Source organism: Streptomyces brevispora (assembly GCF_007829885.1).
GTDB classification, from domain to species: Bacteria; Actinomycetota; Actinomycetes; order Streptomycetales; family Streptomycetaceae; genus Streptomyces; species Streptomyces brevispora.
In genome coordinates, this window is the sequence record NZ_VIWW01000001.1 from 2,168,546 (window position 1) to 2,226,216 (window position 57,671).

52 protein-coding genes, 1 tRNA gene, 2 pseudogenes and 1 riboswitch (1 of these 56 cut by a window edge) are annotated in these 57,671 nt (G+C 69.3%); of the genes and pseudogenes, 15 read left to right on the forward strand and 40 right to left on the reverse strand.

Annotation, left to right across the window (positions count from 1 at the left end):
• Nucleotides 1-11 precede the first annotated feature (11 nt).
• Entirely contained in the window at nt 12-437 is a 426-nt protein-coding gene (locus FHX80_RS09970; RefSeq protein WP_145763869.1) for a hypothetical protein, read from the forward strand.
• Nucleotides 438-848: 411 nt separating this feature from the next.
• Here FHX80_RS09970 and FHX80_RS09975 read toward each other — a convergent pair whose 3' ends face one another.
• Entirely contained in the window at nt 849-2,258 is a 1,410-nt protein-coding gene (locus tag FHX80_RS09975; RefSeq protein WP_145763870.1) for a cystathionine beta-synthase, read from the reverse strand.
• A gap of 155 nt (nt 2,259-2,413) precedes the next feature.
• Between FHX80_RS09975 and FHX80_RS09980 the strand changes: the two genes are divergently transcribed.
• From FHX80_RS09980 to FHX80_RS09990, 3 genes are all read left to right on the forward strand, one after another.
• Complete coding sequence (locus FHX80_RS09980) at nt 2,414-3,523, forward strand: SGNH/GDSL hydrolase family protein (protein WP_145767189.1); 1,110 nt, start codon at nt 2,414-2,416, stop codon at nt 3,521-3,523.
• Nucleotides 3,524-3,676: 153 nt separating this feature from the next.
• Entirely contained in the window at nt 3,677-4,897 is a 1,221-nt protein-coding gene (locus FHX80_RS09985) for an acetyl-CoA C-acetyltransferase (protein ID WP_145763871.1), read from the forward strand.
• Nucleotides 4,898-5,190: 293 nt separating this feature from the next.
• Entirely contained in the window at nt 5,191-6,051 is an 861-nt protein-coding gene (locus tag FHX80_RS09990; RefSeq protein WP_244318194.1) for a hypothetical protein, read from the forward strand.
• Nucleotides 6,052-6,156: 105 nt separating this feature from the next.
• Here FHX80_RS09990 and FHX80_RS09995 read toward each other — a convergent pair whose 3' ends face one another.
• Both FHX80_RS09995 and FHX80_RS10000 read right to left on the reverse strand, forming a co-directional pair.
• Entirely contained in the window at nt 6,157-6,474 is a 318-nt protein-coding gene (locus FHX80_RS09995) for a hypothetical protein (protein WP_145763872.1), read from the reverse strand.
• A 266-nt stretch (nt 6,475-6,740) separates the two neighbouring features.
• Nucleotides 6,741-7,601, reverse strand: coding sequence for a Bax inhibitor-1/YccA family protein (locus tag FHX80_RS10000; protein WP_145763873.1), 861 nt, complete (start codon nt 7,599-7,601; stop codon nt 6,741-6,743).
• A gap of 298 nt (nt 7,602-7,899) precedes the next feature.
• Between FHX80_RS10000 and FHX80_RS10005 the strand changes: the two genes are divergently transcribed.
• Entirely contained in the window at nt 7,900-9,420 is a 1,521-nt protein-coding gene (locus FHX80_RS10005) for a ricin-type beta-trefoil lectin domain protein (RefSeq protein WP_244318195.1), read from the forward strand.
• Between the two features lie 99 nt (nt 9,421-9,519).
• On the opposite strand, the gene FHX80_RS10010 is transcribed toward FHX80_RS10005, so the two are convergent.
• The 5 genes from FHX80_RS10010 to FHX80_RS10030 all read right to left on the reverse strand — a co-directional run bounded on the left by FHX80_RS10010 (nt 9,520) and on the right by FHX80_RS10030 (nt 13,361).
• On the reverse strand, nt 9,520-9,933 hold the full coding sequence (locus tag FHX80_RS10010) for a DUF3592 domain-containing protein (RefSeq protein WP_145763875.1): 414 nt from the start codon (nt 9,931-9,933) through the stop codon (nt 9,520-9,522).
• 77 nt (nt 9,934-10,010) lie between these two features.
• Nucleotides 10,011-10,466 carry a hypothetical protein gene (locus FHX80_RS10015; protein ID WP_145763876.1) on the reverse strand — a complete coding sequence of 152 codons (456 nt, stop codon included), beginning with the start codon at nt 10,464-10,466 and terminating at the stop codon, nt 10,011-10,013.
• Nucleotides 10,467-10,502: 36 nt separating this feature from the next.
• The gene (locus FHX80_RS10020) at nt 10,503-11,084 is read right to left on the reverse strand and encodes a hypothetical protein (RefSeq protein WP_145763877.1); all 582 of its coding nucleotides are present in this window, start codon (nt 11,082-11,084) and stop codon (nt 10,503-10,505) included.
• A 25-nt stretch (nt 11,085-11,109) separates the two neighbouring features.
• A complete protein-coding gene (locus FHX80_RS10025) occupies nt 11,110-12,696 on the reverse strand; it encodes a hypothetical protein (RefSeq protein ID WP_145763878.1) in 1,587 nt (528 codons plus the stop codon).
• Nucleotides 12,697-13,275: 579 nt separating this feature from the next.
• A tRNA-Leu gene (locus tag FHX80_RS10030) sits at nt 13,276-13,361 on the reverse strand.
• Nucleotides 13,362-14,039: 678 nt separating this feature from the next.
• Here FHX80_RS10030 and FHX80_RS10035 point away from each other — a divergent pair.
• Both FHX80_RS10035 and FHX80_RS10040 read left to right on the forward strand, forming a co-directional pair.
• Nucleotides 14,040-14,810, forward strand: a complete 771-nt coding sequence (locus tag FHX80_RS10035) for an ABC transporter ATP-binding protein (protein WP_145763879.1) — start codon at nt 14,040-14,042, stop codon at nt 14,808-14,810.
• A gap of 215 nt (nt 14,811-15,025) precedes the next feature.
• A complete protein-coding gene (locus FHX80_RS10040; RefSeq protein ID WP_145763880.1) occupies nt 15,026-17,554 on the forward strand; it encodes an ABC transporter permease in 2,529 nt (842 codons plus the stop codon).
• Between the two features lie 106 nt (nt 17,555-17,660).
• On the opposite strand, the gene FHX80_RS10045 is transcribed toward FHX80_RS10040, so the two are convergent.
• The 19 genes from FHX80_RS10045 to FHX80_RS10135 form a co-directional block, all read right to left on the reverse strand.
• Nucleotides 17,661-18,965 (reverse strand): SAM-dependent methyltransferase, encoded by a 1,305-nt coding sequence (locus tag FHX80_RS10045; RefSeq protein ID WP_145763881.1) that lies wholly within the window; start codon nt 18,963-18,965, stop codon nt 17,661-17,663.
• Nucleotides 18,966-19,330: 365 nt separating this feature from the next.
• Nucleotides 19,331-20,716: an NAD(P)/FAD-dependent oxidoreductase gene (locus tag FHX80_RS10050; protein ID WP_145763882.1), complete on the reverse strand. Its 1,386-nt coding sequence runs from the start codon at nt 20,714-20,716 to the stop codon at nt 19,331-19,333.
• 497 nt (nt 20,717-21,213) lie between these two features.
• On the reverse strand, nt 21,214-22,155 hold the full coding sequence (locus FHX80_RS10055; protein WP_145763883.1) for a Ppx/GppA phosphatase family protein: 942 nt from the start codon (nt 22,153-22,155) through the stop codon (nt 21,214-21,216).
• An 89-nt stretch (nt 22,156-22,244) separates the two neighbouring features.
• A complete protein-coding gene (locus FHX80_RS10060) occupies nt 22,245-22,781 on the reverse strand; it encodes a DUF501 domain-containing protein (RefSeq protein ID WP_145763884.1) in 537 nt (178 codons plus the stop codon).
• Nucleotides 22,782-22,859: 78 nt separating this feature from the next.
• Nucleotides 22,860-23,330: an FtsB family cell division protein gene (locus FHX80_RS10065; RefSeq protein ID WP_145763885.1), complete on the reverse strand. Its 471-nt coding sequence runs from the start codon at nt 23,328-23,330 to the stop codon at nt 22,860-22,862.
• A 156-nt stretch (nt 23,331-23,486) separates the two neighbouring features.
• Nucleotides 23,487-24,767, reverse strand: coding sequence for a phosphopyruvate hydratase (gene eno / locus FHX80_RS10070; protein ID WP_145763886.1), 1,281 nt, complete (start codon nt 24,765-24,767; stop codon nt 23,487-23,489).
• Between the two features lie 292 nt (nt 24,768-25,059).
• Complete coding sequence (locus FHX80_RS10075; protein ID WP_145763887.1) at nt 25,060-25,800, reverse strand: transglycosylase family protein; 741 nt, start codon at nt 25,798-25,800, stop codon at nt 25,060-25,062.
• 4 nt (nt 25,801-25,804) lie between these two features.
• Nucleotides 25,805-25,976, reverse strand: a riboswitch (cyclic di-AMP (ydaO/yuaA leader).
• A gap of 322 nt (nt 25,977-26,298) precedes the next feature.
• Nucleotides 26,299-27,273, reverse strand: a complete 975-nt coding sequence (locus tag FHX80_RS10080) for a LysM peptidoglycan-binding domain-containing protein (RefSeq protein WP_145763888.1) — start codon at nt 27,271-27,273, stop codon at nt 26,299-26,301.
• 105 nt (nt 27,274-27,378) lie between these two features.
• Nucleotides 27,379-28,644 carry a cytochrome P450 family protein gene (locus FHX80_RS10085; RefSeq protein ID WP_145767191.1) on the reverse strand — a complete coding sequence of 422 codons (1,266 nt, stop codon included), beginning with the start codon at nt 28,642-28,644 and terminating at the stop codon, nt 27,379-27,381.
• Nucleotides 28,645-28,880: 236 nt separating this feature from the next.
• Entirely contained in the window at nt 28,881-29,849 is a 969-nt protein-coding gene (locus FHX80_RS10090) for a nucleoside triphosphate pyrophosphohydrolase (RefSeq protein WP_145763889.1), read from the reverse strand.
• 31 nt (nt 29,850-29,880) lie between these two features.
• On the reverse strand, nt 29,881-30,537 hold the full coding sequence (locus FHX80_RS10095; RefSeq protein WP_145763890.1) for a SurA N-terminal domain-containing protein: 657 nt from the start codon (nt 30,535-30,537) through the stop codon (nt 29,881-29,883).
• A gap of 292 nt (nt 30,538-30,829) precedes the next feature.
• The gene (locus tag FHX80_RS10100; protein WP_145763891.1) at nt 30,830-31,222 is read right to left on the reverse strand and encodes a hypothetical protein; all 393 of its coding nucleotides are present in this window, start codon (nt 31,220-31,222) and stop codon (nt 30,830-30,832) included.
• A gap of 279 nt (nt 31,223-31,501) precedes the next feature.
• On the reverse strand, nt 31,502-31,933 hold the full coding sequence (locus FHX80_RS10105) for a GtrA family protein (RefSeq protein WP_145763892.1): 432 nt from the start codon (nt 31,931-31,933) through the stop codon (nt 31,502-31,504).
• Nucleotides 31,930-32,916 carry a glycosyltransferase family 2 protein gene (locus tag FHX80_RS10110; RefSeq protein ID WP_145763893.1) on the reverse strand — a complete coding sequence of 329 codons (987 nt, stop codon included), beginning with the start codon at nt 32,914-32,916 and terminating at the stop codon, nt 31,930-31,932. The genes FHX80_RS10105 and FHX80_RS10110 overlap by 4 nt, the downstream gene beginning before the upstream one ends.
• 195 nt (nt 32,917-33,111) lie before the next feature.
• Nucleotides 33,112-34,191: an NlpC/P60 family protein gene (locus FHX80_RS10115; RefSeq protein WP_145763894.1), complete on the reverse strand. Its 1,080-nt coding sequence runs from the start codon at nt 34,189-34,191 to the stop codon at nt 33,112-33,114.
• Nucleotides 34,192-34,200: 9 nt separating this feature from the next.
• Nucleotides 34,201-34,683, reverse strand: coding sequence for a poly-gamma-glutamate biosynthesis protein PgsC/CapC (locus FHX80_RS10120; RefSeq protein WP_145763895.1), 483 nt, complete (start codon nt 34,681-34,683; stop codon nt 34,201-34,203).
• On the reverse strand, nt 34,680-36,542 hold the full coding sequence (pgsB, locus tag FHX80_RS10125; protein WP_145763896.1) for a poly-gamma-glutamate synthase PgsB: 1,863 nt from the start codon (nt 36,540-36,542) through the stop codon (nt 34,680-34,682). Before pgsB ends, FHX80_RS10120 begins: the two co-directional genes overlap by 4 nt.
• 6 nt (nt 36,543-36,548) lie before the next feature.
• A complete protein-coding gene (locus FHX80_RS10130) occupies nt 36,549-38,792 on the reverse strand; it encodes a cache domain-containing protein (protein WP_145767192.1) in 2,244 nt (747 codons plus the stop codon).
• Between the two features lie 414 nt (nt 38,793-39,206).
• Entirely contained in the window at nt 39,207-40,421 is a 1,215-nt protein-coding gene (locus FHX80_RS10135) for a CapA family protein (RefSeq protein ID WP_375884997.1), read from the reverse strand.
• Between the two features lie 95 nt (nt 40,422-40,516).
• Here FHX80_RS10135 and FHX80_RS10140 point away from each other — a divergent pair, with 95 nt between their 5' ends.
• Entirely contained in the window at nt 40,517-41,434 is a 918-nt protein-coding gene (locus FHX80_RS10140; protein ID WP_167523388.1) for a hypothetical protein, read from the forward strand.
• A gap of 606 nt (nt 41,435-42,040) precedes the next feature.
• On the opposite strand, the gene FHX80_RS10145 is transcribed toward FHX80_RS10140, so the two are convergent.
• The 6 genes and pseudogenes from FHX80_RS10145 to FHX80_RS36745 form a co-directional block, all read right to left on the reverse strand.
• The gene (locus FHX80_RS10145) at nt 42,041-42,616 is read right to left on the reverse strand and encodes a suppressor of fused domain protein (RefSeq protein ID WP_145763899.1); all 576 of its coding nucleotides are present in this window, start codon (nt 42,614-42,616) and stop codon (nt 42,041-42,043) included.
• A gap of 90 nt (nt 42,617-42,706) precedes the next feature.
• Nucleotides 42,707-42,925, reverse strand: coding sequence for a hypothetical protein (locus tag FHX80_RS10150; protein WP_145763900.1), 219 nt, complete (start codon nt 42,923-42,925; stop codon nt 42,707-42,709).
• A gap of 460 nt (nt 42,926-43,385) precedes the next feature.
• Nucleotides 43,386-43,889: a hypothetical protein gene (locus FHX80_RS10160; protein ID WP_145763901.1), complete on the reverse strand. Its 504-nt coding sequence runs from the start codon at nt 43,887-43,889 to the stop codon at nt 43,386-43,388.
• Nucleotides 43,890-43,930: 41 nt separating this feature from the next.
• Nucleotides 43,931-44,212 (reverse strand): annotated as a pseudogene (locus FHX80_RS36740) (transposase family protein); the annotation flags it as partial.
• Between the two features lie 471 nt (nt 44,213-44,683).
• Entirely contained in the window at nt 44,684-45,607 is a 924-nt protein-coding gene (locus FHX80_RS10170; protein WP_244318197.1) for a WD40 repeat domain-containing protein, read from the reverse strand.
• Nucleotides 45,608-46,042: pseudogene (locus tag FHX80_RS36745) on the reverse strand (WD40 repeat domain-containing protein); the annotation flags it as partial.
• On the opposite strand from FHX80_RS36745, the gene FHX80_RS10175 reads away from it, so the two are divergent.
• A complete protein-coding gene (locus FHX80_RS10175) occupies nt 45,989-46,234 on the forward strand; it encodes a DUF7848 domain-containing protein (RefSeq protein WP_145763903.1) in 246 nt (81 codons plus the stop codon). The pseudogene FHX80_RS36745 and the gene FHX80_RS10175 overlap by 54 nt on opposite strands.
• A gap of 69 nt (nt 46,235-46,303) precedes the next feature.
• Here FHX80_RS10175 and FHX80_RS10180 read toward each other — a convergent pair whose 3' ends face one another.
• A complete protein-coding gene (locus FHX80_RS10180; RefSeq protein ID WP_145763904.1) occupies nt 46,304-47,320 on the reverse strand; it encodes a hypothetical protein in 1,017 nt (338 codons plus the stop codon).
• Nucleotides 47,321-47,786: 466 nt separating this feature from the next.
• Here FHX80_RS10180 and FHX80_RS10185 point away from each other — a divergent pair, with 466 nt between their 5' ends.
• The 3 genes from FHX80_RS10185 to FHX80_RS10195 are packed head-to-tail and all read left to right on the forward strand — an operon-like array spanning nt 47,787 to nt 49,859.
• A complete protein-coding gene (locus FHX80_RS10185; protein ID WP_425281680.1) occupies nt 47,787-48,416 on the forward strand; it encodes a replication initiator in 630 nt (209 codons plus the stop codon).
• The gene (locus FHX80_RS10190; protein ID WP_145763905.1) at nt 48,409-48,594 is read left to right on the forward strand and encodes a helix-turn-helix domain-containing protein; all 186 of its coding nucleotides are present in this window, start codon (nt 48,409-48,411) and stop codon (nt 48,592-48,594) included. The genes FHX80_RS10185 and FHX80_RS10190 overlap by 8 nt, the downstream gene beginning before the upstream one ends.
• The gene (locus tag FHX80_RS10195) at nt 48,591-49,859 is read left to right on the forward strand and encodes a tyrosine-type recombinase/integrase (protein ID WP_145763906.1); all 1,269 of its coding nucleotides are present in this window, start codon (nt 48,591-48,593) and stop codon (nt 49,857-49,859) included. The genes FHX80_RS10190 and FHX80_RS10195 overlap by 4 nt, the downstream gene beginning before the upstream one ends.
• Nucleotides 49,860-49,982: 123 nt before the next feature.
• Here FHX80_RS10195 and FHX80_RS10200 read toward each other — a convergent pair whose 3' ends face one another.
• From FHX80_RS10200 to FHX80_RS10225, 6 genes are all read right to left on the reverse strand, one after another.
• Nucleotides 49,983-50,558, reverse strand: a complete 576-nt coding sequence (locus tag FHX80_RS10200) for a hypothetical protein (RefSeq protein ID WP_145763907.1) — start codon at nt 50,556-50,558, stop codon at nt 49,983-49,985.
• 457 nt (nt 50,559-51,015) lie between these two features.
• Nucleotides 51,016-51,405, reverse strand: coding sequence for a hypothetical protein (locus FHX80_RS10205; RefSeq protein WP_145763908.1), 390 nt, complete (start codon nt 51,403-51,405; stop codon nt 51,016-51,018).
• A gap of 880 nt (nt 51,406-52,285) precedes the next feature.
• Nucleotides 52,286-52,522, reverse strand: coding sequence for a helix-turn-helix domain-containing protein (locus FHX80_RS10210; RefSeq protein ID WP_145763909.1), 237 nt, complete (start codon nt 52,520-52,522; stop codon nt 52,286-52,288).
• 14 nt (nt 52,523-52,536) lie between these two features.
• A complete protein-coding gene (locus tag FHX80_RS10215) occupies nt 52,537-52,875 on the reverse strand; it encodes a helix-turn-helix domain-containing protein (RefSeq protein WP_103532846.1) in 339 nt (112 codons plus the stop codon).
• Entirely contained in the window at nt 52,872-53,255 is a 384-nt protein-coding gene (locus FHX80_RS10220; RefSeq protein WP_145767193.1) for a type II toxin-antitoxin system RelE/ParE family toxin, read from the reverse strand. The genes FHX80_RS10215 and FHX80_RS10220 overlap by 4 nt, the downstream gene beginning before the upstream one ends.
• Nucleotides 53,256-53,905: 650 nt before the next feature.
• Nucleotides 53,906-54,349, reverse strand: a complete 444-nt coding sequence (locus tag FHX80_RS10225) for a GntR family transcriptional regulator (protein WP_280118744.1) — start codon at nt 54,347-54,349, stop codon at nt 53,906-53,908.
• Between the two features lie 306 nt (nt 54,350-54,655).
• On the opposite strand from FHX80_RS10225, the gene FHX80_RS10230 reads away from it, so the two are divergent.
• The 3 genes in view from FHX80_RS10230 to FHX80_RS10240 are tightly spaced (each overlapping or abutting the next) and all read left to right on the forward strand, a layout consistent with a single transcriptional unit that may run on beyond the window.
• A complete protein-coding gene (locus tag FHX80_RS10230; RefSeq protein ID WP_145763911.1) occupies nt 54,656-56,350 on the forward strand; it encodes a replication initiator in 1,695 nt (564 codons plus the stop codon).
• Entirely contained in the window at nt 56,347-56,538 is a 192-nt protein-coding gene (locus FHX80_RS10235; RefSeq protein ID WP_145763912.1) for a helix-turn-helix domain-containing protein, read from the forward strand. Before FHX80_RS10230 ends, FHX80_RS10235 begins: the two co-directional genes overlap by 4 nt.
• Nucleotides 56,538-57,671, forward strand: the 5' portion of a protein-coding gene (locus tag FHX80_RS10240; RefSeq protein ID WP_145763913.1) for a tyrosine-type recombinase/integrase. The gene runs 153 nt beyond the window's last position; only the first 1,134 of its 1,287 coding nucleotides appear in the window; the start codon lies at nt 56,538-56,540; its stop codon lies off the right edge, out of view. The genes FHX80_RS10235 and FHX80_RS10240 overlap by 1 nt, the downstream gene beginning before the upstream one ends.

The following is a 57,671-nucleotide window of genomic DNA, read 5'->3' on the forward strand; positions in this document are numbered from 1 at the left end:
ACCGTAAGGCCATGGACGCACCCGACACCGAGCTCAAGAAGGAGCTCGACGCCACCCTTCAAGCCCGCAGTGAGCTGGGGACCGAGTACGAGTCCGCGCTCGTCGAGTCGTTTCTGGAGAAGGTCGAACAGCGGCTCGACGGCACGCTCGACCGACGGGTCAGGCGTCATCTCGCGGAGCAGCAGATCGTCGTCGCCAGGGGGGCGCGCTCGCCGGAGCCTCCCCTGGGGCATTTCGGTGAGCGGTACGGATTCGCGATCATCTCGCTGGTCCTGGCCATCCCGCTGTCGGCCATCGGCGTCGCCAACGCGGGCATCCAGGGGCTGGTCGTGGCCTGGCTCGGGATCGTCGGCGTCAACGTCCTCCAGGCCGCCCGCCGGGGGCGGCTGTTCCGTGGCCGGGACAACGAGCGGCCGAAGTCCGACTGGGAGGACTGAGACCGGCCGCGTGGCGGATCACCGGGTGGAGGCGTACGCCTGACCGGTCACCCGGTCGCGGGCGTGCCGACGCTCCCGCACGAGACGTTCGGCGTGCCCGAAGTGCGCGGGATCCCCGCGCACCGATGTGTCGAAGCTGTATCGCGGGGACCGCCGCACCCCCGGTTTCCCAGGGGTCGGGACAACGGCGGTCCCCGCGAGGGACGCGGTCCGGGTCAGGGCCGGCCTCGCATCCGGGCGACAGTGGAGGTCCGGGAGCCGCTCCGTAGTCCGTGTCGCCGTATCGGTGCCGGCGGGTTTCCCCGCCGACACCCACCAATCTGCCCGAGCCGTGTTAAGCCGGTGCTGCGGGAACGTGTCGCGCTCGTACCGTTTCCGCGAAGCCCTCGCTCGGGCCGTCGCGGAGACGGCCTACGGCTTGACGACCGGCGTCGCGTCCTTGGCGAGGAACGCGAGCAGGTCCTGCCTGCTGACCACGCCCTTCGGCTTGCCCTCCACGAGCACGATCGCCGCGTCCGCCGCGCCCGTACCGCCGAGCACCGCCATCAGGTCCTCGACCGGTTCGCCGGAGCCGACCTGCGGCAGCGGCGACGACATGTGCTTCTCCAGCGGGTCGGCGAGCGAGGCGCGCTGGGCGAAGAGCGCGTTCAGCAACTCGCGCTCGACCACCGAGCCGATGATCTCGGCGGCCATCACGTCCGGGTGGCCCGCGCCGGGCTTCACGATCGGCATCTGCGAGACGCCGTACTCGCGCAGGACGTCGATCGCCTCGCCGACGGTCTCCTCCGGGTGCATGTGGACGAGCGTCGGGATCGGGCCCGCCTTGTGGTCGAGGACGTCCCCGACGCGTGCGGAGGGACCGGGGTCCTCCAGGAAGCCGTAGTCCGCCATCCACTCGTCGTTGAAGATCTTGCTCAGGTAGCCGCGCCCGCTGTCCGGAAGCAGGACGACGACCACGTCGTCCGGCCCCAGCCGCTTCGCGACCTCGAGGGCGCCGACGACCGCCATGCCGCAGGAGCCACCGACCAGCAGGCCCTCCTCCTTGGCGAGCCGGCGGGTCATCTGGAAGGAGTCCTTGTCGGACACGGCGACGATCTCGTCGGTGACCGTCCGGTCGTACGCCGTCGGCCAGAAGTCCTCGCCGACGCCCTCGACGAGATACGGCCGGCCGGAGCCGCCCGAGTAGACCGAGCCCTCCGGGTCCGCGCCGACGACCTTGACCGCGCCGCCGCTGGCTTCCTTCAGATAGCGGCCGGTGCCGCTGATCGTGCCGCCGGTGCCGACCCCCGCCACGAAGTGGGTGATCTTCCCGTCCGTCTGCTCCCAGAGCTCGGGACCGGTGGTCTCGTAGTGGGAGCGGGGGTTGTTCGGGTTGGAGTACTGGTCGGGCTTCCAGGCTCCGGGCGTCTCACGGACCAGCCGGTCGGAGACGTTGTAGTACGAGTCGGGGTGCTCGGGGTCGACCGCCGTCGGGCAGACGACGACCTCGGCCCCGTAGGCACGCATCACGTTGATCTTGTCCGTGGACACCTTGTCCGGGCAGACGAAGATGCACTTGTATCCCTTCTGCTGCGCGACGATCGCCAGGCCGACGCCCGTGTTGCCGCTCGTCGGCTCGACGATCGTGCCTCCGGGCCGCAGCTCGCCGCTCTGCTCGGCGGCCTCGATCATGCGCAGGGCGATCCGGTCCTTGACCGAGCCGCCGGGATTGAAGTACTCGACCTTGGCCAGGACCGTCGCCTGGATGCCGGCAGTCACACTGCGCAGCCTCACCAGCGGGGTATTGCCTACGAGGCTGATCATCGAATCGTGGAATTGCACCGTGTACTCCGGGGTCTCCGAGATGGTGCGGCAAGAGTATGCGTACGGGCGCGAGATTGGGCGAAGCGATTGAACGACGGCCCCTAGGGGGCAGTTAGCTCTGTGTACGGCGGTACGGCAACAAGGAGGTGGACCGGACTGTGTCGAGGGCACGGGTGGCACGGCGGATCGCGGCGGGCGCGGCCTACGGTGGCGGCAGCGTCGGGCTGCTGGGCGCCGCGGCGGTAGGCGTCGTGCTGGCGGAGGTCCAGCTGGCGAAGCGGCTGGTGGGCGGCGGTGTCGCACCGGTCCCGCCGAGCGCGGACGGGCGCTACGGAGTGGCGTTCGCCGGACCGGCGGACCCGTTGCGGCTGGGGCTGCTGGGGGACTCCACGGCGGCCGGGCAGGGCGTGCGCCGGGCCGGGCAGACACCCGGGGCGCTGCTGGCCTCGGGGCTGGCGGCCGTCTCGGAGCGGCCGGTGGATCTGCGGAACGTCGCGCAGCCGGGAGCCCGGTCGGACGATCTGGAGCGGCAGGTCTCGCTGCTGCTGGCGGACCCGGCCCGGCCCCCGGACGTGTGCGTGATCATGATCGGGGCGAATGATGTGACGCACCGGATTCCCGCGACCCAGTCGGTGCGCTGTCTGACCACGGCGGTGCGGCGGCTGCGTACGACGGGGGCCGAGGTGGTGGTCGGCACCTGCCCGGATCTGGGCACGATCGAGCCGGTCTACCAGCCGCTGCGGTGGATGGCCCGGCGGGTGAGCCGGCAGCTGGCGGCGGCGCAGACGATCGGTTCGGTGGAACAGGGCGGGCGCACGGTGTCGCTGGGCGACCTGCTGGGCCCGGAGTTCGAGGCGAACCCGCGGGAGCTGTTCGGTCCGGACAACTACCACCCCTCGGCGGAGGGCTACGCGACGGCCGCGATGGCGCTCCTGCCGACCGTCTGCGCGGTGCTGGGGCTGTGGCCGGAGTCCGACCGTCTGGACGGCGCCCGGCGCGAGGACATGCTGCCGGTGGCCAAGGCGGCGTCCCAGGCGGCCAAGGAGGCCGGTACGGAGGTCACCGGGGCGCGGGCACCCTGGGCGCTCCTCAAGCACCGCAGGCGGCGGCGCCTGCCCGCCGTCACGGAACCGCACCCCCACCCTCACCCCCATCCCCACCTGCCTCCGCATGCGCACCCGGATCCGGAGGCGAAGGGGGAGCCGCACGAGGAGCCGGGCGGCTCCACCCGGGCGGAGCGGCGTCCGGACACCGACACGGGCCCCTCCCGCCGGCCCGTGTGAACGGGGCGTCGCACCGCCACCGACAACTGACTGAGCGGTCGCTTAGAAAAGAGGCCCGCATCACACGCCCTGTCGGGTGACCTCAGCAGTACGTCCGGGTAACTTCCAGAGCAGTCCAGCCAGCCAGCCTTCCAGCCCTCATGGAGCCGCGTGATGCCCGAAGCCGTGATCGTCTCTGCTGCCCGTTCCCCCATCGGCCGGGCCTTCAAGGGCTCGCTGAAGGACCTGCGGTCGGACGACCTGACCGCCACGATCATCCAGACCGCACTGGCCAAGGTCCCCGAGCTGGATCCCAAGGACATCGACGACCTGATGCTCGGCTGCGGCCTCCCCGGCGGCGAACAGGGCAACAACCTGGGCCGCATCATCGCCGTGCAGATGGGGATGGACCACCTTCCCGGCTGTACGGTCACCCGCTACTGCTCGTCCTCCCTGCAGACCAGCCGCATGGCACTGCACGCCATCAAGGCCGGCGAGGGCGACGTGTTCATCTCGGCCGGTGTGGAGATGGTGTCCCGGTTCGCCAAGGGCAACTCCGACAGCTGGCCGGACACCCACAACCCGCTGTTCGCCGAGGCCGAGGCCCGCACCGCGGCCCGCGCCGAGGAGTCCGGCGCGAGCTGGCACGACCCGCGCGAGGACGGCCTGCTGCCGGACGCGTACATCTCGATGGGGCAGACCGCGGAGAACCTGGCCCGGACCAAGGGCATCACCCGTCAGGACATGGACGAGTTCGGCGTCCGGTCGCAGAACCTCGCCGAGGAAGCCCTCAAGAACGGCTTCTGGGAGCGCGAGATCACCCCGGTGACGACGCCGGACGGCACGGTGGTCTCCAAGGACGACGGTCCGCGTGCGGGCGTCACCCTGGAGGGCGTGCAGGGCCTGAAGCCGGTCTTCCGCCCCGACGGCCTGGTCACCGCGGGCAACTGCTGCCCGCTCAACGACGGCGCCGCGGCGCTCGTGATCATGTCCGACACCAAGGCGCGCGAGCTGGGCCTGACCCCGCTGGCCCGGATCGTCTCCACCGGCGTCTCCGGCCTCTCCCCCGAGATCATGGGCTACGGACCGGTCGAGGCGAGCAAGCAGGCGCTGAAGCGGGCCGGGCTGAGTGTCGGCGACATCGACCTGGCCGAGATCAACGAGGCCTTCGCCGCACAGGTGATCCCGTCCTACCGGGACCTCGGCCTGCCGCTGGAGAAGGTCAACGTCAACGGCGGCGCCATCGCCGTCGGCCACCCCTTCGGCATGACCGGCGCGCGGATCACCGGCACGCTGATCAACAGCCTGCAGTTCCACGACAAGCAGTTCGGCCTGGAGACGATGTGCGTGGGCGGCGGCCAGGGCATGGCGATGGTCATCGAGCGACTGAGCTGAGCGTGGCGTCGGGCCCTGCGCGGCCACGCAGGGCCCGTTTCCTCGGATCCTTCGGGCCTTTCGGGGCCTTCCGGACCGCCAGCGTGGCCGGTTCCGAGCCCCGTCCGTGACCGAATCTCCCCCAGGATGTGACCTATCTCCTGGGGGAGAGTCATTCCCGCAGGTCACACTCACATCAGTGCTAAACCCCAGGCACAAAGACCTGTCCAATTCGTGACGTAATGCACTGACACATGGTGTCGGTACAGGCCAAGCTGATGTAGGAAGTCGGGGGATCGATTGAAACCGGGAGTATGTCAGTGAGCGCCATGCCTCTTGCCCTGTTGCTGACCACCGCCGCTGCCACGGCCGTGGGCGCTGCTGCTCTGCACGCCGCTCACGGGCTGCGTAGGCAGGTATCGGCCCTGCGGAGGGAGCTGGCCGACGGCCGCGCCCAGGCCGCCGCCGTCCCCGCCCAGACCCGTCACGACGCCACTCCCGCCGCTGAAATACGTGCGGCCGTCGCCGAGGCGCTGGCCGAGGAGCGGGAGCGCGAGCTCGCCGAGGCGCGGGCCTTCTGGGCCACGCAGGAGGCGCGCGACGCCGCCGACGCCCCGTCCCTGCTGGGCGGCCTGGCCGGAATCGGCGAGGACGCCCCGTTCTTCGTCCCGCGCCAGGCGGACTTCGCCGGCCTGGAGGCGATGGACCTCGACGCCGCCGAGGCGCTGGAGGAGCTCACGGAACTGGCCGAGCTGGCCGAGATCACCGAGTTCCCGGAGATCGCGGAATTCGCCGAGGACTCCCCCGAACTGGCCGCGGCCCGTCGCCGTCATCCCTCGCACCCCGACTTCGTGCCGGTTCAGACACCCGTTGTCACCGATCACGAGCGTACAGTGAACCGCCTCGAAGAGCTCGCCGACAGTCGTACGGAACTCTCCGACGTGCGCCCCGGCCCGCTCGGCACCCTCGACGTCTACGTCTTCGCCGACGGCACCACGCTCTGCATGACCCCCGGCCACCGTGAGACGGCCGAGCGTCTGGCCGAGTCGCTGCGGTCCGGTGAGCACCCGGTGCTGCTGGGCGGTTCCGGCGTCTCCGGTGCGTACGCGCTGACGTTCTCGTGCGGCAGGGACAATGTCTACATACTGGCCGACCGCGTCATCGCGAGCTTCTAGCCCGCGGACCGGTCGTCCGGCCCCTCCCCCGATACCGCGGCCCTCGCCGGCCGCTGCCGCGGGCCACCTCATGCAAGGACACCGCACGCACCGAGCCCGTACCGCCTAGGCGAACGCCCGCGCGGTCGCTTCCTCGACGAACAGCACGGCCTCGTCCAGCTCCGCTGACGGGGCCATTTCCAATGCCACGGCCAGATCCCGCCCCGCGACGGCGAGTTGGTCGCCGATCGCGAAGATCCCGGCGTCCGGCATGGTCCTCGGCTCCCGGCCCGGCGCCTCGATGTGCTGGGCCCGCACCGCCAGTTGTCTGGCCGCGGCCAGCCCTTCGGCCGCCGCTCCCCGCTGCAGCCTGCTCTGCGGGGCGGCGCGCAGCCGGTCGGCGAATCGGTCCACGGCGATGATCAGGGGCGTCGTATCGAGCACTCCGCGACCCTACGCGCCCCTCCAGGACGGTCGCCAACGGGCCGATGCCCAGGCAACGGTGCCGGGAGAAGGTCAGCCGGCCGCGGAGCGAACAGGGCCTCGCCCACGAACACGCGAGGGCCATCATCCACACGTACGGCCTGCGAAGAGCGGCCGGCGAGCTTCCGCAGCCCCCGTCCCCGCGAAACGGAAGCGGCCCGTAGGCTCCTTCGACGGAGCCTGCGGGCCGTTCACGCGTGATCAGCGGTCCGACGGGACCAACAGTTCTAGTCGTCGCCGCTGAGGATGGAGAGCAGGCGCAGCATCTCCAGGTAGATCCACACCAGGGTCATGGTGAGGCCGAAGGCCGCCAGCCAGGACTCCTCGCGCGGGGCGCCGTACGCGATGCCGTCCTCGACCTGCTTGAAGTCGAGAGCCAGGAAGCACGCGCCGAGGATGATGCCGATGACACCGAAGAGGATGCCGAGGCCACCGCTGCGGAAGCCGAGGCCGTCACCGCCACCGAACGCGGCGAACAGCAGGTTGACCACCATCAGGAGCATGAAGCCCATCGCGGCGGCCATGACGAAGCCGTAGAACCGGCGGGTGACCCGGATCCAGCGCATCTTGTACGCGAACAGCACACCGGCGAAGACACACATGGTGCCCATCACCGCCTGCATCACGACGCCCGGCCCGATGTACGTGCTGACGGCGCTCGAGATGACCCCGAGGAAGACACCCTCGAAGGCCGCGTACGAGATGATCAGCGCGGGAACCGGGGTGCGCTTGAAGGACTGGACGAGCGACAGCACGAAGGCGATCAGCGCGGCGCCGATCGCGATGCCGTACGACTTGCCGAGGTTGGCCTCGTCGACCGGGAGCAGGGCCCAGGCGAGCGCGGCACCGACCACGACCGTGCCCAGCGTCAGCGCTGTACGGGTGACGACGTCGTCGATCGTCATCACACCTGAACGCACCGGCGCCTGCGGGGCACCGTACTGGGCGTCCGGCTGGGCGTAGGGGTTGGTGGCGTACGGGTTGGCACCCGCTACTGGGGCCCCGGCCTGCGGTGCCGCGTTGAAGTTCGCGTAACCGTTGTCGCGGCTGAAGCCCCGTCGCGAGAAGACCGGGTTGCTGCTCCTCATTTCACTCCTCCATGGCCACCCAGCGCGGCCTTGGAACAAGAGTAATGGGTAGGCAAAACAAACTCCCTAGTGCCAGGGGAGGATCTTTCCGCGTCCGCCGGGCGGCGGTGCCGGCGGTGGGACGGGCGGTCACGCCGGACGGTGGGCCGGGCAGTGGCCGCGTACGTCGGCCTGCTCTCGTGCGTCGCGATCCCGGCCGGGCCGGCCATCCGTCGGGCACCCGGCGCCTTCGCCCATTCGGTGCCACCGCGACGGACCGCGCGTCGGATGCGGGGCGCGCGCCGCGCCGGACTGCAAGATGCTCCGGACATGGACATACAGGCGCATACACAGACACACACAGACTCCGACCCCCGAGGACGGTCCCGTGGATTTCGCGTATTCCGAGGCCCGAGGTCGCGGTATGCCGAGGCTGCTTCCCTTCGCCGCATTGGCCCTGTGCACAGTACTGAGCCTCTCCTGTTCCCCCACCGCGTCCCGCCCCACCGCCCGGGACTCGGTGTCCGCGTCGTACCTGGAAAGGCAAGCCCCGAGGAATCCTTCGGGATGTCTGCACACGCTGGTGGGTGTGGCACATCCCGACGACGACCTCTACTTCACCGACCCGGATATCAGCCGGATGATCCGAGCGGGCTGCCCGATGACGACGATGTACCTCACGGGGGGCGACGACGGAAAGAGGCGCCGGGCGGCCCGGGACTACGTCGGGCGCCGGGAGGACGGCGTGAAAGCGGCCTACGCGGAACTCGCGGGAGTGCCCGACCGCTGGACCGAGGAGACTCTGCGGGTGAACGGCCGCGGCATCAGATCGCTCCGGCTCGACAACAGCAGGGTGAGACTCGCGTTCCTGGGACTGCACGACGGGCTTCCCGGCGGTCAGTCACCGGAGAGCATGTTGCGACTGTTCCTGGAGGAACGGAAACAGATCCAGGTTTTCCAGGGCTCGGAGAGCTACACCGAGCAGCAGTTGCTGAAGACCCTGTCCGAGTTCGCCCGGCAGGAGCGGGTCGAGCAGATTCTCACCATGGACTACGACAACGCCTCCTTCGCGTTCAGTCTGAACGGCCGGCTCGACCATGCCGACCACGGCATCGGAGCACGCTATTTCAGAACGGCGGGGTACATTTCCGGGATTCCGGTGCGGTCCTATCTCGGATACACGATGTCGAGGTTGAAGCCCAACCTCGATACCGGCCAGGTCAGGGAGAAGGAGGCCTCGGTCCGGCGGTACCTCGCGAAAGTCCTCTGCGGCCCCACGGACGCGGACTGCGATAACGCCGAGGTCCACAGCGGCCGGCTCCCGCGTGATGACGCGGACTGGGTTCATCGCCAGTACGAGCAGGTGCACCGGAATCCCCGCCCCGGGGAAATCATGGGAGACATCGGCAGAACCACCGAGTTCACCGGCCGGGAGCCGGAACAGTGTCTCGCAGCGGTCAGGGCGGCGGCCGAGGACGGCGCGGTCCGGATCGAAAGCTGCGACGGGTCCCAAGGACAGAAGTGGGACTTCGGATCGGACGGAACGATCCGGTCAAGGCTCTACGCGGGCCACTGCCTCACCAAAATCACTGACAGCGCGGGACTGGCACGCTGCGAAGCGGCGGACACGGGACAGAAGTGGAGCCGTAAGCCGTGGTCGAGCCCTGCCTGGAAACGGAAGGCCTGGCTGATCGCCGGAGAAGGCAACGCCTGTCTCCACCAGGACGACCGCTCGCTACCCTCCCGGTGGAACGCGAAGGACCATCAGCATCCGAAGCTGGGATTCATCGGCTGTGACGCGCAGATCCAGCCCGGTCTCTACTGGCGCTGGCAGGGCTGACGGAAGGTTGCTCGGGTGCTGGGCGGAGGGTGCCGGGTGGCGGATGGCGGACGGCGGATGGCAGATGGCGGGTGCCGGGTGCCGGGTGTCGGCAACCGGTCAGGAGAACAGGTTCTGCGGGAAGTCGGTCAGGAACATCACCAGCACGAGCGCCATCAGGACCAGGCCGACGGCCCCCTCGGTCAGGGCCGCGCGCGGGCTGCCGGCCAGCGTGGCGGTTCGCTTCGGGTCGGCGGGGTCGTAGCGCACCGTGACCCGCGCCCCCTCGACGAAGCGCCTGTTGCTGCCGTCCTGGAACTCGACCCACTCCCCGTTCTGCGCGGTGAACGCGAAGACGTGCCAGGCCCGCCGGTCGTTCGACGAGCCGGTCGCCGTGTCGCGCTCGTACACCCGGATGCAGCGCGCCGGCGCGGAGACACCGGAGCGCGCCCCGCGCAGTTGCTGAGCGGTCCGCCCCAGGGACCTGAGCGCCACCAGGGCGACCACACCGATGAGTACGTACGAGGTGTTCATGGCTTCCTTGGTCCGTTGATGTCTTGCCCCGTGCTTCCCGCCGGTGCCGCGACCGGCGATGTGCGCCGGTCGCGGCACTAGCCGTTGCGCAGCCTGTCGACGAGGAAGCCCACCGCGCAGCCCACCAGCAGAACCGCCAGCTGGACCAGGAAGGTGATGACCGTGAGGTCGCTCCCCTGGGACACGTAGATCACCAGTTGCAGGGCAACGGCGGGTGCGAAGGCGGCGAGGCCGTGCCGTACGCGCGAATCCCGTGACGGCGAGCGGTGCAGGGCCGCCGCGGCCCAGGTGCCGAACGCGAAGCAGAGAGCGGACGGCAGGTGCAGGAACAGGATGGTACGGGCGGGCGAGGCCACGTTCGACGGGTCGTCACCCGCCACCCAGTCCCATACGACCACCGCGACGGCCAGCTCCGCGATCAGGGTCACCAGTATCCCCGCGGCCCAGGGCAGCATCAGGTCCAACAGCCGCGGCCTGTCCCCGGCGGGGGCGGGGGCGGGAGCGTACCCGCGGTGTGCGTCAAATCGGGACATCGGGCTGCCTCTTCGTCATCGGCCGTCGCTCGGGCACTACTTCACCTTGATGCTGTCGACGATCTTCGTCCGGTCCGCATCGCTCAGCTTGCCCGCCTGGGCGTCGATGCGAACGGAGTAGATCTTCCCCGCGGAGTCGACGCCCGTGACGACGACGCCGTTGACCTCGGCACCCTTCGGGGGCGACTGCGGCACACCCGTACCGGTGTAGCTGAAGTCGATGCGCTTCGCGCCCTCCGCGCCCTTGATACCGGCGTCCTTGGTGTCCTTCACCTCGGTGGTCGCCATGAGGAGGGCCCGGCCGACCGAGGCCGCGTCGTCCCCGTTCGAGGCGTTGGCGAAGCCGCTCTGGATCGACACCTTGACCGTGGGGCGGCCCCCCTCGCTGCGGAGAGCCGCGGCGTCGTTGAGCTTGCCGCGCTCCGCCTTGCTCTGCTCGGTGAGACCGGCCGGATAGGAGAGCGACACAGTCGGCCCCGACAGCTCCTTCCAGCCGCTGGGCGCGGCCGGTGCGTCCTTCTTCTCCGCGCCGCACGCGGAGAGCGTCAGGCCGGCGGTGAGGACAGCGGTCGTGACGGCGACGGCCTGCACGGTCCGGCGGAGGGAACGGTAGGTCATGATCACGTCTCCTTGTGCTGGTCGATCAGTTCGCACAGTAGCTGTACGGGACGAAGGAGCGCTGCCCGTTGGCGGGAGCCCCCAGGAACTCGGCCTTCTGCAGGTTCTTCTCGCTCTCGGAGCTGGTGTAGGCGCCGTTGATGCCCGCCACCTCCAGATTGACGTCGAGGCCGATCTCCTCGGACGAGGAGGAACCGTCGTACTCCTGCTTGCTGACCTGGCCATGCTGGAACGCGTAGTGGCCGAACGGGTCATCGGTGCCGGGGTCCGTGGTCGGAACCGGCGTGCCGGTGAACAGGTAGTTGAACGCACTGTTCATACCCTGCCCGGAGAACATCTGGGCCTTGATGCGGTCGGACTCCTCCTTGGAGAGGTACTTGTCGTCGAGCGGCACGGTGGTCGTGATGACCTCGGTGGTCGTCCCGCCGCCCTTCTTGTTGCCGTTGACGTCGCCCTTGACACCGGCGTTGGCGTCCAGCTTCCCTTCAAGGGTCCGCGTCATCGTGATGCTCTTGACCTTGCCGGTCTTGCTGTCGACCGTGACGGTGATGGCACCCGCCGCCGAACCGCTCGCCTCGGCACCGGCCTTGACCGGCCCGGCCTCACCCTTCGCGTACGCACCGCCGCTGGCCTTGGCCTGGTAGGTGTACGCGTCGGTGTTGTTGATGTGGTTCTGCGTCAGGGTGACCTCCTGGGACTCGGAGATCTCGAGGCCCGCCTCGATGGTGGCGCCGGGCTTGGGGGCCGGGGTGGTCGTGCCGTCGGGGTTGGTCGTGTCCGGGGTGTTCAGCCCTGCCCCGAACTGGAACCCGGCCTGCGCGGCGACCTCCAGGCTCAGCTTCTGGGTGGTGATGTGCTTGTTGCCGAGCCTGTCCTCGATGTTCTGCTTGAGGCGGCTCTCCTTGGCCTTCGGCCCCTTGCCGAACCAGCTGGCGACCTCGGTGGCGCCACCCACGACCGGGCTGAGGTTGGAGAGCTTGTTCAGCCGGTTGAGCTTCTTGTACTCCTGAAGGTCCTTGCGGAACTGGTCGGCTTCCTTCTGGCTGTTGAACACCCAGGTATCACCGGTGGTCACCGTGAGCCCCGCGCCGATCTCGACCTTGTCCTTGCCCACGTCGCCGAACTTGATCCGGGCCTTGGGCTTCTCCGTACCCTTCACCGAGGCGGCGTCCGTGAAGGTGAGCGAGACCTCCTCGTCCTTGCTGTCGATCTTTCCGTCCCCGTTGACGTCCGTATTGGCTTTGGACGTCGTCTCCTCGAAGCCGAACTCGCCGCCGAACTCGATCCCCAGGGTCTCGAACGAGACGCCTATCTTGCCGCCCTGGGTACCCGACTTCGTGACCGTCGCACAGGTGATGGGCTGGAACTCGGCATTGGGATCGCCGCTCGCCTCGCCCCCCTTGCCCGTGTCGCACGCGCCGCCACTGCCGCCGCCGATCGATGCGACAAGGCACTGGATCCGTTGGCTGATCTGCCCGCCGAGGCCGGCCACCGCCATACCGCCGATGAGGGAGACGACGACCAGAATCGTCCCGAGGTACTCGAACGCGGTGGCACCCCGGTCACCCCGTCTGCTGCTGGGTATGTGCTCCGGATACCTCGTCCGTGGCATGGCTTTGTCCTCCCGTATGGCCTTAGGGCAGGGAGGTTATGAGAGGGGCGCCTGTGACGTCACGGGCCCGTGGGCCCAATCCAGGTCCCAATTCGGAGACGCCACGGGGCCAGCAGGGCCCGCCCGGTGGACAAACGGGGATTGAGCAGGTCCTGACGGCGCATCCGGGCACGCACCGGCAGCGTACGGATGTCCTCCCCGACCGCCACGTTCCGCCGGGCGTTGTCCGGGAGGTACAGCTGCCTGCGCGACAGGGTGCCGAGAGGCCGCGGAGTTCCTGGAACGGCCCGCCACTCACACCCGGGAGTTCACGCCTGCCCGGTCGCCAACGGCTGCGAGCGCTGGGGCCATCACAGCGGCTCGAGTGCTCGGGCCGTCACGGCGGCGGCGAGTGCGGAAGCCGTCGAGGGCGCCGCCCCGGCCACCACTTCATCCGATGGCTCGCGACCTCGCCGGCCTTGTTCTTCCGCTCCGCGATGTACGACCCCACAGCGAGATATCGAGGAAATGGCGCGCCCACTACCCAAAAGGGAGATATCGGGAACGGACCCGTATGCGGGACCGCCCATGTGCGCGCGATGGTGCCCGGAGCCGGACTCGAACCGGCACGCCCCCGAGGGGCAGCGAGGTTTAAGCTCGCCGTGTCTGCATTCCACCATCCGGGCTTGGCGCGCGGCTCCGCGTTGGCACATGACCCTATCCGTGGGGCTCCCCCGATCAGCCGAACAGTGGCTCGATGTTGTCTTATTTTATTGACCGTTTGAGGGTGCGTCAGCACACCTGGGAGGCATAGCCACACGCCTGGCAGGGTTGTGGGCGCGGCGACCGGCGATCCGAATTGACGGAAATTCGCCGCACCCACACAGTCGATACGCCAGGAGCGCGCCATGGATCGCCAGGGGCGCGCCACCCCTGCCGGGTGACGGTGTCGTCGACGCGGCGCGGAACCGGGCGCGTGCCAGGCCCTCCGGGTCCGCCGGGACCGCGTTTGTGATCATGAACACTGTGCCATGCCCGGGCAGCACGGTGACGAGCACGTCGTCCGCATCAGCCGCCGGGTCCGGTCGGCCGGGGCCCGCCGCAGTGGGGCGCCCGCCGCGACGGGGGCCTGCCGGGGCGTCGTCCGTCTCAGGGGCGGTGTCATACCGCAGGAGGACGAGGGGACCCTCCGGTGCGACTCAAGGCGGCCCCCGGAACGGGCACCGGGACTGACGACCTGAGGCGAAGCGGCGGAGACGATGGAGCAGTGCCTTCGTGGCAGGCGCCGCCCCGGCTGCGCGCCTTCCTCCGGACCCGGCCCGAAGGCCTCTCCGTCCCGTACGAACCCGACCCTGGAGTTTCCCGTGACCACCATGACCACCGCTCACCGCACCACCGCGGTGGCTGCCCGCGCCACGGAACTGTCGAAGGTCTACGGGGAGGGCGAGACCAAGGTGACCGCGCTGGACCGGGTCACCGTGGACTTCCCGCAGGGCGAGTTCACCGCGATCATGGGCCCGTCGGGTTCCGGCAAGTCCACGCTGATGCACTGCGTGGCCGGTCTCGACAGCTTCAGCAGCGGATCGGTACAGATCGGCGAGACGGAGCTGGGGTCCCTCAAGGACAAGCAGCTCACCCAGTTGCGACGGGACAAGATCGGGTTCATCTTCCAGGCGTTCAACCTGCTGCCGACGCTGACGGCGCTGGAGAACATCACGCTGCCGATGGACATCGCGGGCCGCAAGCCGAACCAGGACTGGCTGCGCAAGGTCATCGACATGGTGGGCCTCGCCGACCGGCTGAAGCACCGGCCCACCGAGCTCTCCGGCGGCCAGCAGCAGCGCGTCGCGGTGGCCCGCGCCCTGGCCTCGCAGCCGGAGATCATCTTCGGTGACGAGCCGACCGGGAACCTGGACTCGCGCTCCGGCGCCGAGGTCCTCGGCTTCCTGCGCAACTCGGTGCGCGACCTGGGCCAGACCGTGGTGATGGTGACCCACGACCCGGCGGCGGCCTCCTACGCGGACCGGGTGATCTTCCTCGCGGACGGGGCGATCGTGGACCAGATGATGCACCCCACCGCGGACGGGGTACTGGACCGGATGAAGGCGTTCGACGCCAAGGGCCGCACCAGCTGATCCCCGGGCCCCGCGCCCAAGGGCCGCACCAGCTGAGTCCCGGGCCCCGCGCCCAGGGACCGCCCCGGCTGACCTCCGAGCCCCCGTCCAGGGGCCGTACCGGCTGAGAGCCCCGGGCCCTCCCCGAGGGCCGCAACACGCCGGGCCCCGGCCGCTGCCGGGGCCCGCAAGTGACCCCCCGTCCGGAACCCCTCCCGATCCCAGGACTGACAGACATGTTCCGTACCGCCCTGCGCAATGTGCTCTCGCACAAGGCCAGGCTGCTGATGACCGTCCTCGCCGTGATGCTCGGCGTTGCCTTCGTCTCCGGCACTCTGGTCTTCACCGACACCCTCGGAAACGCCTTCCGCAACCAGTCGGCGAAGAACTACGACGACGTCGCCGTCGCGGTCACCACCCACGCCGACCAGCGCGACGCGCAGACGCCCGGCGTCAACGCCGCCACCCTGAAGAAGATCCAGGGCCTGGACGGCGTGGAGAGCGCCACCGGCCGGGTCTCCGGCTTCGCCGGGGTCGCCGACCCCGGCGGCAAGCTCATCGGCAACGGCTGGTCCAACACCGGTGCCAACTTCGCCCCCGGCAAGGACGGCAAGGACGCGCAGTACGCCTTCAGCGACGGCACCGGCCCGACCACGGACGGCCGGATCGCCCTGGACGCGGAGACCGCGAAGAAGGGCGAGTACAAGGTCGGCGACAAGGTACGGGTCGCCACCAACGGACCGGTGAAGGAGTACACCCTGTCCGGGGTCTTCACCACCGAGGACGGCGCGGTCAACGCCGGCGGCAGCCTGGTCCTCTTCGACACCCCCGTCGCCCAGAAGCTCTTCCTGCGCCCCGGCGAGTTCCAGACCGCCTCCGTCACCGCCGCCCCCGGCGCATCCGACCAGCAGCTCCTGACCGCGGTGAAGCCACTGCTGCCCAAGGACGCCGAGGCCAAGACGGGCAAGGCGCTCGCCGACGAGCAGGCCAAGCAGATCGAGTCCGGGCTGAGCAGCCTCAACAAGCTGCTCCTCGCCTTCGCGGGCATCGCCCTCTTCGTCGGCATCTTCCTCATCGCCAACACCTTCACCATGCTGGTCGCCCAGCGCACCAAGGAACTGGCGCTGCTGCGTGCCGTCGGTGCCTCGCGCCGCCAGGTCAAGCGCTCGGTGCTGCTCGAAGCCGCCGTGGTCGGTCTGATCGCGTCCGTCGTCGGCTTCGTGCTGGGCCTCGGTCTCGCCACCGGGCTGCGGTCCGCGATGAGCCTGATCGGCGGCAAGATCCCGGCCGGTCCGCTGGTGATCGCCCCGACCACGGTCGTCGCCGCCTTCGGTGTCGGTGTCCTGATCACCGTGCTGGCCGCCTGGCTGCCCGCCCGCCGGGCCGCGAAGATCCCGCCGGTCGCGGCGATGAACAGCATGCACGCGGTGGCCACCGTGAAGTCCCTGGTGCTGCGCAACTCGATCGGCGCGGTCATCACCCTGCTCGGCGCGGCGGCGATCATCGCCGGTGCGGCGCAGTCCGGAACGAATGCCCAGCTCGCCATCGCGGCCGGTGCCTTCCTGGCGCTGATCGGCGTCATCATCCTCATCCCGCTGCTGTCCCGCCCGGTGATCGCCCTGGTCCGCCCGCTGCTGCAGCGGCTGTTCGGGGTCTCCGGCAAGCTCGCCGCACAGAACGCGGTCCGCAACCCGCGCCGCACCGGGGCCACCGCCTCCGCGCTGGCGATCGGTCTCACCCTCGTCACCGGCATCTCGGTGCTCGGCGTCACCCTCGGCCAGGCGGTCGACCGGATGACGACGGACAACATCAAGGCCGACTACATGGTGTCGATGGCGAGCGGGGACTCGCTCGACGAGTCGGCGCTCACCGCCCTGGAGAAGGCCGACGGCGTCACCGCGGTCTCGCCCCAGCAGGCCGTCTGGCTGGAGATCGGCGGCGCCGGGCTCTCGGCGTCCGGCGTCACCCCCGGTGATGTGCAGAAGGTCCTCGCCGTCGACACCGTCTCGGGCTCGATGGACTCCCTGAGCAGCGGCGAGATCGCCGTCTCGGAGAAGACCGCGAAGTCGAACGGCTGGAAGACCGGGGACAGCGTCCCGGTCACGTACGACGACCACAAGAAGGAGAACCTGAAGGTCGGCGCGCTCTACAAGGACAACGACTTCCTGTCGCAGGTGCTGATCCCCCGCGAGACCGTGGCCCCGCACGAGGGCCGTGCGGACATCCGCGAGATCTGGGTGAAGACGGAGGGCGGCGCGAGCGCGGCCAACGAGCAGGCCGTGGTGGACGCGCTGGGTGACAACCCCGGCATGAGCGTCATGGACCGTCAGGACATCAGGGACATGTTCGGCGGCTCCATCAACCTCGCGATGAACATCATGTACGGGCTCCTGGCGATGGCCCTGATCATCGCGGTGCTCGGGGTCGTCAACACCCTGGCCATGTCGGTCTTCGAACGGCAGCAGGAGATCGGCATGCTGCGGGCGATCGGCCTGGACCGGCGCAAGGTCAAGCGCATGATCCGGCTGGAGGCCGTGGTCATCTCGCTGTTCGGCGCGGTGGTCGGCATCGGGCTCGGCCTGTTCCTCGGCTGGGCGATCGGGCAGACCGTGTCGTCCGACATCCCGCAGTACGCGCTGGTCGTGCCGTGGGGCCGGATCGCGCTCTTCCTGCTGCTGGCCGGGCTGGTGGGGGTGCTGGCCGCGATGTGGCCGGCCCGCAGCGCCGCCAGGCTCAACATGCTGACGGCCATCAAGACGGAGTAGCGCCGCACGGCACACGGCAGAGGGCCGGTACCCGCCACCGCGGGTACCGGCCCTCTGTGCCCTCCGCTGCGTCCGTCCGGCTCAGGGACTGCCGGGTGGGGACCGCTCAGCCGGTCGCGGACGCCTTCCAGTCGCGGGCGCGCAGCGGCATCCGGGCGGAACCGCCCTGCGCCGGACGGACCGCCAGGATCTGGTTGACGCCGATCTTGTTGTGCTCGAAGGAGAGCGCGGAGGCGGCCATGTAGAGCCGCCAGACCCTGGCCCGGCCGGGCGAGGTCATCCTCACCGCGAGGTCCCAGTGCTTCTCCAGGTTGGCGACCCAGCGGCGCAGGGTCAGTGCGTAGTGCTCGCGGAGCGATTCGACGTCGCGGGCCTCGAAACCGGCTTCTTCGAGGGTCGCGACGGTCCGGCCGAGCGGAGCCAGTTCGCCGTCCGGGAAGACATAGGCGTCGATGAACTCGTCCACGTGGTACGCGGTCTCGTCCTTCTCCGGGCGGCGGGCGATCTGGTGGTTGAGGAGGCGCCCGCCGGGCTTGAGGAGTGCGTAGAGGTCGTCGGCGTACTCGCGGTAGCGGACCGAGCCGACGTGTTCCGCCATGCCGATGGAGGAGATGGCGTCGTACGGGCCGTCCCTGACGTCCCGGTAGTCCTGGACCCGGATCTCGATCCGGTCGGTCAGTCCCTCTTCGGCGATGCGCTTCCTGGCGAAGGCGGCCTGTTCGGTGGAGAGGGTCACACCGGTGACCCGGGCGCCGTAGTCGCGGGCCGCGTGGATGGCCATGGAGCCCCAGCCGCAGCCGACGTCCAGGAGGCGGTCGCCCTCCTTCAGCGCGAGCTTGCGGCAGACCAGGTCGAGCTTGTCGCGCTGGGCGTCCTCAAGGTTCCCGTCGTCCTCCCAGTAGGCGCAGGAGTAGACCATGGACGGGCCGAGGACCAGTTCGTAGAAGTCATTGCCCACGTCGTAGTGGTGGCTGATGGCCTCCTTGTCGCGGCGCTTGGTGTGCAGGGCTCCGGCGCGGCGCCGTACCTCCTCCGGCGGTGGAGGGGGCGGGGGCCAGGGTCCGGCCAGTTGCAGCAGCCCCTTGGCGGCTGCCCGCAGTTTCGGGTCGCGGACCGGGTGGAGGCTGTCCTTCGCCTCCGCACCGCGGTCCCAGATCAGCCCGGCGATCAGGTCCAGGGCCTCGTACAGATCGCCGTCGATGTCGATTTCCCCGGCCACCCAGGCGCGGGCGAGGCCCAGTTCGCCCGGCTTCCACAGCAGCCGGCGCAGGGCGCGACGGTTCCTGACGACGAGGGCGGGGGCATCGGGTGGACCGGATTCGCTGCCGTCCCAGGCCCGGATCCGGACCGGTAGGGGTTCTCCCAGCAACTCCTCGGCGAGAGCGGTCAGCCGCAACGCGGCGTCTGCCATGGCGCACACCTCCGTGATGGTGTTTCCCAACGTGCCCAGACATGCCCACACATGTCTCCGACCACGCCCCGGCACCCGTTTGGCGCCGCAGCGAGGTACACCCCCCTCAACAGTGTCCGGCGGCCCGGCCATCCCGCTACCGCGCAATGGAACGGCAAAATAGCTGCACAGGCCACGCATCCGCCGGGCCACTGGGTCCGGCCCCCCTGCGCCGCGTCCCGCTCCGATACGCCCCGATACGCCGAAGGGGCCGCCCGCACCACGGATGGCGGACGGCCCCTTCGGGCGTCGTGCGACTGCTCTGCGCGGATACGGGTATCCGCGGGCGGACCGGGAGGTGTTGGGCCTCCGGTCCCGGGTGCGCGCTAGGAGGCCTTGGCCTTCTCGCCCACCGGCTGGGCGGCGGCGGGTGCCGGGGCCGGCTTGGCGGCCTCGTAGAACTCCTCGCGCGGCGTCTCCATGGCGCCGAGCGAGACGACCTCGCGCTTGAGGAACATCGCGAGGGTCCAGTCGGCGAAGATCCGGATCTTGCGGTTCCAGGTCGGCATCGCCATGCCGTGGTAGCCACGGTGCATGTACCAGGCGAGGCGGCCCTTGAACTTGATCTTCATCTTGCCGACGACGATCATCGCGACGCCCTTGTGCAGGCCCAGACCGGCGACCGCACCCTTGTTGGCGTGGCTGTAGTCGGCCTGCGGGAAGCCGCGCATCCCGGAGATGACGTTGTCGCCGAGGACCTTGGCCTGACGCAGCGCGTGCTGGGCGTTCGGCGGGCACCAGGCGTTCGGGTTGCCGGCCTTGCGGCCGACCAGGTCCGGAACCTGGGCGTTGTCGCCCGCGGCCCAGATGTAGTCGGTGCCCTGCACCTGGAGCTTCTCGGAGGTGTCCACGTGACCGCGCGGACCGAGCGGCAGGCCGAAGCGGGCCAGCGCCGGGTTCGGCTTCACGCCGGCCGTCCACACGATGGTGTTGGAGTCGACCTCCAGCCCGTTCTTCAGCACCACGTGACCGTCGACGCAGGAGTCCATGGAGGTCGAGAGGAAGACCTCGACACCGCGGGACTCCAGGTGCTCCCGGCCCCAGACGCCCAGCTTCGGGCCTACCTCGGGAAGGATCTTGTCGGCGGCGTCAACGAGGATGAAGCGCATGTCCTCGCGCTTCACGCTCGTGTAGTACTTCGCCGCGTCGCGGGCCATGTCCTCGACCTCGCCGATGGTCTCCGCACCGGCGAACCCGCCGCCCACGAAGACGAAGGTGAGCGCCCTGCGGCGGACCTCCTCATCGGTCGTCGAGTCAGCCCGGTCCAGCTGCTCGAGAACGTGGTTGCGCAGGCCGATGGCCTCCTCGATGCCCTTCATACCGATGCCCTGTTCGGCCAGGCCGGGGATCGGGAAGGTGCGCGAGACGGCGCCCATCGCGATGACCAGGTAGTCGAAGGGCAGCTCGTAGGCCTCGCCGACGAGCGGCGCGACCGTGGCGACCTTGCGGTCCTGGTCAATGGTCGTGACGCGGCCGGTGAGGACCTCGGCCTTCGGCAGAACGCGTCGCAGCGGGACGACGACGTGCCGGGGCGAGATGCTGCCGGCAGCAGCTTCGGGGAGGAAGGGCTGGTAGGTCATGTACGACCGGGGGTCGACGACCGTGACGGTCGCCTCTCCGTAGCGCATCTTCTTCAGAATGCGCCGAGCTGCGTACAGGCCTACGTACCCACCGCCTACTACGAGGATCCTGGGACGCTCCGTGGTGCTCATGCCATCGAGTATCCACCCCTCTCGGGGGGTGGGCTCGTGAGCCCCTTCACAAGGTATGGGCCACCCTCTGCTACACTCCGCCGCCCACGTGACCCAGGTCATGACCCGGCAGGGGAACCACACCGCTGCGGTGAACGTTGTTCACCGCCTGTGAGCTGGCCGTTGAGCCGCCGGGCGGGGTGGACCACCCCTCCGGTTCACCCTCCCGCAACGTACCCGGAACAGTCCCGTTCGCGTCGCGAGTGACCCCGCACACCCTCCCCGGGGCGCTTACGGAGCAGAAGTCTGCCCCCAAGCGCGCAATTCCTTGTGAAGAAGTTCACGAACTTCGTCGCGACGTGTCTCGGAAGGGGTCGCCCGGGTGGCCCTCAGCGTCTCAAAGGTGCAGGCGGGAATGCGTATGAGCAACGTTCCGGCACCTCCCCGCACCGGGCCCCCGAAGGCCCTCCCGGAGGCTCCAGGAGGGCGCTGTACGGGCGCGGGCCCCGGGGGGCGCGCTACGCGATGGACCAGCCGATCCCGTCGAGGATGTCGTGCTCGCTGACGACGACCTCGTGGGCCCCGGTCCGCTCCATGACGGCCAGCAGGATCAGCGCCCCGGAGGCGATCACGTCGACCCGTCCCGGATGCATCGAGCCGATCGCGGCGCGCTCGGCGTGGGTCGAGGCGAGGAGCCGCCCGGTGATCTCCCGGACCTGCTCCAGGGAGACCCGGGAGTGGTGGATCGCCGCGGAGTCGTACTCGTGCAGACCCAGCGCGATCGCGGCCACGGTGGTGACCGTGCCGGCGAGCCCCACGAGCGTGCCCGCCCCGGTGAGCGGAACGCTCTGCCCGGCCAGGTCCAGGGCGGCGGCGACGTCCGCGCGGAGCCCGGCGACCGCGGCGGGCGTGGGCGGGTCGACCACCGCGCCGTCCCGGACGAGATGGCGCTCGGTCATCCGGACGCAGCCGATGTCCACGGACCGGGCGGCTCGCACCCGGTCGTCGCCGAGGACGAACTCGGTGGAGCCGCCGCCGATGTCCACGACGAGATACGGCTTCGCGAGGTCGTCGCGCCCGGCGAGCTCCTTGGTGGCCCCGTCGAACGAGAACGCCGCCTCCTGGTCGCCGCTGATCACCTCGGGCTCGACGCCCAGGATGTCCAGCACACCGCGGACGAAGTCGTCCCGGTTCTCGGCGTCCCGGGAGGCGGAGGTGGCGACGAAGCGGACCTTCTGCGCACCGTGCTCCTTGATCACCGCCGCGTACTGCCGGCAGGCGGCGAACGTCCGCTCCAGCGCCTCGGGGGCGAGCCGTCCGGTCCGGTCGACGCCCTGCCCGAGCCGGACGATCTCCATCCGCCGGTCGAGCTCGACGAGCTCCCCGGTGGCGGGGTCCGCATCGGCCACCAGCAGACGGATCGAGTTGGTACCGCAGTCGATGGCGGCCACGCGCGTCATGAAGTACTCCTCATTCATGCCCCTCCGGATTCATGCCCCTCCGGCGACCGAGGAGCGGGGTCCGGGGGCGCGGCCCCCGGGGGGAACGGTCAGTCCTCGTCCGGCGCCGCGCCGCACGGCGACACGCACGGCCCCTTGCGCCACCACTCCGGCAGCATCGCGATCGCCTCGTCCCCCAGCGGGTTCACTCCCGGCCCCGCGGCCAGCGAGTGCCCCACGAGTACGTGCAGGCACTTCACCCGGTCCGGCATGCCCCCCGCGCTCGGGAAGCCCTCCAGCACCTCGATGGCGTCACGCCGCGCGATGTAGTCCTCGTGCGCGGCCCGGTACGCGGCGGCCAGTTCGGGGTCGGTGCCGAGGCGCTCGGTCATCTCGCGCATGACCCCGTTCGCCTCCAGCGTGCCGATCGCGGACGCCGCCCGCGGGCACGTCAGGTAGTACGTCGTCGGGAACGGCGTACCGTCCTCCAGCCGGGGCTGCGTCTCGACCACGTCCGGGTTTCCGCACGGACAGCGGTGCGCGATGGCGCGCAGCCCGCGCGGCGGGCGCCCCAGCTGCTGCTGGAACGCGGCGATGTCCGCGTCGGTGGGTGCGGTGGACTCGGTCTGGGGAGGGGGCGTTTCCATGCCTGCCTAGGTTCTGATCGGGCTGCTTGAACTGCGGTTCCGCAGATGAACGAGGGGATGCGAACGAGGAGGAGCGGGTCAGCCCCGGTCGGCGCTGTCGACGCCGTCCCAGAGATTGGAGTGCCACGGCCGGCCGGACTCCTCCGGCTTTCCGTTGCGCTCCTTGACCGCGTCGGGGTCGACCACCGTGTAGCCGGTCTCCCCCGGAAGAAGGTAGTGCAGATGCTCGCGGGCCAGCCGCTTGATGTACGCATCGTCCTGGAGCCGCGCCTTCTCGTCGCGCAGCTCCTCGGTGCGCACCTCGGCCTCCTGCGCGAGCCGCTCCTGGTCGGCGATCTCGTCGCGCTGCGACACGTACTGCCGCATCGGGTACGCGAGGGCGACGACCAGGGAGCAGACCACCAGGGCCAGGAAGGCCGCCCGGCCGGTGAGGCGGGAGCGGCGCGCCTGACGGCGGCTCTGGGACCGGTAGACGCGGGCTGCGGTCTGCTCACCGAGCAGCCTCAGCCGGGTCGCGGTGGAGAACCGGTCCCGGTCCTTCGCGGCCATGTCTCCGCCTCCCCATTACGCACGTCCGTCCCCGCACACGGTACGGGACCGAGTGCGGGGACGGACGGAGGCCGGGGCGCCGGACCCGGCCGGGCCTGTCGGCCCGTGCCGGACGCGCCGGCCGGACGCGCCTGCTGTACGTGCCGGCCGTACGGGTCAGCCCTTGAAGCGCGGGAACGCCGAGCGGCCCGCGTACACCGCGGCGTCGTCGAGGATCTCCTCGATGCGCAGCAGCTGGTTGTACTTGGCGACACGGTCCGAGCGGGCCGGGGCGCCGGTCTTGATCTGGCCGCAGTTCACGGCGACCGCGAGGTCGGCGATGGTGACGTCCTCGGTCTCGCCGGAGCGGTGGGACATCATGCACTTGAAGCCGCTGCGCTGGGCCAGCTCGACGGCGTCCAGGGTCTCGGTCAGCGAACCGATCTGGTTGACCTTGACGAGCAGGGCGTTGGCGGAGCCCTCCTCGATGCCGCGGGCCAGGCGCTCCGGGTTGGTGACGAAGAGGTCGTCGCCGACGATCTGCACCTTGGCGCCGAGCTTGTCGGTGATGACCTTCCAGCCGGCCCAGTCGTCCTCGTACAGCGGGTCCTCGATGGAGACCAGCGGGTACGCGGAGACGAGCTCCTCGTAGTACTCGGTCATCTCGGCGGCCGAGCGGGACTTGCCCTCGAACTCGTACTTGCCGTCCTTGTAGAACTCGGACGCGGCGACGTCGAGCGCGAGCGCGATGTCCTTGCCCGGGGCGTAACCGGCCTCCTTGATGGCCTCAAGGATGAGGTCGAGGGCGGCGCGGTTCGACTCCAGGTTCGGCGCGAAGCCGCCCTCGTCGCCGAGACCGGTGGACAGGCCCTTGGTCTTCAGGACCTTCTTCAGCGTGTGGTAGACCTCGGCGCCCCAGCGCAGGGCCTCGGAGAAGGACTCCGCGCCGATCGGGGCGATCATGAACTCCTGGATGTCCACGTTGGAGTCGGCGTGCGACCCACCGTTGAGGATGTTCATCATCGGGACGGGCAGCAGGTGCGCGTTCGGGCCACCGAGGTAGCGGAACAGCGGCAGGTCCGAGGCCTCGGACGCGGCGTGGGCGACGGCGAGCGAGACGCCGAGGATGGCGTTGGCGCCGAGCGAGCCCTTGTTCTCGGTGGCGTCCAGGTCGAACATCGCCTGGTCGATCAGCCGCTGCTCGGTCGCGTCGTAGCCGACGAGCTCCGGGCCGATCTGCTCGATCACGGCGAGGACGGCCTTCTCGACGCCCTTTCCGTGGTAGCGGTTGGGGTCGCCGTCGCGAAGCTCAACGGCCTCGAACGCACCGGTGGAGGCTCCGGACGGAACAGCAGCACGACCCGTGCTGCCGTCGTCGAGCCCAACCTCGACCTCGACCGTGGGGTTGCCCCGGGAGTCGAGGATTTCCCGGGCTACGACGACGTCGATGGACGGCACGAGGCATCTCCTTCTGGGATATGACGCTGGTTGTGCAGGGTCACTTTGGCCTTGCGACAAGAGCCTAACCGGCCCGGCCCTCTCAGTCGGCCGCCCGCCCGCCCCCTGGGACGAAAAAGGACCCAAGGGCACCCATAGCGGGGCAGACGTCCAGGTACCTACCGACCAGTAACTACAACAGTTGAACAATCGGCGCGGGAGCCGGCGCACCCCGAAGCGGCAAAACCCCGGCCCGGCACGCACGGGGGGAGGTGCGGGCCGGGCCGGGGAGCTCAGCGAGGAGAGTGCCGAATTACTTCACCAGGTGGAGCTGCTGACCCGGGAAGATCATGTCGGCGTCCTTGACGATGTCCTTGTTCAGCTCGAACAGCCGCTCCCAGCCGCCCTTGACGTTGTGGTCGGCCGCGATCTGGCTCAGCGAGTCGCCGGCGACGACCTTGTACTCGCCGTCACCCTTCTTGACCGTCTCGCCGGTCGGGGTGGTGACGGTCTTCTTCTGCTCGGCCTGAGGGGTGGCCGCGCGGTCCGAGCGGGAGGCGGCGGGGGCCTCGGTGCGCTCGGCCTTCTTCGGCTCGGCCTGCTGGACCGGAGCCGACTGCTGCTTGGGGGCGGTCTTGGTGGCGGTGGAGCCGGTGTCGACGCCCGGGTCGACACCGTCGTTGCGCAGGTTGCCGGCGCCGGCGCAGCCCCAGGCGCCCGGTCCCTGCATGTCGAGGAGCTTCTCGGCCACGGCGATCTGCTGGGACTTGCTGGCCAGGTCGGCGCGGGCCGCGTACTGCGTACCGCCGGCGGCGGCCCAGCTGGACTGCGAGAACTGCAGACCGCCGTAGTAGCCGTTGCCGGTGTTGATCGACCAGTTGCCGCCGGACTCGCACCGGGCGACCGCGTCCCAGGTGGACACGGAGGCCGCGGAGGCGCCGGTCGCACCCATCAGGGGCACGGCGATGGCGGCACCGGCCACACCGGCGAGCGTGACGAGACGGACGGCCTTGGACGGGCGACGGTGCTTGTTGCCCTTGCTGTTGAGCAGCATCGAGACTTCTCCTCACCGACGCCTACGAGGTGAGCTGTCGGGTTCGGGCCAAGTGAGTTGCCCGGTCGCACGTCCTAGCGCACGACTTAACCCCAAGCCGTTCCCGATGCGTCTTGCGACGATCGGACCCGGCGCCTACCTGGGTCCCCCGCTCCTGCCTACGGCGCTTTACGCGTCTGTTCCCTTCGACCGACGGCAGGATTCGGCGTGACGATCGACGGGGCCCGCGGTGCGAGCGGTTACGACCGTAAACACACGCCACCCCCACATTCAAAGAAGGACATACCGGATAAACAGCCCTTACTCGCATCTGAAGAACACCTGTTTGCGCAGGTCGGAACGGATGCGGGGGGAGCTCCCGGACAAGACGCGCCAGTTCACGCAAAGAGACCCATGTCTCACTTAGTCAAAAGTGGGACATAGGCCTCTTAAGTACCCCAGATTTGAGGTGCTTTCAGCTGTTGATCAGACCGATTCCGCGGCCGTTCCCGGTCGGTCTCAGTCGGTCTTCACACCGAGATCGAGGCTCTGGCCAGGCAGGATGAGGTCCGGGTCGGAGCCGACCTCCGCCTTGTTGGCCTCGTACAGCTCCGTCCAGCCGCCGGGAAGCTTCTGTGCGTCAGCAATCGCCCAGAGGTTGTCGCCGGGGCGGACGGTGTACGTACCGTCGGCGACCGGGGCCCCCTTGTCGCGTGCGTCACTGGCGCCGCGCGAGGCGTGCCGCCCCGAGTCCCGGTCGCTGCCGGTCCCCTCGGGGGCCGGGGCGCCGCGGTGCTTGCCGCCCGTCTCCCCGGCCGGGGCGGACCCTTCCCGGGCGCCGGAGGAGCCGGTCGCGCCGGAGGAGCCGGATGCCGAGGGCGTGGCGGACGGGGAGGCCGAGGCGTCCGGCGTACGGTCGTGGTCGGCCGTGTCCGCCGTCGCGTCGTCCGACGGGGTGCCGGCCGACGGGGCATCGTCCGACGGAGCGTCGGTCGCGCCCTTGGACGCGCTGCCCGACCGGTCCCGGCTCGCCGACGGATCGGCACTCGACGACGGGTCCGCACTCTCGGAGGTGTCGGCGGACGAGGCGCTGCCCGGGTCGACGCCCGGCAGGGACCCGTCCACGACGAGGCCGGAGATGACCGCGCAACTGGGCCACGCCTTCGACCCCTGGTCGCCCAGGACCTTCTCCGCCACGGCGATCTGCTGCGAGCGGCTGGCCAGGTCCGCGCGCGGGGCGTACGAATCGCCGCCGTACGACTTCCACACATCCTGCGAGAACTGCAGGCCGCCGTAGAAGCCGTTGCCGAGGTCGGCGCTCCACATGCCGCCGCTCTCGCACTCGGCGACCCGGTCCCAGGTCGAGGCGTCGGCTGCGTGCGCGCCGGCCGCGCCGAGCAGTGGGATGGCGATGGCCGAGCCGGTCACGCCTGCGGCGACGACGATCGCGGGTGCCTGCCGAGGGCGACGGTGTCTGCCGTTCGCGGAGCCCATGGGAATGCCTTCCGTGTAACTGACGAGTGACTGGTGAGTCGAACGGTGAACCTAGCGGGACTCGAACGTGTGTCACAAGTCGATGCAGCAGAGATCACATAAAAGTCACAGAGTTGACAGAGCGTCACCCTCATCGGAAGCGGGCTCGGGAGTGAACTCCACCGGGAGCGTGCGCAGTCCGCGCATGATGAGCCCGCCACGCCAGCGCAAATCGGCAGCTTCCCCCGCAAGTCGCAGGTCCGGAAGGCGTTTCAGCAACGTGGCGAGCGCGGCCTGCCCCTCCAGCCGGGCGAGCGGTGCTCCCAGGCAGTAATGGATGCCGTGCCCGTATCCGAGGTGCTGATTGTCACGCCGCGAGAGGTCCAGCGTGTCCGGGCCATCGAAGCGTCCGGGGTCCCGGTCGGCGGCCGCCAGCACCACCAGCACGGGGTCTCCCTCGGCCACCCGCTGCCCGTCGATCGTCAGTGGCTCGGTGGCGAACCGCCAGGTCGCCAGCTCCACCGGGCCGTCGTAACGCAGCAGTTCCTCGACGCCGGTGGCCAGCAGTTCCGTCTCCCCTGCCGCCAGGGACCGCTGGAGCCGCTCGCGCTGCTCGGGGTGTCCCAGCAGGGTGTGGACGCCGTTGCCGATGAGGTTGACGGTCGTCTCGAACCCGGCGAAGAGAAGGATGAAGGCCATCGCGGCGGCCTCGTTCTCCGTCAGGTGCTCGCCGTCGTCGCTCGCCCGGATCAGCCCCGAGATCAGGTCGTCCCCGGGGTTCTCGCGCTTGCGGTGGATCAGTTCGAGGAGATAGCCGCGCATCTTCTTCACGGAACGGGCCACCCCGCCGCGCGGGCCGCCGCCGTGGCGGATCATCATGCCCGCCCAGTCCCGGAAGTCGTCCTGGTCCTCACGCGGGACACCGAGCAGGTCGCAGATCACGTAGATGGGGAGCGGGAAGGCGAACTCGTGGATGAGGTCGGCCTCCCCCTTCTCGGCGAAGGAGTCGATGAGGCGGTCCGTCAGCTCCTGCACGCGCGGCGCGAACTCCGCGATGCGCCGGGGCGTGAACGCCTTCGACACGAGACGCCGCAGCCGGGTGTGGTCGGGCGGGTCGATGTTCAGCAGATGCGTCATCAGCTCCGCCTTGCGCTCGCCCGGGATGCCCGTCCGGCCCTTGGCGTGCGCCGGCTCGGCGTGGTGCGCCGGGTTCTTGGAGAGCCGGGGGTCGGCGAGGGCCTGCTTGGCGTCCGCGTACCGGGTGACGAGCCAGGCCTCGACCCCGCTGGGCAGTGTGGTGCGGTGCACGGGGCTGTGCTCGCGCAGCCAGGCGTACGCGGGGTAGGGGTCGGTGGCGAACTCCCAGGTGAAGAGTTCGGGGGCGGGCGGCACGGCCTCGGCGTCGGCCGCGTGGGCGGGGCAGCCGGCGGGCGCGGGCGTCGGGGCGGCTCCGGAAGCGTGCTCGGGCGTGTCGGCGGGCGCATCGGCTGGGCTGTCGGCGGGCGTATCGGCTGGGCTGTCGGCGGGCGCATCGGCTGGGCTGTCGGCGGGCGTATCGGCGGGGCTGTCGTTCACCCCCCGACGTTAGCCGTTGCCCTGTGCCGGGCCCGCCGTCGCCCTGCGCCGCGCTATCCGTTGCCCTCCGCCACCCTGATCGCGTCCCGGTAGGCGCGGCTCGCGGCCCGCAGGGCGGCCTCCGGGTCGGTGCCGTTCTCCTGCGCGCTCACGGCCAGGGCGAGGAGCCGGTAGCCGATGCCGTCGCCCTCGCCCTCGGGAAGCGGCACGTCGAGTCCGGCGGTACGGACCCGGCCGGCCAGCTTCGCCGCGAGGGCCAAGGCGGGCTGGCCGAGCGGCACCCCGTCGGTGACGGACTCGCGCTGCTTCTCGATCGCCTTGGTCCGCAGCCAGTGCGCGTGGACGTCCTGCGGGGTCTCGGCGGTCTCGTCGCCGAAGACGTGCGGATGGCGGTGGATCAGCTTCTCGACGAGCGTGGCGGCGACGTCGTCCACCGAGAAGGGCTCCTCCTCGTCCTCCTCGGCGATGCGCGCGTGGAAGACGACCTGGAGGAGTACGTCGCCGAGCTCCTCGCGCAGCTCCTCGCGGGTGCCGTCCTCGATCGCCTCGACGAGTTCGTACGCCTCCTCGATGGCGTACTTGGCGAGGCCCTTGTGGGTCTTCTGCGAGGTCCAGGGGCACTCGATCCGGACCCGGTCCATGACCTGCACCAGATCCAGCAGCCGGGCACCGGGCAGATCGTACGAACCGGGCAGCAGCTCCAGGTCCGGCATCTGCACCCGCCCCGAACCGGCCAGCCGGGCCAGTCCGTCGGTCAGTGGCTGGTCCCCCTCGCCGCCGCTGAGCACCACCACGGTCCGGCCCCCGGCGCAGGCGCCGACGAGCTCCTGCGCGTCGGGCACGGCCGGCTCGACGGTGATGCCCGCCTCGCGCAGGTACGGCAGCTGGGGCTGGCCGGGCTCGGCGCAGAGCACCCGGTCCGCGGCGTGCAGCATCTGCCAGGCGGGCCAGGACAGCAGTCCGGGCGCGACCCGGTGGCTGGCGGTGAGCAGGACGATACGGCCGGGGTCTTCAGCGTTCACGCTGCGAATCTACCCGGCCGCCCGGCCGCTGCTACGCCCCGGCCTCCGCCGCCGCCTGGGCGGGCTTGGTGACCTGGTTGATCCAGGGGGCCTTGTAGTCCGCGAGCTGGATCTGCTTGTTGTTCCAGGTGCCGTAGCGCGGGTTGACCTCGACCTTCAACGCCTTGGACGCCTTCGTCAGCGCGTCGCCGAGGATCTTCGTGCCGGCCGGGGTGGACGGGTCGGCGCCGAGTGCCTGGGAGAGCTTGGTCAGCTGGATCTGCTCGCGCAGGAAGGCGTTGATCTGGCCGGGGGAGATCCAGCGCTCCTGGAGCACCGCGGCTCGCAGCCCCTTCTCCCCCTTGTACTGGGCGACGGCCGACTGCCGCATCTGCTGGATCTCGGCGCGGCTGACGGTGACGCCGGCATCGGCCGAGGCCCGGTCCAGGACCCGGTCCAGGATGATCCCGTGCAGCTTGGCGCGGACGAGCTGGCCGGACTGGTCGGCGCTCTGGGCAGCCTGCTTGGAGCCGCCTTGTGCGTCACGCACGTCCGCCACCTGGGCCTGAACGGTGGACACCGCGATCCGGTCCCCGTCCACGACGGCTGCCGCGCCGGGGTGGGCCTGGCTGCCGCAGGCGGCGAGGAGTGGCGCTGCGGCGAGAGTTGCTGCGGAGACGGTGAGCGCGGTGCGACGGCGGCGGTGCAAAGGGAGCCTCCCGAGGAGATTGTGCGGCGGTGCACAAGGCCTTGCGGTGATCGATGTTAGGCAGTGGAACTGGTCGGGGCCACTGATTCGACCAACGATTCGGGAGGAGTTGGGGATGTGGGCTCCGGCGTGGCCGGATCGCACACCCGGGCCGGTGCATCCGCTGGGAGGTTTACGGCGATGTGTCCGGCCGCGGCATGGCCGTGCGCGAGTCGACGGCGTACGCACCACGCCGTCGCGCGCCGGGGCGATGCGGGCCGCGAAGCGGGGCCCGCACCCGGCCGTCCGGTCCCTACACCGTCGCCACGGTGATCTGTCCGGCCACCACGTCCAGTTCCGACTTCGCGAACCGCGGGAAGAAGATGCGCAGTGCACTCCCCAGGGACTCGTCGAACAGGACGAACGAATGCTTCACCAGCCCGCGCTTGACCTCGGACCGCTTCACATCCTTGATGTGGAACGTCGCCACGTGCCGGTCCGGCTTGGCGAAGACCTGATTGGCCTGGAACAGAAACAGACGTTCCCCGGTGGTCGCGAGGTACATCGGCTGCGGAGCCGCCGCCACGGTCATCGTCCCACCGCTCAGGACCGCCGCGGCAAGCCCCATCGCGATGTTCTTCTTGAAGGAGACCTCGCTCAGATTCACGAGGGACGTGGTCTCGACCTGCTCGCCGGGCTCAAGCATCTGCGCAACGGCAGCCCGCAGGGCCCGGCGTCTTCTCGCGTTCACAACACACCTCTCGGACGGATCAATTGAATTCGCTGCGGCGAGCCGGACGCGGAGAACCACACCGAGGGCGGAACCCCTCAGGGCTACGGGAGACGAAGGCCTCTCCCCCGCGGCGCTCGCCCAGCTCAGCACGCATGCCGGGATACCTTGCCACACGGGAATCCCTCCTGCGTACCGCCCGCCGCGCCGGTGCCCGGACCACGGTCCGGGCCGGTTCGAGGAGTAGAGGGGAAATCAGGAACGCGGGCTGCCGATGGCCCGGCTCAGCCGGCGCGCTCGACCGGTTTCGCCGGGGAGGTCCGGCCGCAGCATGATCGTGCGCGAGACCACGAAGGTGATCGGGACGGCGGCCGCGGCCGCGACGAGCGGGGCGTAGCGGTCGCTGAACCCGGCCAGGTCGACCAGCAGGTAGACACCGCCGGTGGTGATGACGAAGTTGGCGGCGTTGGTGAGCGGGAAGAGGAGGAACTTCCGCCAGGTGGGCCGGGTCCGGTAGGTGAAGAAGGAGTTGAGGAAGAACGAACCGGTCATGCTGAGCGCGAAGCCGGCCACATGCGCGGCCAGGTAGGGCAGCCAGGTCAGCAGGGCGAGGTAACAGCCGTAGTACGTGGCGGTGTTCACGACGCCCACGAGGGCGAAGCGGGCCAGCTGTGCCTTGACCGTCATCGGCGTACGAACTCCAGGGGTTCCGGCCGCGGTGCCGTCGCGCGGGCGCGGGTGCCGGTGTCCTTCACGGTGTTGGTGTCCTTCACCAGGTAGTGCGGGCGGCGCTTCACCTCGTAGTAGATCCGGCCGACGTACTCCCCGACCACCCCCACCATCACCATCTGGACCCCGGCGAGGGCGGTGACCGCGACGAGGAGGGTGACGTATCCGGGGGTGTCGACCCCGTTCACCAGGGCGACGCCGACGATCCACCCGGAGTAGACGAGGGCCAGGGACAACAGCAGCAGGCCGAGGTAGAGCGCGGCACGCAACGGCTTGTTGTTGAAGGAGAGGAGCCCGTCGAGTCCGTAGTTCAGCAGCTTCCCGAAGGTCCAGGCGGAGCGCCCTTCCTCCCGGACGGCGTTCTCGTAGCTGAACGTCGTGGTGGGGAATCCGACCCAGGCGAAGAGGCCCTTGGAGAACCGGTTGTACTCGGTGAGTTCGAGTACGGCGTCGGCGGCCCGGCGGGACAGCAGCCGGAAGTCCCCCACCCCGTCGACGAGTTCCACGTCCACCAGCCGGTTGATCAGCCAGTAGTAGGCGCGTGCGGTGAGTGTCCGGGTGACGCGGTCGCCCTTGCGGGTGCGCCGGGCGATCACCTGGTCGTAGCCGTGCGCGTGCTCCTCCAGCATGCGGCCGACGAGCTCCGGCGGGTGCTGGAGGTCGGCGTCCATGATGACGACGGCGTCGCCCTCGGCGTGCTGGAGACCGGCCAGCATGGCGGCCTCCTTGCCGAAGTTGCGGCTGAAGGAGACGTAGCGGGCCCGTGGATCGGCGGCGGCCAGCTCCCGCAGGATCGGCAGGGTCCGGTCGGTGCTTCCGTCGTCGACGTACACGAGCTGGAACGCGTGACCCAGCCGGGTCATCTCATCCGTCACGCGTTCATGGAAGCGTTCGAGTAACTCTTGCTCGTTGAAGCAGGGCACCACCAGCGAGATCAGCACGCATGTACATCAGCCGGTCGAGGTGTCGGGGGCGAATGCCGGGTGTGGCCGAGGGGCGGCCATTGGGTGAACTGGCCCGTGCCGACCGCCGGGACGCGGCATCCGGCCCGTGGTTCCGCCTCGCGAGAAGGGCATGGGCCGCCGGGAATCCGGTGGTCCATGCCCTCGTCGCGCTCGGAGCGGGCTGTGGAGCCGTCAGAGCCGCTTCGCGCTGCGCAGGGTCGCCGCGTAGTAGCCGTTGCCGTCGAGGCGTGAGGTGCCGCCCTTGTCGCCGATGGTCGGGCCGTTCACTTCCTCCCGGCTGGAGACGAAGATCAGGTGGCCGTCCGAGTCGTGGCCCATGTACATGCCGATGTGGTCCAGCCGCTGCCCGGTGCGCTGGTCGAGCTTGAAGAAGACCAGGTCGCCCGGTTGCAGCACGTCGATCGAGGTGGGCCGGTCCGCGGGCGTGATGCCCTTGAGCGGGATGACATCGGCGCCGAGCTTGGAGCGGCCGATGCCGTTGGCGGTGCGGGGCAGCCCGTCGCCCTGGCCGTCGAGGGGTGCGAGCGGGTAGCGGGCGCGGTAGCCGAAGATCGTCCGCATGAAGCCCGAGCAGTCCATGGCCCGGTAGCGGATCTTCTCGGGCTGGCGGGTGACCCCGTTGCGGAAGGTGTACGGGATGCCCAGGTAGTCGAAGAAGTCCGACTCCTCCAGGCGCAGGTCGTTGCCCTCGCTGCCGACCGGGTTGAGGGGTCCGAACTGGGCGTCCCCGGCGTAGGAGACCCCCTCGTCGTCCTTCTTGACCGGCGCCCCTTCGACGTACTGGAAGGCGAAGGCGAACAGGTCGTCCTCCTCGCTGCCGAAGTTGTCCTTGAACCACTCCTTGAACCACTGCTGCTTCTCGGCGCCCTTCTTCCACTTCTCCGGCATCAGCCGCACCCAGTTCTCGGTGACCACCCGGGACTTGGTGTTGGTGGGTTCGGTGAAGGTACGGGAGGGGCCGGTGAGCGTGGCGGTGCGGGCGCGGTCGGTGAAGGTGGCGAGGACCTTGCCGCCGCCGTCGCGCAGGACCGTGCGCGCGGGTGTGTTCAGCCGTTCCCAGGACTGCTTCCCGGAGTTCAGCGCGGCTCCCGCCGGCTTGTCCGTGATGGCCTGGACAGCGGGCGCCTTGGCCTGTTCCTCCTTGCGGAGCTCGACCGTGAAATACGCGCTGCCGGCGAGCAGCGCGACCACCGTGACGGCGTGCAGGATCTGGCGGGGGCGCTTGGACTGCTTGGTGCGGGGAGCGGTCATGAGATCACCTCAGGCAGACGTAAGGGCGCCGAGCAGGATGCCGGCGGTGAGGACGACGTAGGCGAGCAGCGAGACCGAGCCGGTGGCCAGCAGCGTCGCGCCCTTCGGCTGGCGGACCAGCTGGTAGGCGATGAGACCCGGGACGATGAAGCCGAGGGTCTGGTTGGCGTACATCAGCGGGAACTCCACCTGGAGCACGATCATCACGGTCGCCTGGAGGATGACCCCGGTCAGCACCACCGCGGAGAACAGCCGCTTCCCGTAGAGGATGACGACCTTCTGGAGCAGGAGCACGCTGACGTACGTGAGGACGGTGACGCCGACCACCATGGCCGCGCGCTGGAGATCCTCGACGAGGGTCAGCGCCAGCCAGCCGGGGGTGATCATGCCGCCGGGTGAGAGGTTGGTCGTCAAGTAGCAGACCAGGGAGAACATCAGGCCGAGCGCGATGCCGATGGCGGCGATCTCGGGCGTCAGGACGGTGGGGATCAACGGGGGTCTCCTGCGCTGTTCTGCCGGCTCTGCTGGTTGGGGTCCTGCGGCGGGTGCGGGTCCTGGTGCGGGCCCCGCTGCTGCGGTGGCTGCTGCTCGTGCTGGTACGGCTGCACGGGCTGCTGGTGCTCGGGCTGTACGGGCTGGTACGGCTGCTGCACGGGCTGCTGGCGCTCCGGCTGGTGCTCCGACTGTTGCTGCTGGCGCTCCGGGGGCTGGTGCTCCTGGGCTTGGCGGTCCGAGGCCTGGCGGTCCTGGGCCTGGCGGTCCGGGTGCAGCGCGGGCTCGAACATGCCGCGCGTCCGGGCCCGTTCCTGCAGCGGGACCGGCACCTGGACCGGGGCCTGGGCCTGGACCGGGGCCTGGGCCTGGACCGGGTCCGGTGCCTGGACCGGGTCCGGTGCCTGGACCGGGTCCGGTGCCTGGACCGGGTCCGGTGCCTGGACCACCGGGGCCTGGACCGTGGGGTGCGGCTGGTAGCGGGTCTCGTACGCCTCCGGGTAGGGCGCGTACGGGTCCAGATGCGGCCGGTACTGCTGGAGCGGCAGCGTCTCGTCATGCCGGATGTGCTGCGGGGCCTGCGGGTGCCGCTGCTCGTCCGGGGTCTCCTCGGAGTGCTCCTCGGAGTGCTCCCCGGGCTGCGCGCCCGGGGTCTCGTCGGGCCGCTCGTCCGGGGTCTCGTCGGGCGGGAGCTCGCTGAGGTGCTCCAGCAGGAGTTCGCCCTGGCCGTGGATGTTGCCGATGGCGATCAGCGACGAGTCGGGGCCGAGGCCGCCGAGCAGCTCCCGCATGAACTCCTCCGGGTCGCGTCGGTCACCGCCCAGGTCCACCGCGCGGCCGCGCCACTCGGCGGGGATAGCGTCGATGGCGCTCTTGGCCGGGTGGCCGATGACGAAGACCTTGTCGGGCTGGAGATCGGGGATGATCTCGCCCATCTGGCCGTTGCGCTCGACCCGGTCGGGGCGGCAGTTGATGACGACGTTCAGCGGCCGGTGGACGGCGCCCAGGTCCAGCAGCTGGTTGACGTTCATCAGCGTCGACTCGGGGTCGTTGGCCGCGAAGACGTTGGCGAACCGCAGCTTCTTGCCGTCCGGCGTCACATACCTCTCGACGGAGAGGACTCCCGGGTCCGGCGGGGCGTCGTACATCCCCTTCAGCGCGGTTTCCCGCTCCACGCCGAGCAGTTCGGCGACCTTCAGCGCGATGGCCACGTTCTCCTTGAAGGTGAACCAGCTGAAGCCGCGCAGTTCCGCGTCGCTCACCGTCTCGGGGTCGGCGTAGATGAGCTCGCAGTCGCGGGCGTCGGCCTCCTCCTGGAGGATCGCGAACCGTTCGACCTCGGCGGTCACACAGATGCCGCCCTCCGGCATGGAGCGGCAGAGCGAGCGCGCCACGTCGTCGAGGGTCGGGCCCATCTCGGCGAGATGGTCCTCGCGGACGTTGCAGAGCACGCCGATCGTGGAGCGGATCAGCTTGGACTGGTTGATCTCCTGGAGCGCCGGCATCACCGCCATGCACTCGATGACCAGGGCCTGCGGGTCGTACGAAGCGGCGCGGCGCACGATGCCGATCTGCTCGACGACGTTGGCCAGGCCGAACTTGCGGTAGACGGGCTCCTCGGTGGCGTCCGGGTGGATGAACCGGGCCGCCGTACCGGTGGTCTTGGCGACGGTCACCAGGTCGCCGCCGCGCAGTGCGCCCGCGCAGAGCCGGGTGATGGAGGACTTACCGCGGATGCCGTTCACCAGGACCCGGGCGGGTATTCGCTCCAGGTTGATGAAGTGGCGTCGCTGCTCGACGATGCCCGCTGTCAGCAGGATCGCGCAGCACACCACCAGCACGGTGTAAAGGAACAGCACGGCCGGTCAGGTCCTTTCGGCGTAGGTCGTGGGCGCCGTCGGCGCGGGTTCGCGCTTCTGCTGCGCCGGGAGCTGCTGGCGCAGCAGTTCCAGGGAGCGGGTGACGGCGCCGACCTCGTCGTGGTGGCGCGGATAGAGGACGGTGCGCCGGTCACCGCCGGCGAGCGCCTCGGCCTGGTCGGCGAGGGCGCGCAGCGGGCGTACGACGACGATGTGCAGCCAGCCCAGACAGGCGCTGGCCGCGGCCATCCCCAGCAGCCCGGCGAGCACTGTGAGGTTCTGCCTCCGGTACTCGGGGATGGCGAGGGAGCTCGCGGGCTGCTGGCTGACCACGGTCCAGCCGAGGGTCTTCGCCGCCCCGCCGCCGACGAAGGGCGCGGCCGCGGCGATCTGCGCCTTGCCCCCGTCGCGGTACAGGATGCCGCTGGGGTGCATGCTCTTACCGGTCTTCTGGTTGGTGCCGGTCACGAGCGTCCGCAGCCGTTCGCCGGGCAGTTCCTGGAAGGCGCGGTAGCCAGTGTTGCCGCCGATGATCCGCTGCTTGGCGTCGACGATGCTGACCTGGCCGAGGCCGGGCCGCTTGAGCAGACTGTTGATGAATTCGATCCGGAACTCGCCGACGACGGTGGCGCCGTCGCGGCCGGGTATCCCGGCCTGAGCGGCGATGACCGGCTTCTTGCCGGAGTCGTTGAGCACCCGGATCAGCTCGCCGGCGGATGCCTTGCCGGCCGGCTGGTGCGGGGTGTCCCCGGTCTGCGAGACGATCTTTCCGGACCCGTCGACGACGTACAGCGACTGGTAGCGGTCGTGCTCCAGGCGGGTGCGTTCCAGGACGGTGCGCATATCGGCGGGTGAGGTGTCGGCGCCGATCAGGGTGGCGACCGACAGCAGGTCGGCCTGTCCCTCGTTGAGGGCCCGGCGCACCCGGTCGGTGAGGGTGTCGGTGCGCTCGCGCTGGTCGTTGACCAGCTGCTGCGGTACGACGGCGGTGGCATCGGCCCGGTTGAGGAGCAGCAGCATCGGGGCGCACCAGGCGAGTACCAGCACGCCGCAGACGACGATCAGTCCGCGGCTGCCGAAGCCGCCGAGCCGGCCGCGCCGGGGCGGCTCGGTGGATCCCGCTTCGCCGAGCATCTGACGGCGCAGCCGTTCCAGGGAGTTCCCGATCCGGGCCGCTTCGCCGTAGGCGGGGGCGCTGACCGGTCGGTTGAGGTCGCCGCGGGTCAGCCGTCGGCTCTCCAGGAAGAGCCGGATCAGGGGCCGTTGGACAGTGCCCAGGAGCAGCGCGACGGCGAGTGCTCCGACGACGACCAGGGAGCCCGCGGCCACCAGGCCGAAGAACGGTCCGGCGACCACGGCGGGGTTCTCGGCCACCGGGACCATGGCGACGACGCTGAGGCCGAGCCCGGTGGCGACGGTGGGCTCGCCGGGCTGGGGGCCGGCGAGCGAGGCGTAGCCGGCGACGCTCCGGTCGCCCGTGTGCACGTTGCCGAGAAGGCTGCCGCTGACGCCGGGGAAGCCGCCGGCGCCGGGCTCCTTGGCGGACATCGGGTGCCGGCGGACCTTGACCGCGGCGGTCTTCGCGAAGCTCTTCAGCTGCTTGTCGGCACGTTTGGCGTCGGCGCGCTGGGTGTCGGTGAGCAGCTGCTCGGGCTGCGGGATGCCGTCGCTGGCGAGGATGTCGGCGTCCGCGTCGATGACGGCGATGGAGCGGAACTGGCCCAGGCTGATGCCGGGGAACTTCAGATTGTTGGAGGCGACCAGGAGTTGCTGCGGGGCGCCGGGCCAGGAGAGCAGCGCGAAGGAGAGCAGCCGGGTCTCTCCGTTGGCCAGCTTCACCATGCGGGGGCGGAGCGCGTCCTTGTCACTGAGCTTCGCGGTGTCGATCGCGGCGAGGGGGACGTTCTCGCCACGGGCGGCGAGCAGCTTGCCGGAGGAGATCTCGACGACCGCTGTGCCGGTCCACTTCTGGTAGACGCTGCTGATCTTGTCGAGCACGGCGTCGGGAGAGATCGGGTCCGCGGCGTTGAACAGGCCGGCGGTCCGCCCCAGGTCGGTGAAGCTCTCGTCGATGGAGGCGCGCAGCGCGATGGCACCGTCCTCGGCGAACTGCTGCTGGGAGGTCAGCACCGCCTCGGGTACGCGGTCCTGCGCCGTGCGGCCCAGACCGAGCGCGGTGATGGCGGCGAGCGAGAGCAGCAGGACCGAGAGGACCGCGATGGGCGGCCGTATACCACCCAGCAGCGACATGTCGGCCCGGCGGCGGACCTTGTGTCGCCGCTTCACAGGCGAGGCGGCCATGGTGCATCCCTTCTGGAACTTCTTGTGTTTCTGGTACGTCCGGCACTGCGGGAGTTGTCGACACCGCAGGAGCTGTCGGCACCGCAGGAGCAGAAGGAACTTCCGCTCGAAACGGAATTTCCGCTGCTTCTGCTTCTTTCGGGGTCTTTCGGACCTCAGGGCATGTCGGTACACCCGGAGAATCGAACGTCTACGCGGAAGATCATGACTCGTTCGTATTCCGAACGGTTGTAGTGAAGGCGACGGTTGTGACGCAGACCACTCGAATCAAGCCACGGGGGCGGTCCGGCGAACCCCGGAGCCATCCCGCGTTCACCTGACCGTCATCACCGACCACCTTCACGGCTCGCCCTCGTCCGGCGGTCAGTCGGGCAGCTTCTCCAGTGGCTTCAGTCCGTCCTGCGCGGCCCCGCGGTTGAGCATCGTGCCCTGGGTGCGCTCGAACGCCAGCCGGTAGCGGGCCCGCTCCTCGGGCGTCAGCTCCTTGTCGTCGCGCAGCGCCGCGGCCACATCGATGAGCCGGTGGTCCTGCACCGCGTCGGACGGCGCCGGGTGCGCCTCGTCCGCCTCGGGCGGAATGGAGATGAGCGTCGGTACGTACCGCGCCTGCACGTCCCACGACCCGCCGCGCTTGTGGAACTCGAACCAGCCGATGATGCCTTCCTCGGTCAGTCCGGACGGCACGTCGTGCCGGGCGACCTGATTGCCCAACCCGTACGCGATCCAGGTCCCGTTGACCTTCTCCATCGGCTGCACGACATGGGCGTGATGGCCGATGACCAGGTTGATGCCGGTCTCCCTGGCGAGCCTGCGCGCCAGCTTGATCTGCCCGGAGCTCGGCTCGGGGTGGTGCTCGCGCCCCCAGTGGATGCTCAGGATGACCACATCGGCGCCGGCCTCGCGGGCCCGCTTCTCGGCTTCCTTGATCCGGCCGAAGTCGTTCTGGTTGACGATCCAGGGCGTGCCGGCCGGGACCTCGCGCCCGTTGAAGCCGAAGGCGTACGAGAGTTGCGCCACCTTGACGCCCTTCACGTCCATGATCAGCGGCTTGTCGGCCTCGGCCTGGCTGCGTGCCGAACCGGTGTGCTTCAGCCCGGCCTCGTCGAGGGCGTCGAGGGTGCGCTTCACTCCGGACCGGCCGTGGTCGAGGGTGTGGTTCGACGCGGTCGAGCAGGTGTCGTAACCGACCTGCTTCACCGCGGTGGTGATCTGCGGCGGCACCAGGAAGTCCGGGTAGCTGCGGAACGGCCCGTTCGGCTTGCCCACCACCGGCTCGAAGTGACAGATCGCCAGGTCCGCGCGGGAGATGACCGGCTTCACCCCGGCCATGAGCCGGTCGAAGTCGAGCCCCTGCTTCCCCTCGGCCTTCGCGTCCTTGCGGGCCTGCTCGATCAGCGGCGGGTGGATCAGGACGTCACCGGCCGCGGCGACGGTGAACGATGCCCCTCCGCCCTTGGCCGAGCCACTCCCACCGGACTCGGCATCACTGCCCAGGAGGGAACAGCCCGTGGCGGCCAGTGCGAGGAGCACGGCCAGGGCAGCGCGAGAGGTGAAGGGAACATAAGAACGTGGGGTCACCCATGTATTTTTACTTGAATATGACGAGCAAACGGCCCAAAAATTCGACGATCTCTGCAACATTGCTGGTCACAGCTGTCGTAGCGGCTGTTGTGGTGCTCGTCACCCCCTCCGGAGGAGGGGATTCCGACAAGGACCGGCCGCAGCATGCCCGGCCCCGTGACGGCGTCGACCTGGCAGCCCGGATCGACGAGTTCACCCACGACACGATCCGCCGCAGCGCCTTCCACCCACCGACAGCCCTGGACCGCCACACCATCTCCGACGGCGTCGGGCTCTATCTCGACGGCCGCCACAAGGACGCCGCACGGCTCCTCGCCGAGGTCGACTTCGGGGTGGCCACGTTCACGGACACGGCCACCGGCCGGCGCTTCGCCGAGATAGCCGACCGGGCACGGGAATCCGCCCGTGGCTGGGGACGCGTATACATCGATCTGTCACGCCCGGCCGCGACCTGGTCCGTCCAGATCCCGCACCCGGTCGCCGACACCGACAGCGAGAAGCTGGGCGTGGGCGCCTGGCGGGCCACACCGGGCGGGGTCATGGTCCTGGCGGGCGCGAACCGCAGGGCGGGCGAGGGCGGCGCGGCCGATGTCGCCCACCGCCGGGACACCGTCTTCCACGCGGTCTGCGCCGAACTGGTCGCCCACCGGCTGCCCGGCATCCAGCTCCACGGCTACGCCGACTCCACCGAACCGGACTACGACGTGATCGTCTCCACCGGGAAGGGCGACCACGGCCGCGCCTGGGGCGAGGGGCTGGCGACGGCACTACGGCGAGAGGGCTTCGAGGTCTGCCGCGTCTGGGTGCGCCGCTGCTCCCTGGAGGGCCGCACGAACGTCCAGGGCCGGGCTGCGGCGACGGCCGAACTCCCTTTTCTGCACGTCGAGTTCAGCCGTACGGTCCGATCGTCTCCGCGCCGCACCGCCGACGCGGTGACGGCGATCGGGAAGGCGGCACGCTACACGGCGCAGAGCGCCGGGGGCGCGCGGGCGGTGTGGTCCGCGCGCTGACGAGTGCGGCCTTCACCGCCTGGAGACCGGCAACCCCGCCCAAATCCTCCAGGCCCCCGCTTCGGTGCCGGTGGCGGGCCTCGGCCCTGGAGTGATGCGCGCCGAAGGGAGACCACAGGATCTGGAGCAGATCGTGATCGGCCGGGCTTTTGAGGTCGGGTACGTTCCGCCGGAACAACTGGGCCGGCGCGGGAAGGGGAAAGGGTCGGTGTCCCCGAGCCAGGGGGCGTGGCGCCCCTGCTTGAGTGACCGGAGCACATCACCCTCCTCGTCCGTGGGACCTGGACGCTGCCCGGGAGCGGGAACCCGCCCCCACGCCTCGGCGAGGACGCGACGGCGCAGCCGTACGTCCGCCGTCCGCTCCCCGTACGCCCGCCGGTGCCGCTCCGTGCGGACCGGCCACGGCTCGTCCGCCGGCCACAGGAGCGGCCCGCCCACCGAGCTGTCGTGACGCCTGGGGACACCCGGGCGCGGATGCAACCGTGTGGCCGTACACCGGTGGGCGACCAACTCCGGGAAATCGCTCTCGATGCCCACCGAGCAGGCGGGACCGGTGCGGGACATGCGTCTCCTTACACGGGCCAGGGTCCCGCGCGGCTTCAGGTTCTACAGACTCATCTGCGGGCGCTCGAGGTCGAACAGATCGGGGTCCTGCGTCGTCAATTCGCTCTCGAAAGCCGGCCAGCCGTACTTCTCCACGTACTCCGCCTCCGCACGGTGAAGCGGCACCAGCCACACCACCGACACATGCGTCCCGTTCTCCAGTGCGACGGAGAAGAAGCCGTCGTCGAAGTAGACCGGCATGGCCGCGTATAGGGCCGTCAGGGACCCGCCCGGACGCAGCGGCATCGGCAAGGACAAGACATCCCCGCGAAGAACCGCCTTCCCGGCCGTCGCCAGGCGCTCCGCCACCCACTCCAGCACTCCTGGAAACGGGCCGCACTCATCCCCGGCAACAGGGCGGTTGCAACCGAGCAACTCCAGATGCTGGGGCTCCCCCGTGATGGGAGAGACCAGATGCGTCCGGTGCAGGGTGGTGGTGGAGTAGGACTGAACACCCTCGAAGACGCCACCGTCGAAGTAACCCACCTGCGCCGCACCTTCGGGAGCCCCCTCCCTGACCGACCACGTGCCGACGAGCCGGCCCAGTCGTGCTTCGAGATGGTCGATCAGAACAGCCACAAGTCTCCCTCACTCACCGATTCGACAGGACTCGTCGTCCCGATGTGGACTCACTTCTCCGGGGACACCGCACCGTTCCGCTCGGGATCATCATAAGAACCTCTTGTCCCAGGTGCCGGACACGAACGCCTTCACCGCCGCAGCGAACCCATTCCCCACGCGCTGCATCCCGGCGTCACCCGCGAAGATGATGTCGCCGTTTTCTGCCAGCAGCACGCTCTCCTCGGTCACCAGGGCGATACCGATCGGCACCGCCGGCATGCCGAGCTGACGTGCGTAGCTGCGTACGTTCGGCGGATAGAGCCGCACCCCGTGCCTGACGGCGACCCGGCATCCCTCGCCTGGACCCGCGCCGCCCCCGAGGACACGTCCGGGCCGGGACCGTGGGATCGAGATCGCCTTCGGGAGCGACGGCTCTGTGCACCTGCGAGGGACTGATGCCGCCGACACCGTGGTCACGACGACCCGCGCCAGGGGGAGGGCATTCACGAAGGGCGTACGGGCGGGGAGTTCGACCACTTCACCAACGAGTAGACGACCGACGACACCGGCGTACGGCCACAGCGCTCTCAACTCCCCCGACAGACCGCTTCTGCGGCACGTACGGCGGCTGAAGGGCCGTCGTTCCCTTGCTCGCCCGGTCTGCTTGCCGCAACCACGAGAACGCCCGGCCGAGCTTTCCACCTGTGCCGGACGCGGTCGGTCCGGTTCGGCGCACCGCTGCGCTTGCCGCTCGCGGAGAGCGAGCGGTGTCACAGGGCGTCGCTCTCTACACGTTTCCCAGATAACGCAGCAGTTGCCACCACTCATCGGATTCCGAGGAACCCGTGATGCGCAGGTATCCCGGTCCGAGTGCGTACTCCGACACGAACTCGGCGAGGCTGTCCGCCACTCGCTCGAATCGGCGGCTCGCCCACCAGGACGTCAACATGTCGGGGTAGGTCCAGATCGAGCCGTCCCGGCGATTGGCCAGCACAGGATTCTCGTTGACCTTCCCGACGACAAACCAGTTGGCCGGATCTTCGGGAACTTCGGCCATGCCAGGGGAAATCAATGCCTGCGACTTCTGAGCGAACTTCCTGTCGAGGATCACCACTGACCCCATGATGACTCCGTCGGCAGCCAGCAAGAAATCCAGGTACTCCTCGGGAGCATCCAATTCTGGCCGCCGGGAGACGCCTTCCGGAACAGAATTGAAGATACTCCACTCCTCGCTGGAGTCGATGGCTTCACGAACCCTCGCGAGACCCTGCCTGAACTCATCTGTGATCATTGAGCCTTTCCCAGTAATTGATCATGACGGTCCGTGATCGTTCAGATGGTGCGCTCGTACTCGAGCTGTAGCAGTACGAGGGCTGCGGCGGCGATCTTCGTGATGCGACTGGAATCGAGACTGACCCGGCGCAGGGCCGTGAAGGTGGTCTTGGGCAGGGAGTTGGCGCGCTCGCAGACGCCGTGGATGCCGCGGATAACCTTGTTGTACGTCTGCTGGGCCTCGGTCAACTTGCCTCCCGCGGGCTTCTTGACGGGGTGGCGGAAGCCGTCGTCGGCGTTCTCGTAGCCGAGGTCGACCAGGGTCGGGATGTTCACGGCGGCGATTGCGAAGCCGCCCGCCTTCCAGCCCGGCACGGTCGACAAATCGGACTGGTACAGGACCGCATCCTTGTCCAGATCGTCCTCATCCCCCTCCCAGGCATCGGTCCGCTCCCGCAGATCCTCCGGAAGCAGGCCGGGGTCCGGATACTCCACCACCTGTTCGGGATCGAGCGTGCACGGGGACGGCACGTACCCCTGGGACCCCACCACTTCGGGCTCCGGCTGGTCAGCCATCACGCCTCTGGCACCCACCGCGATGTCTCTCATCCATGGCGTGTTCACCGGGTCCTGCGTGAGAGTTACCAGGTTCCGTTTCTTCCTGGACTGCTTGACCTGCGGCAGATCGATTTCATCATCCAGGTCGCTCGCACCTGTGCGAAACGCCCGGCTGGAGGCTCCAGCCGGGCGTCTGCATCCTCTCTTTGAGTCCGGTGAACCAGCGCGCAACAACTCCCGGGCTACGGGCCGAAGCTACCCGGCCGACTCCCCCTGGTTCCCATCGAGGCTTTCCAGGATCTCAAGGACGAGGTCGGCCGCGCCGGGAACACCCTCGCGCTTCAGTTCTCCCTTCAGCGCGGGAATGCTGCCACGGATGGCTTCACGGCACTCGACCTCCAGGAACGGCCTGTCGAGTGCGACCTCGCTGCTGTCGGACTCCCCCGTGACCAGACCGAGGAGCAGGTCCAGCATGGCCAGCCTCGACGGAGCGGAGAGGTCCTTCTCGCGGAGTGCCGCGACGATCATCGAGGCAACCGGGGCGGCAGCCTCGAACAGCATCGAGCCCGTCTCGATGTCATCGGCCAGGTCGACCGCCTCGGCTTCTTCCTCGGTTCTCGCCGCGACCAGCGTGGCGAAGCTGTACGGAACGTGGCGCGCGCCTCGGCCGCAGCCGCACCGCATGGCCGGCCAGTCGTGCCGGGCGGCCTCGATACGCCAACTGCCCGCCGACACGTCGGACGGAACGTGCCTAATCCGCTGCTCAGTACCGCCGAACCACGTACTCGACAGGGGACGACCGCCCGTGCGGTCCCAAACAGCGACCGTCCCGCCGCAGTCGGTCCCGACAACGCGTTCGCCGTCGGCACTGAACCCGACCGATCGCACCCATCCGCCGAGCCCCTCGCAGGTCGCCACCGACGCACCAGTAGCCGCATTCCAGAGCCGCACCACTTGGTCCATGCCACCGGTCGCGACCACGGCGCCGTCCGGGCTGACGGCCCCTGCGAGAACCGAATCCCGGTGCCCGCCAAGTGCTACCGACGGCGTGCCGTGCAGCGAAGCGTCCAGGTCCCAGACCCGTACCGCGCCGCCACGGCCGCCGACCATCAGACGGTCGCCCTGCGGCGTGATGACCACGGCTCCTGGCCAGGGCCCCCGGTCTTCGAACACCGCCACCGGCGTTCCGGATTCGGCGTCCCAGATCTGGATTCGGCCACCGTGCGTGCCGGTAACGAGATGCCGACCGTCCGGATGCCACGCAAGTGCTCTGACCGATTCGCCGAAGCCGTCGGACGGTTCACCGACCGCGAATTCCGCAAGGACGTCGGAGCCCTTTGTGTCCTGGACGCGTACGACACCGTCCGCGCCGCCGGACGCCAGCCGGGCCCCACATCGGGTCCACGCGAGCGATCCCACTGAAGCCGCGTGCCCCGTGAGCGATTGCCCGAGCCGGACACCACCCTCGTCCGCGGAGCCGAGGGACGTACCGCCCGAGGATGTTCGTCCGCCGGCTCCGACGGAGGAGTTGAGCGCGAAGGTGGCCGCGGCCAACCGGAGGTGGGGACGGTGACCCCTCGCTCGGTCCTGCGCTACGAAACCTGGACTCTCCAACCCGACCGCGAGCGGGACGCGGAGCCGGTCCTGTACGTGATGCAGTGCGCCGTGGACAGCGAGACCTCACCGACAAGCGAGGACTTCGCCGAACCGCAGAACTGGGTACTGCGCCACTGCGGCCAGAACCCGTCCCACCACACGTACCAGGAGATCATCACCAGGCCCTGGCAGGCCTGGCGGCAGACATGAACCAGCCCTTGCCGCCCCAAGGCCCGCGCCGCGCCGGGTGGCCCGGTCGGTCAGGGCGTGGTGGCAAGGTCAGCCCTGGAAGCTGAGCCGTGGCGGGTGGGTGGGGTCCGCCCGGCAGAAGAAGACGTTCATGGAGCCCCAGCGGCCCACGGTGACCTGGGTGGGAATATTGGTGCCTCTGGCGTCCGCAGTTGCACGGTCCTCCAGCGGAGTCCAGCTGCGGTTCCCGCCGTCCCACTCACCGCTCGCCACCGTCACCAGCAGGTCCGTCCGAGCCCCACACGAGCAGAGCACGTCGGCGCGACCCGTCCCGTGCCAGGAAGCGAATCCGCCGGCCTTCCATCCGGGTGCGACCGACAGGTCGGACCGGTAGAGGACCGCGTCCTCGTCCAGGTCGTCCTCGTCGCCCTCCCACGCGTCGATGCGCTCCCGCAGGTCGTCCGGGAGCAGCTCGATGTCCGGATGTTCGACGACCTGCTCGGGGTCGAGCGTGCACGACGCGGGAACGTACCCCTCGGAGCCAACCACTTCGGGTTCCGGCTGAACGGCCAGGACGTCACCGACCTCGGAAGACCGGCGCCAGAGCAGAGTGACAGCGGGCTCATGGCGGCCGTGATGCGCATCGAACGGGCACCACAGGATCTGAAGCAGATCATGATCGGCCGGCCCGCCGAGGTCGGGCACGTCCCGCCGGAACAACTGGGCCACCGCAAGGAGGGGAATCGGGTCCGTTTCTCCGAGCAAGGGGGCATGGCGCCCCCGCTTGAGTGAGCGCAGCACGTCGCCCTCCTCGTCCGTGGGACCAGGACGCTGCCCCGGAGCGGGAACCCGGCTCCACGCCTCGGCGAGGATGCGACGGCGCAGCCGTACGTCCGCCGTCCGCTCCCCGTAACCCCGCCGGTGCCGCTCAGAACAGACCGGCCACGGTTCATCCGCCGGCCAGAGGAGCGGTCCGCCCACCGAGCTGTCGCCGGGCTCCGGAGCGCCTGGGCGCGGATGCAGGCGCGTCGTGCTGCGGCGATGGACAGCGAGGTCCGGGAAGATCCTCTCGATGTCGATCGGACGTGAGGGGGTGGTGCGGGACATGCGGCTCCTTGAACGGGCCGGGGCCACAGGCTACTGCCTGTGGCCCCAGGGTCATGCGTGGTTGCAACTATTCACTACTGGCCAGTACGCACTCCCGATGCCGGGTTTTCCAACCACCCGCTGAGCTCGAATCCTCTGTTCCCGTGAACTGAGAATTTCAGCGCAATGGGAATCGGTACCAGAGGTCTTCGTGGAGCCCGTCCTCTGCGCGACGCAGCGCGCCGTGGGCGGAGAGACGTCGCCGACAGGCGAGGACTTCACCGAACCGCAGAACAGTGCTACGGCACCGCGGCCGGCACCTGTCCCACCGCGCCTACCGGGAGATCATCGCGCGGCCCTGCCGAGGGCCAGGCGGCAGACGTGACGTGCGGCGCTCACCCCGGCACCGTGCAGGGAGTGCCGGACGGGTGGGGCCGGGCAGGGGCCGGCAGAGGACGGCCAGTTGGTCACTATTTTCCACATCGTCTTGCGTTTGACGCACTGGCGAGGGCCCTCAGGGGAGCTGCTCGCCAACGCCGTCCAAACTGCCGCCGCTAGCGCCCACGTTGAAGGTCCGGAGATCGACGGCCGCGCCTGCTCCTTCGGCTTCGGCAAGCAGCTCGACGTCAAGGTCATCCGGTCCGCCGCCTTCCAGGACAGGAGCACGATCACCGAGGGCAAGGTCGCCGGGTACGTCGCCAAGTACGCCACCAAGGGCGCCGAAAGTGCGACCGGCACCCTCGACCGCCGCCTGAAACTGATCGCTGAACTCAGCCAGGAAACCATTCCCGACCACGCCGCCCGCATGATCCGCACTGCCTGGGCACTCGGCGCCCGCCGCGACCTCGAACACCTGAAACTGCGCGCCTTGGCCCACATGCTCGGCTTCCGCGGCCACTTCTCCACCAAGACCCGCACCTACTCCACCACCCTCGGAGCTCTCCGCGACGCCCGCGCCGTCTGGCACCGCCGCCACGCCCCCGCACCCGAAGCAACCACGCTCGTACTCGCCCACTGGGCCTTCGACGGCATCGGCCTCACACCCGACCTTGAACGCCTCGCCGTACTCATCGGCGGTAGCCCGGCGCGCGAACAGGCGGTGACAGCCGATGCATGACGACGAACTGCTCACCGTCCCCGGGGCCATGGCCCGCCTCAAGATCGGCCGCTCCGCCCTCTACGACCTCCTGCGCACCCGGCGCCTGGCCTCACTGACCATCGGCCGCGCCCGCCGCATCCCCGCCCACGCCCTGGACGACTACATCCAGAGCCACCTGGAAGAGGCCGCCCGATGACCGTCCCCAAGCGCAAGAAGGCCCGCGCCAACGGCGAAGGCACCATCTATCAGCGCAAGGACGACCGCTGGGAAGCCGCCGGATATGTCCTCGCCGCCGACGGCAGCCACAAACGCGTCCGCGTCTACGGCACCACCCGCAAGGACGCCGCCAACAAACTCGCCGCGAAGATCGCCGACAGTAACCGCGGCCTCCCTGTGGCGACCGCAGACAGCACCGTCGGCGACTACCTCACCTACTGGCTCGGCAGCGTCGCCATCCACCGGCTCCGCGAGAACACCCACACCCGCTACGCCACCTGCATACGCCTCCACCTCATCCCCGGCCTCGGCACCAAGAAGGTCGCGCGGCTGACCGCACGCGACGTACGCACCTTTCTCGACCGGCTCCGCACCACCTGCCAGTGCTGCGCCCAGGGGCTGGACACCGAAAGGAATGCCTGCTGCGCGATCAGCGAGTGCTGCCAGAAGCGACTGTCCCCCTTGACCGTGACCTATGTGCACTCGGTGCTCAAGTCGGCACTGGAACACGCCGTACGAGAAGACGAACTACCCGGCAACATCGCCCGGAACGTGAAGACCACCGCGCCCCGGCCCAGGCGCTTCCAGCCTCTCACCGCGACCGAAGCCCGCCAGTTCCTCGACACGGCCCGTAGCGACGGGCTCCACGCGCTGTACGAACTCGCCCTGCGCACCGGACTCCGCAAAGGCGAACTCCTCGGCCTCCACTGGGAAGACCTCGACCTCGACGCGGGCACCGCCAGCATCCGCCGGTCCCTCCAACGCACCCAGAGCGGTGGCCTGACCGCTCTGCCCACCAAGACCCGCGCATCCGAACGCCGCATCGCACTCCCCACCGAGTGTGTCTACTCGCTGAAGAACCACCGGCAACGTCAGGAAGCAGAACGCAAGATAGCCGGGGTGGGCTGGAAGGACAGCGGGCTCGTCTTCGTCACGCCTACCGGCGGACCGATCGACCCGGCCAACATGACCCGGCGCTTCGGTCGGCTCCTCAACCGGGCCGGGCTCCGCCGCATCCGCTTCCATGACCTGCGCCACTCGACGGCCACCCTGCTCCTGGAACAAGGCGTCGACCTCGTCGTGATCAAAGAACTCCTCGGTCACGCTCACATCGGCGTCACCGCCGGCGTCTACGCCCACGTGAGACTCCGTCTCCAGCGACAGGCTATCGACACCCTGGGCGACGCCCTCAGCCCGACCAACGACCACCCTGACGACCCGCCTGCCGCAGCAGCTGTCCGCTGACGTTGCCGTCACCGTTGCCGTCAAAGACCTTCGGGAGCCCCTACCTTGGGGCTCCCGTTTGCTGTCGCACCCCCGACTCAGACAACCGGCCGCACGCAAGATCGGCAGCTGTGGAGAGAAGAGCTAACGATGACTGCCCAGCCAGCGCCGGGTAGCAGCGCGGGTGAATTCGTCGGTACGCGGCCACTCGACCATCCATTCCCCATGCTGCCGGAGGGTTTGGGCATGCTGAGGTTCACGCACCATGCTGAAATCGATAGACATCTGCCCAACATCACACCTAAGGATGACGTTCCCATCCAGAGAAAGCATGACAAATGAAGGAAGACAGGGCCCATTCCCTAGAATTCTAGATGCCGCACCCGCGCCAACAATGTCCCACTCGTTCAGCAGCTCAACTCGAACCCACCACCACTGGGGTGAATCACGCTCCGCGCGGTTGACTGCCACAAGAAATTGGGAGCCAACTCCGGCCAAAAGCCCACCATCCTGCGCCAGCCGATACCATTCAGCGTTCGCCTTTTCCCGCACCCTCGGATCATCCAAATCCACGGCGGCCCCGAGGGCCCCCTCCTCTGAGGAGCAACTGCTAGCAAAGGTTGCAAGGGTGGGCGGGATGAGCGGATCGATCGAGTCAACCTCTCCCAACAACTCCAGCCCAGCCTGGGCGAGCGACGCCGACAGTGCAATGTCATCCATAATTGAGAGTCCTCAAAGCGCATCAGGCAGGGGCTGGCGCAAGCGTTTGTCCTGGCCTGGCAGCGTCTGACCGGCCTGACCGCCATCACCCGACAAACGGCCCCGCCCCGACGAAGACCAGGAAGGAGAACCCCGTAGCACCCCGGGACCGTGGAACCCGGCGCAGCCACAGCCACATGCGAAGACCCCGACCGCGAACAGTAGAGACAAATCAGGGCGAAGTGATCACCCTATGCGGCAACGATCACCGCTGAAGGATCGAGGTTCACACTGGTCCGACTCGGCTGACCGAAAACGGGAGTGCAAAAATAAGTCGGGCACATACTGCTGGAACACCAAGGGCGCGACAGCAACATACATGTAGCTCTCGCGCCCTCGGCAGTGCCGCCTTTAGCGAAACGTGGGGCCACCCCTCAAACAAGGAGGGGCACTCCCGGCGTTCAGGCGAGGTTCAATATCAGAGACCATCAAGCTTATGTTCGAGCACCTGACCGCTAATGATCTTCTCTAGGCCATCACGATCGCCCGCTTTAGCCTTTAGGCCCTCAATCCACGAGTCCGCCGAAATCCAGTCGAGAGGAAGCCGAGATTTGGGCCATTTAGCAGCGAGCTCACTTGCGAGTACCAATCCCTTAGCCACCAGTCTGTCATCACCAGCTGCTGCTGAAATGAGAACACTGTCTTCCATCTCCAGCACACCGGGCGGAAGCCCTTTCTCCTGGCGAGCCGAACAGACCGAGTGATATTCATTCACGATCTCGCTCAGCGGCGGAGGATCACTAAGGGAAAGGTGGGACTGCTCAGCGAGAGCAGCAACAGCTGCGTGAAACTCATCTTTGTGGCGCACGAAGAGCACCGTCTCCGGCTGCCCCGAGGACCTTTCAAGTCGCCTACCCAAAGTCAGGGAGACTGCTGGAAACTGCCGGGTCAGCGCGTGTACGTGCACGGTAGGGATATACCCATCCCCAGACGTAGACCGGTCGAGGCAGACGCCTTGCAGAACCGGACCAATTCGCCGCAGGAGATGCAACCGGCGCCAGATATGAAACCCGGGGAATGCAGACTCCCAGTCCAAGGTCACACGTCGCGCCGTAGCAGCATTAGGATTTTTCATGGATTTACCTCGACCGTCAGGGACACACCTGGAACGTTGTTGGCATTTAGATTGGCTTGCCGCTACCCGATCCCCCGACCGGGTTTCACGAGGAATTTGTAATCATAGACAATCCCAGTCGCCGGATCAAAGACATCTGGGCGAGCACTGCCCCTCGTCCCCTTAGGCATAGGAGCCCCTCCTGCGAAACTCTGCTCTACAAGCAACCCACGTGAACCATAAATTCCCTGATACCGGTCCAGTAGCTTCTCGGCGTACGTGTGCTTTTTGGTTCCTGCAACGGCACCGCTCCCTCCGACCTTACGTTCCGCCCGCGTTGCAATGGATTGAACAAGTTCCAGATCGGTTGGATCACTGGAGCCATTACAGGTACAAGGCTTTCCGTTGGGGGCTACGCCGCTACCGCAATTGTGAACGAGTACCGGGGTCGCCCCAGCCAGCACATAGTACGTGTGCGAGCGGGGTCGCCGTCAGCTGCTACTTCGCTGGTCAGGCTCCGGTTTGACAGCCGTTCCACGTCCGTGCGTGTGCACTGAAGTCCGCCGGTGTTGCCGTCACTACTGCCGTCGGTGGTCTACGCCGCCTGGGGAATTCCAGGAATTCCGAATGCGTGTCAAGCGGCTTTGTCGTGCGGGGTGAGGCTTATGGTCAGGTCGGCGCCGAGAGCCTGAGCCAGGCGGCGCAGGAGGGGAAGCGTGGGCACGGTCCCGCCGCCTTCGAAGCGGGAGATCTGCGGCTGCTTCATTCCGCACCGCTCGGCCAGCGCGGCCTGGGACAGCCCGAGCTCGAGGCGCCGGTCGTGGACGAGTTGCCCGAGCTCACGGGCGAGCGCGGAAGGCGGGTCCTGCATGGTTCCTCCCCGCCTCAGGCCGCTGGTGCGACGATGGTGACGGTGGGCTCGTCTCCGCCGGCGAGGTGCACGTCCACCGTGAGGTCCAGTGCGCGGGCCAGGCGCATGATGACCGCGATGGGCGGCAGCTCGGTGGCCGTCTCGATGCCTTCGATGTCATCGACGTCGACGTGCATGCGCTCGGCGAGGTCGGCCTCGCTCAGGCCCAGCTGCTTACGCCGGTTGTAGACGGCTTTGCCCAACGTCATGGCGAGACCGGCCTCTTCGTAGACCCGGTCGTACTCGGGGTCAGCGTCCAGGTGTTCGCCCAGCAGCTGACGGTGGCGACGGGTCCTCCATTCGCTGTGGTTCATCGGTTCTCCTTGAGGTTGCGGCTGTAGAGGTCGTGCTCGGCGGCGGCTTTATGCTCTGCCTCGCACAATCGCTGTGCGGCGTGGGCGCGGTCCACTTCGGCCTGCTCGCGCATCTTGGTCTTGCGGAACACGGTGAGCAGCACGACACGTCGGCCGGGCGCCAGCCAGTAGGTGATCCGCTGATGGGCATCGCCGAGGCGGAAGCGCAGCTCGCGGAGCTTGCCGCCCAGATGGCGGGAGTGCGGTTCGTCGAGCGTGGTGGGCTGCTCGGCGAGCAGGTCGGCGATGCGTTCGGCCTGCTTGTAGTGATGGGCGGGAATGTTCTCCAGCCACAGCCGTACCTCCGGCTCGATCTCGATCGAGTAGCGCCCGCCGCCCATAGCGCCGATGATATATGGCGCGGGGGGCAAGAGCGCGGCTTCGTAGTTCAGGTCGAGTGCCGTTGCCGCGATCGCAGCCACTCCGGCGTTGCACGCCCCTATGGCCCCCCTCATCCTGATGCGGCGGCGGTGCCGCAAACCAGCAGCAACCGGCCAGGGCGGCGCAGGGTCGGCTTCTTCCGGCGGGATCGGGCCTGAGCGGGAGAGGCAGCGTACGGCCGGGCTGATGCGTTGCCCAGTCTGGCTGCGCGGGGACCGGGGCGGGAGGGGTCGGTCTGCCACGGGCGGCCGGGAGCTCGCTCCCCGCCGGAGGCGACGTCGGCCGCCGCCCTCGGTGAGCCCGGCGAGGGGTATTGAGGGTCGGCCCCCTGGTCGGCCCTTGCCTGCGATCCGGCCGCAGGACGGTCGCAGGCGATAGCTTGCTCCGCCAGGAGCCCGGCTCCGGTCATCCCGGTGATCTGGCCGGTTGCCGCTCGCGCAGCCCGGCTGCCCGGTCGGCTCGGTGCCTCCAGTAGCGCCTGATCGCGGGAGCAGACGGCGGGGCTTGTCGGCAACGGCGGCCAGCCTTGGCGGGCGGGGGCCGCCTTGAACCTCGTAGAGAAAATCTGAACGCACGCTCATGGGACTCCCGGGCCGCCCGGCGCGGTGGGTCAGCGGTCCCGCGTGCCGCTGCGCGTCTCCAGGGCTTCGATGCGGCCACGAAGGTCGGCGATCTGCTCGACGGCGTCGGCCAGTGCCCGTTCCAGCGCCTCGACGCGGGCCGTTGCCACGACGGCGGGTGCGGTCGTCTCCGGGCCGTCGAGGTCATCGGCACCGTCGGGGTGGTCGTGGTGGGCGACGAAGGCGCCCTTGCCAGGACGGGAGACCGCCCACCCCTCTTGTTTCAGCAGGGTCATGGCCTTCTGCACGGTCAGGCTCGACGCCCCGAACTCGCGCATCAGCACGGCTTGTGTCGGCAACGCGTCACCCGGCCGCAGCCCACCCGAGCGGATCCGCTCACGCACAGCCTCAGCGATGACCTCGAACGTCAGTGGCACCCCGCTGCCCGCCGGCCTGCGCCCGCGCCGCCTCACCACCACGCCCCGCCACCCCACTTCTCCGTGCCCTTTACCAGCGAAATCCGGCCGTTCCAAACCGGGAAACCGGCCCCACACTACCCGCGTCCCACCACCCACCAGAAAGGAATCAGGAGGGATGCACTTGAATGCGCCTGTGAGGCGATGTTAACGTCACGCACCCGCCGGTGATCACCACCGTGCCCCGCCGACCAGCCCCCGCTGGTCCGGCCCTCGCGCCCAGCATCGAGGCACCCCGTTCCCCTGTGAGCCGACAACGTCGGCCTGCCCGCATCGCACCCGCGCCGTATCGCTTCCGCGTACTCGCCGAAAGGCCCCTTCCGCATGCCCGCACAGCTTCCGCTCCCGTACCCCGCGACCGTTCCAGCCTCCATTCCTCCGTTGCCGTCGGGGTTCACGGCACCGACCTGCCCGGCGAACGCCACCATCTCGACGGCAGCAGGGAGGTCGCCGCTGGAGCGCCGCGCCAGGCTCACCGCCAAGCTGACGAAGCTAGCCGTCGCCGGCCAACTCGCACCCCTCGCACACCAGATAGCCGGACTCGGTGGCTGCGCGCACCCGATCCGCCTCACCGGGCACCGCACCCGACTCGACAGCGCGACCGGCGAGATCCTCGACCACTTCGACTCCAGCCGACTCCCGGCGGGCGAACTGCTGGTCCGCTGCGGCAACCGCCGCGCCACCCGATGCCCCGCCTGCTCCACCGTCTACCGCTACGACACCTACCAACTCATCACCGCCGGCCTGCGCGGCGGCAAGACCGTCCCCACCAGCGTCGCCGCCCACCCCCGCGTCTTCGCCACCCTCACCGCACCCGGCTTCGGCCCCGTCCACAACCAGCCCGACACCGGCCCCTGCCACTGCGGCCACATCCACTCTGACGACGACCGGCTGCTGGGCACGCCTCTCGACCCCGAGCGGTACGACTACGCGGGCGCGGTGCTGTGGAACGCGCATGCCCCGGCCCTGTGGGCCCGCTTCACCACACATCTGCGGCGGGAGATCGCGAAGGCGGCGGGGCTGACGCAGCGTGTTTTGCGGGACCACGCCACGCTCTCCTACGCCAAGGTCGCCGAATACCAGAAACGCGGCCAGGTCCACTTCCACGCTGTCATCCGCCTCGACGGACCCACCGGCCCCGGGAGCACCCCGCCCGCCTGGGCCACCGTCCAGCTCCTCGACCACGCCGTCCGCGCCGCCGCCACACGTACCCGCGTCGTGCACGAGGGCCAGCCTCAGCAGCCCGCCGCGAACACGCCCGGGGCCCGGGAGGCCGTCCGCAGCGATCGGTTGGTGTTCCGGTTCGGGCAGCAGATCGACGTCCGGGCGATCCGCAGTACGGACTTCACCGGCGGCGGCCCGGTCACCGACCGGCACATCGCCGGCTACATCGCCAAGTACGCCACCAAGGGCGCCGAGACCACCACCGGCACCCTCGACCACCGCCTCCGCCTCCTCGCCGAACTCACCGGCCACGACATCACCGACCACGCCCGCCGCATGATCCACACCGCCTGGCACCTCGCCACCAAACGCCGGCACACCCACCTCCGCCTACGCCAATGGGCCCACATGCTCGGCTTCCGAGGCCACTTCTCCACCCGCACCCGCCACTACTCCACCACCCTCGCCCACCTCCGAGCCGAACGCACCGCCTGGCGCCTTGGTCGGCCCGACGCCCAGACCCCAGCCCCCGTGCCGGCTGAGCCGCAGACCAACCAGACGGACAGCAGTCCGGTCGATGACCGCGCCGAACACTCCACCGACCTGGCAGCCGGTCACCGCAACATCGCCGGTCAGCACGTGGACACGGACACCACGCTGGTCATCTCCCACTGGCAGTACGCCGGAACCGGCCTCCTGCCCGAACTCGAACATCTCGCCGACCTCCTGGCCGCGAAACGGGAGGCCCGGCCCAAGCAACTGACCCAAACCCGAGGCTCGGACGGTCTTGGTGGCCGCGCCGGTTACTCCACTGATCGGCCGACCGGTGCCTTCTGGACGGGGGCCGTTACGTGACCGCCGGCACGGAACTCCTCACCGTCCCCCAGGTCATGGAACGCCTCCAACTCGGCCGCACCGCCGTCTACGACCTCATCCGCTCTCGTCAGCTCACCTCCCTCACCCTCGGCCGAGCCCGCCGGATCCCCGCCCACGCCCTCACCGACTTCATCCGTACCCGCCTCGACCAGGAAGCCGCCGCCTGATGATCACACCCCGCGACACCGCCGCCTCCCGCCGCACCCGCGCCAACGGCGACGGAACCGTCTACCAGCGAAAAGACCGCCGCTGGGAAGCCGCCGGATACGTCCTCGCCCCCGGCAACACCCGCAAGCGCATCCGCGTCTACGGCAACTCGCGCACGGAGGCGCTGGCCAAGCTGACCGAGAAGATCGCCGCCAGCAACCGCGGCGTCCCCGTCGTCACCGCCCAAGGCAGCCTCGCGGCATACCTGGCGTATTGGCTGGAGAGCGTCGCCGTCCACCATCTTCGCGAGACAACCCACACCCGCTACACCGCCTGCGTCGACCGCTACCTCATACCCGGCCTGGGCAGGAAGAAGCTCACCAAGCTCACCGCCAAGGACGTCCGCACCTGGCTCAACCAACTCCGCACCACCTGCCAGTGCTGCACACGCGGCATCGACGCCCGGCGCGACCAGCCCTGCTGCTGCGCTATCGGCCAGTGCTGCTCCAAGCTGCTCTCTCCGCTGACGCTCACCTACGTCCACTCTGTACTCAAGTCCGCCCTGGAGCACGCCGTCCGCGAGGAGGAGATCCCGCGCAACGTCGCCCGCAACGTCCGCACCGGCACCCCACGGCCCCGGCGCTTCGAACCCCTCACCGCCGACGAAGCCCGCCAGTTCCTCACCACCGTGCGCGGCCACCGGCTGCACGCCCTGTTCGAACTCGCCCTCCACACCGGACTCCGCAAGGGCGAACTCCTCGGCCTCCACTGGGAAGACCTCGACCTTGGCTCAGGCACCGCCAGCATCCGCCGCTCACTCCAACGGACCCGAACCGGCGGTCTGACCGTCCTTCCCACCAAGACCCGAGCATCCGAACGCCGCATCGCCCTGCCGACCGAGTGCGTCCACTCGCTGCGTGGCCACCAGGAACGACAGGAAGGAGAGCGCAACACGGCCGGGGTGGCTTGGAGGGAGAGCGGTCTCGTCTTCACCACTCCGACAGGTGGCCCCTTGGACCCAGCCAACATGACCCGCCGCTTCGCGGCATTCCTCAGCCGCGCCGGGCTGCGCCGCATCCGCTTCCACGACCTACGGCACTCCACGGCGACGTTGCTCCTGGAGCAGGGCATCGACCTCGTCGTCATCAAGGAG

Coding starts and splice junctions, on each gene's coding strand:
- FHX80_RS09970 (WP_145763869.1), top strand. CDS start 12: ATGGACGCACCCGACACCGAGCTCAAGAAGGAGCTCGACGCCACCCTT.
- FHX80_RS09985 (WP_145763871.1), top strand. CDS start 3,677: ATGCCCGAAGCCGTGATCGTCTCTGCTGCCCGTTCCCCCATCGGCCGG.
- FHX80_RS09990 (WP_244318194.1), top strand. CDS start 5,191: ATGTCAGTGAGCGCCATGCCTCTTGCCCTGTTGCTGACCACCGCCGCT.
- FHX80_RS10000 (WP_145763873.1), bottom strand. CDS start 7,601: ATGAGGAGCAGCAACCCGGTCTTCTCGCGACGGGGCTTCAGCCGCGAC.
- FHX80_RS10005 (WP_244318195.1), top strand. CDS start 7,900: ATGCTCCGGACATGGACATACAGGCGCATACACAGACACACACAGACT.
- FHX80_RS10010 (WP_145763875.1), bottom strand. CDS start 9,933: ATGAACACCTCGTACGTACTCATCGGTGTGGTCGCCCTGGTGGCGCTC.
- FHX80_RS10015 (WP_145763876.1), bottom strand. CDS start 10,466: ATGTCCCGATTTGACGCACACCGCGGGTACGCTCCCGCCCCCGCCCCC.
- FHX80_RS10020 (WP_145763877.1), bottom strand. CDS start 11,084: ATGACCTACCGTTCCCTCCGCCGGACCGTGCAGGCCGTCGCCGTCACG.
- FHX80_RS10025 (WP_145763878.1), bottom strand. CDS start 12,696: ATGCCACGGACGAGGTATCCGGAGCACATACCCAGCAGCAGACGGGGT.
- FHX80_RS10040 (WP_145763880.1), top strand. CDS start 15,026: ATGTTCCGTACCGCCCTGCGCAATGTGCTCTCGCACAAGGCCAGGCTG.
- FHX80_RS10045 (WP_145763881.1), bottom strand. CDS start 18,965: ATGGCAGACGCCGCGTTGCGGCTGACCGCTCTCGCCGAGGAGTTGCTG.
- FHX80_RS10050 (WP_145763882.1), bottom strand. CDS start 20,716: ATGAGCACCACGGAGCGTCCCAGGATCCTCGTAGTAGGCGGTGGGTAC.
- FHX80_RS10055 (WP_145763883.1), bottom strand. CDS start 22,155: ATGACGCGCGTGGCCGCCATCGACTGCGGTACCAACTCGATCCGTCTG.
- FHX80_RS10060 (WP_145763884.1), bottom strand. CDS start 22,781: ATGGAAACGCCCCCTCCCCAGACCGAGTCCACCGCACCCACCGACGCG.
- FHX80_RS10065 (WP_145763885.1), bottom strand. CDS start 23,330: ATGGCCGCGAAGGACCGGGACCGGTTCTCCACCGCGACCCGGCTGAGG.
- FHX80_RS10075 (WP_145763887.1), bottom strand. CDS start 25,800: ATGCTGCTCAACAGCAAGGGCAACAAGCACCGTCGCCCGTCCAAGGCC.
- FHX80_RS10080 (WP_145763888.1), bottom strand. CDS start 27,273: ATGGGCTCCGCGAACGGCAGACACCGTCGCCCTCGGCAGGCACCCGCG.
- FHX80_RS10100 (WP_145763891.1), bottom strand. CDS start 31,222: ATGCTTGAGCCCGGCGAGCAGGTCGAGACCACGTCCCTCGTGAATCTG.
- FHX80_RS10105 (WP_145763892.1), bottom strand. CDS start 31,933: ATGACGGTCAAGGCACAGCTGGCCCGCTTCGCCCTCGTGGGCGTCGTG.
- FHX80_RS10115 (WP_145763894.1), bottom strand. CDS start 34,191: ATGACCGCTCCCCGCACCAAGCAGTCCAAGCGCCCCCGCCAGATCCTG.
- FHX80_RS10130 (WP_145767192.1), bottom strand. CDS start 38,792: ATGTCGCTGCTGGGTGGTATACGGCCGCCCATCGCGGTCCTCTCGGTC.
- FHX80_RS10160 (WP_145763901.1), bottom strand. CDS start 43,889: ATGATCACAGATGAGTTCAGGCAGGGTCTCGCGAGGGTTCGTGAAGCC.
- FHX80_RS10180 (WP_145763904.1), bottom strand. CDS start 47,320: ATGTCCCGCACCACCCCCTCACGTCCGATCGACATCGAGAGGATCTTC.
- FHX80_RS10190 (WP_145763905.1), top strand. CDS start 48,409: ATGCATGACGACGAACTGCTCACCGTCCCCGGGGCCATGGCCCGCCTC.
- FHX80_RS10195 (WP_145763906.1), top strand. CDS start 48,591: ATGACCGTCCCCAAGCGCAAGAAGGCCCGCGCCAACGGCGAAGGCACC.
- FHX80_RS10200 (WP_145763907.1), bottom strand. CDS start 50,558: ATGGATGACATTGCACTGTCGGCGTCGCTCGCCCAGGCTGGGCTGGAG.
- FHX80_RS10210 (WP_145763909.1), bottom strand. CDS start 52,522: ATGCAGGACCCGCCTTCCGCGCTCGCCCGTGAGCTCGGGCAACTCGTC.
- FHX80_RS10215 (WP_103532846.1), bottom strand. CDS start 52,875: ATGAACCACAGCGAATGGAGGACCCGTCGCCACCGTCAGCTGCTGGGC.
- FHX80_RS10220 (WP_145767193.1), bottom strand. CDS start 53,255: ATGGGCGGCGGGCGCTACTCGATCGAGATCGAGCCGGAGGTACGGCTG.
- FHX80_RS10230 (WP_145763911.1), top strand. CDS start 54,656: ATGCCCGCACAGCTTCCGCTCCCGTACCCCGCGACCGTTCCAGCCTCC.